General features: G+C 71.8%; 44 protein-coding genes, 1 rRNA gene, 1 pseudogene and 1 riboswitch (1 of these 47 running past the window's edge). Of the genes and pseudogenes, 33 read left to right on the top strand and 13 right to left on the bottom strand.

Annotated features, from left to right (window positions below; genetic code table 11):
- From rrf to ACIQVL_RS38040, 11 genes and pseudogenes are all read left to right on the top strand, one after another.
- Positions 1-95, top strand: a 5S ribosomal RNA gene (rrf, locus tag ACIQVL_RS37990); the annotation flags it as partial.
- 112 nt (positions 96-207) lie between these two features.
- Positions 208-816, top strand: coding sequence for a CDP-alcohol phosphatidyltransferase family protein (locus tag ACIQVL_RS37995; RefSeq protein WP_403477639.1), 609 nt, complete (start codon positions 208-210; stop codon positions 814-816).
- Between the two features lie 127 nt (positions 817-943).
- Positions 944-3,439, top strand: a complete 2,496-nt coding sequence (locus ACIQVL_RS38000) for a sugar phosphate nucleotidyltransferase (protein WP_403442715.1) — start codon at positions 944-946, stop codon at positions 3,437-3,439.
- Between the two features lie 106 nt (positions 3,440-3,545).
- Positions 3,546-4,457, top strand: coding sequence for a DUF881 domain-containing protein (locus ACIQVL_RS38005; protein ID WP_403477640.1), 912 nt, complete (start codon positions 3,546-3,548; stop codon positions 4,455-4,457).
- Positions 4,454-4,786 carry a small basic family protein gene (locus ACIQVL_RS38010; protein WP_046727248.1) on the top strand — a complete coding sequence of 111 codons (333 nt, stop codon included), beginning with the start codon at positions 4,454-4,456 and terminating at the stop codon, positions 4,784-4,786. Before ACIQVL_RS38005 ends, ACIQVL_RS38010 begins: the two co-directional genes overlap by 4 nt.
- A 5-nt stretch (positions 4,787-4,791) precedes the next feature.
- A complete protein-coding gene (locus tag ACIQVL_RS38015; protein ID WP_403442721.1) occupies positions 4,792-5,628 on the top strand; it encodes a DUF881 domain-containing protein in 837 nt (278 codons plus the stop codon).
- A gap of 190 nt (positions 5,629-5,818) precedes the next feature.
- Entirely contained in the window at positions 5,819-6,649 is an 831-nt protein-coding gene (locus ACIQVL_RS38020; protein ID WP_403442724.1) for an FHA domain-containing protein, read from the top strand.
- 41 nt (positions 6,650-6,690) lie between these two features.
- Complete coding sequence (locus tag ACIQVL_RS38025; protein WP_403442726.1) at positions 6,691-7,428, top strand: MerR family transcriptional regulator; 738 nt, start codon at positions 6,691-6,693, stop codon at positions 7,426-7,428.
- Positions 7,429-7,519: 91 nt separating this feature from the next.
- Positions 7,520-7,993 carry a bifunctional nuclease family protein gene (locus ACIQVL_RS38030; protein WP_026253112.1) on the top strand — a complete coding sequence of 158 codons (474 nt, stop codon included), beginning with the start codon at positions 7,520-7,522 and terminating at the stop codon, positions 7,991-7,993.
- Positions 7,994-8,289: 296 nt separating this feature from the next.
- Positions 8,290-8,934, top strand: coding sequence for a MerR family transcriptional regulator (locus ACIQVL_RS38035; protein ID WP_351961192.1), 645 nt, complete (start codon positions 8,290-8,292; stop codon positions 8,932-8,934).
- Between the two features lie 74 nt (positions 8,935-9,008).
- Positions 9,009-10,557: pseudogene (locus ACIQVL_RS38040) on the top strand (DNA polymerase IV).
- On the opposite strand, the gene ACIQVL_RS38045 reads toward ACIQVL_RS38040, so the two are convergent.
- On the bottom strand, positions 10,479-10,850 hold the full coding sequence (locus ACIQVL_RS38045; RefSeq protein WP_403442729.1) for a PRC-barrel domain-containing protein: 372 nt from the start codon (positions 10,848-10,850) through the stop codon (positions 10,479-10,481). The pseudogene ACIQVL_RS38040 and the gene ACIQVL_RS38045 sit on opposite strands and share 79 nt — an antisense overlap.
- 114 nt (positions 10,851-10,964) lie before the next feature.
- Positions 10,965-11,058: riboswitch (glycine riboswitch) on the top strand.
- 177 nt (positions 11,059-11,235) lie between these two features.
- On the opposite strand from ACIQVL_RS38045, the gene gcvP reads away from it, so the two are divergent.
- The gene (gene gcvP, locus ACIQVL_RS38050) at positions 11,236-14,121 is read left to right on the top strand and encodes an aminomethyl-transferring glycine dehydrogenase (protein ID WP_403477641.1); all 2,886 of its coding nucleotides are present in this window, start codon (positions 11,236-11,238) and stop codon (positions 14,119-14,121) included.
- Positions 14,122-14,175: 54 nt separating this feature from the next.
- Here the strand turns inward: gcvP and ACIQVL_RS38055 are convergent, their stop codons facing one another.
- The 3 genes from ACIQVL_RS38055 to modA all read right to left on the bottom strand — a co-directional run bounded on the left by ACIQVL_RS38055 (position 14,176) and on the right by modA (position 17,289).
- Positions 14,176-15,294, bottom strand: coding sequence for an ABC transporter ATP-binding protein (locus ACIQVL_RS38055; protein ID WP_403477727.1), 1,119 nt, complete (start codon positions 15,292-15,294; stop codon positions 14,176-14,178).
- A 322-nt stretch (positions 15,295-15,616) separates the two neighbouring features.
- Positions 15,617-16,465 carry a molybdate ABC transporter permease subunit gene (gene modB, locus ACIQVL_RS38060; RefSeq protein WP_362585172.1) on the bottom strand — a complete coding sequence of 283 codons (849 nt, stop codon included), beginning with the start codon at positions 16,463-16,465 and terminating at the stop codon, positions 15,617-15,619.
- Positions 16,462-17,289, bottom strand: coding sequence for a molybdate ABC transporter substrate-binding protein (modA, locus tag ACIQVL_RS38065; RefSeq protein ID WP_403442737.1), 828 nt, complete (start codon positions 17,287-17,289; stop codon positions 16,462-16,464). The genes modB and modA overlap by 4 nt, the downstream gene beginning before the upstream one ends.
- A gap of 207 nt (positions 17,290-17,496) precedes the next feature.
- Here modA and ACIQVL_RS38070 point away from each other — a divergent pair, with 207 nt between their 5' ends.
- A complete protein-coding gene (locus ACIQVL_RS38070) occupies positions 17,497-17,985 on the top strand; it encodes a molybdopterin-dependent oxidoreductase (RefSeq protein ID WP_403442739.1) in 489 nt (162 codons plus the stop codon).
- On the opposite strand, the gene ACIQVL_RS38075 is transcribed toward ACIQVL_RS38070, so the two are convergent.
- Positions 17,900-20,638 (bottom strand): molybdopterin-dependent oxidoreductase, encoded by a 2,739-nt coding sequence (locus tag ACIQVL_RS38075; RefSeq protein ID WP_403477642.1) that lies wholly within the window; start codon positions 20,636-20,638, stop codon positions 17,900-17,902. The genes ACIQVL_RS38070 and ACIQVL_RS38075 overlap by 86 nt on opposite strands.
- A complete protein-coding gene (locus ACIQVL_RS38080; RefSeq protein ID WP_403477643.1) occupies positions 20,635-21,450 on the bottom strand; it encodes an FAD binding domain-containing protein in 816 nt (271 codons plus the stop codon). The genes ACIQVL_RS38075 and ACIQVL_RS38080 overlap by 4 nt, the downstream gene beginning before the upstream one ends.
- Positions 21,451-21,635: 185 nt before the next feature.
- Between ACIQVL_RS38080 and ACIQVL_RS38085 the strand changes: the two genes are divergently transcribed.
- Positions 21,636-23,123, top strand: coding sequence for a helix-turn-helix domain-containing protein (locus ACIQVL_RS38085; protein WP_403477644.1), 1,488 nt, complete (start codon positions 21,636-21,638; stop codon positions 23,121-23,123).
- Between the two features lie 4 nt (positions 23,124-23,127).
- Here the strand turns inward: ACIQVL_RS38085 and ACIQVL_RS38090 are convergent, their stop codons facing one another.
- The 4 genes from ACIQVL_RS38090 to ACIQVL_RS38105 form a co-directional block, all read right to left on the bottom strand.
- A complete protein-coding gene (locus ACIQVL_RS38090) occupies positions 23,128-23,523 on the bottom strand; it encodes a helix-turn-helix transcriptional regulator (RefSeq protein WP_351494654.1) in 396 nt (131 codons plus the stop codon).
- 50 nt (positions 23,524-23,573) lie between these two features.
- Positions 23,574-24,095 (bottom strand): hypothetical protein, encoded by a 522-nt coding sequence (locus ACIQVL_RS38095; RefSeq protein ID WP_403442748.1) that lies wholly within the window; start codon positions 24,093-24,095, stop codon positions 23,574-23,576.
- 140 nt (positions 24,096-24,235) lie between these two features.
- Entirely contained in the window at positions 24,236-26,191 is a 1,956-nt protein-coding gene (locus ACIQVL_RS38100; RefSeq protein WP_403477645.1) for an amino acid transporter, read from the bottom strand.
- A 612-nt stretch (positions 26,192-26,803) separates the two neighbouring features.
- Entirely contained in the window at positions 26,804-27,613 is an 810-nt protein-coding gene (locus ACIQVL_RS38105) for an SDR family NAD(P)-dependent oxidoreductase (RefSeq protein ID WP_403477646.1), read from the bottom strand.
- A gap of 705 nt (positions 27,614-28,318) precedes the next feature.
- Between ACIQVL_RS38105 and ACIQVL_RS38110 the strand changes: the two genes are divergently transcribed.
- Positions 28,319-29,731 carry a hypothetical protein gene (locus tag ACIQVL_RS38110; protein ID WP_403477647.1) on the top strand — a complete coding sequence of 471 codons (1,413 nt, stop codon included), beginning with the start codon at positions 28,319-28,321 and terminating at the stop codon, positions 29,729-29,731.
- A 7-nt stretch (positions 29,732-29,738) separates the two neighbouring features.
- Here ACIQVL_RS38110 and ACIQVL_RS38115 read toward each other — a convergent pair whose 3' ends face one another.
- Positions 29,739-31,298, bottom strand: coding sequence for a Na+/H+ antiporter (locus ACIQVL_RS38115; RefSeq protein ID WP_403442759.1), 1,560 nt, complete (start codon positions 31,296-31,298; stop codon positions 29,739-29,741).
- A 184-nt stretch (positions 31,299-31,482) separates the two neighbouring features.
- On the opposite strand from ACIQVL_RS38115, the gene ACIQVL_RS38120 reads away from it, so the two are divergent.
- From ACIQVL_RS38120 to ACIQVL_RS38130, 3 genes are all read left to right on the top strand, one after another.
- On the top strand, positions 31,483-33,981 hold the full coding sequence (locus ACIQVL_RS38120) for an ATP-binding protein (protein WP_403477648.1): 2,499 nt from the start codon (positions 31,483-31,485) through the stop codon (positions 33,979-33,981).
- Positions 33,978-34,769, top strand: coding sequence for a DUF4118 domain-containing protein (locus ACIQVL_RS38125; RefSeq protein WP_403477649.1), 792 nt, complete (start codon positions 33,978-33,980; stop codon positions 34,767-34,769). Before ACIQVL_RS38120 ends, ACIQVL_RS38125 begins: the two co-directional genes overlap by 4 nt.
- Positions 34,770-34,961: 192 nt before the next feature.
- On the top strand, positions 34,962-36,785 hold the full coding sequence (locus ACIQVL_RS38130) for a potassium channel family protein (RefSeq protein ID WP_403477650.1): 1,824 nt from the start codon (positions 34,962-34,964) through the stop codon (positions 36,783-36,785).
- On the opposite strand, the gene ACIQVL_RS38135 is transcribed toward ACIQVL_RS38130, so the two are convergent.
- Entirely contained in the window at positions 36,763-37,263 is a 501-nt protein-coding gene (locus tag ACIQVL_RS38135; protein WP_403442770.1) for a hypothetical protein, read from the bottom strand. The two genes, ACIQVL_RS38130 and ACIQVL_RS38135, sit on opposite strands and share 23 nt — an antisense overlap.
- 326 nt (positions 37,264-37,589) lie before the next feature.
- On the opposite strand from ACIQVL_RS38135, the gene ACIQVL_RS38140 reads away from it, so the two are divergent.
- The 7 genes from ACIQVL_RS38140 to ACIQVL_RS38170 all read left to right on the top strand — a co-directional run bounded on the left by ACIQVL_RS38140 (position 37,590) and on the right by ACIQVL_RS38170 (position 47,529).
- Positions 37,590-39,431, top strand: a complete 1,842-nt coding sequence (locus ACIQVL_RS38140; protein WP_403477651.1) for an APC family permease — start codon at positions 37,590-37,592, stop codon at positions 39,429-39,431.
- A 299-nt stretch (positions 39,432-39,730) separates the two neighbouring features.
- On the top strand, positions 39,731-39,820 hold the full coding sequence (gene kdpF, locus ACIQVL_RS38145; protein ID WP_016434100.1) for a K(+)-transporting ATPase subunit F: 90 nt from the start codon (positions 39,731-39,733) through the stop codon (positions 39,818-39,820).
- A 7-nt stretch (positions 39,821-39,827) separates the two neighbouring features.
- Positions 39,828-41,492: a potassium-transporting ATPase subunit KdpA gene (gene kdpA, locus ACIQVL_RS38150; protein ID WP_403442774.1), complete on the top strand. Its 1,665-nt coding sequence runs from the start codon at positions 39,828-39,830 to the stop codon at positions 41,490-41,492.
- A gap of 29 nt (positions 41,493-41,521) precedes the next feature.
- Positions 41,522-43,621, top strand: coding sequence for a potassium-transporting ATPase subunit KdpB (gene kdpB / locus ACIQVL_RS38155; protein ID WP_403477652.1), 2,100 nt, complete (start codon positions 41,522-41,524; stop codon positions 43,619-43,621).
- Positions 43,622-43,626: 5 nt separating this feature from the next.
- On the top strand, positions 43,627-44,295 hold the full coding sequence (locus ACIQVL_RS38160; RefSeq protein ID WP_403442780.1) for a potassium-transporting ATPase subunit C: 669 nt from the start codon (positions 43,627-43,629) through the stop codon (positions 44,293-44,295).
- A gap of 8 nt (positions 44,296-44,303) precedes the next feature.
- A complete protein-coding gene (locus ACIQVL_RS38165) occupies positions 44,304-44,987 on the top strand; it encodes a response regulator (RefSeq protein ID WP_403442782.1) in 684 nt (227 codons plus the stop codon).
- A 1-nt stretch (position 44,988) separates the two neighbouring features.
- Positions 44,989-47,529, top strand: coding sequence for an ATP-binding protein (locus ACIQVL_RS38170; RefSeq protein ID WP_403477653.1), 2,541 nt, complete (start codon positions 44,989-44,991; stop codon positions 47,527-47,529).
- Between the two features lie 29 nt (positions 47,530-47,558).
- On the opposite strand, the gene ACIQVL_RS38175 is transcribed toward ACIQVL_RS38170, so the two are convergent.
- The gene (locus tag ACIQVL_RS38175; protein WP_403442788.1) at positions 47,559-48,092 is read right to left on the bottom strand and encodes a universal stress protein; all 534 of its coding nucleotides are present in this window, start codon (positions 48,090-48,092) and stop codon (positions 47,559-47,561) included.
- Between the two features lie 322 nt (positions 48,093-48,414).
- On the opposite strand from ACIQVL_RS38175, the gene ACIQVL_RS38180 reads away from it, so the two are divergent.
- From ACIQVL_RS38180 to ACIQVL_RS38215, 8 genes are all read left to right on the top strand, one after another.
- Positions 48,415-48,762, top strand: coding sequence for an SAV_915 family protein (locus ACIQVL_RS38180; RefSeq protein ID WP_403442791.1), 348 nt, complete (start codon positions 48,415-48,417; stop codon positions 48,760-48,762).
- Between the two features lie 47 nt (positions 48,763-48,809).
- Positions 48,810-50,144 carry a diaminopimelate decarboxylase gene (gene lysA, locus ACIQVL_RS38185; protein WP_403477654.1) on the top strand — a complete coding sequence of 445 codons (1,335 nt, stop codon included), beginning with the start codon at positions 48,810-48,812 and terminating at the stop codon, positions 50,142-50,144.
- A gap of 104 nt (positions 50,145-50,248) precedes the next feature.
- Positions 50,249-50,338, top strand: coding sequence for a K(+)-transporting ATPase subunit F (kdpF, locus tag ACIQVL_RS38190; protein WP_403442796.1), 90 nt, complete (start codon positions 50,249-50,251; stop codon positions 50,336-50,338).
- Positions 50,338-52,491, top strand: a complete 2,154-nt coding sequence (gene kdpB / locus ACIQVL_RS38195) for a potassium-transporting ATPase subunit KdpB (RefSeq protein ID WP_403477655.1) — start codon at positions 50,338-50,340, stop codon at positions 52,489-52,491. The genes kdpF (ACIQVL_RS38190) and kdpB (ACIQVL_RS38195) overlap by 1 nt, the downstream gene beginning before the upstream one ends.
- 3 nt (positions 52,492-52,494) lie before the next feature.
- Positions 52,495-53,349, top strand: coding sequence for a potassium-transporting ATPase subunit C (locus ACIQVL_RS38200; RefSeq protein ID WP_403477656.1), 855 nt, complete (start codon positions 52,495-52,497; stop codon positions 53,347-53,349).
- A gap of 4 nt (positions 53,350-53,353) precedes the next feature.
- Positions 53,354-55,009: a potassium-transporting ATPase subunit KdpA gene (gene kdpA, locus ACIQVL_RS38205; RefSeq protein ID WP_403442804.1), complete on the top strand. Its 1,656-nt coding sequence runs from the start codon at positions 53,354-53,356 to the stop codon at positions 55,007-55,009.
- A 154-nt stretch (positions 55,010-55,163) separates the two neighbouring features.
- Positions 55,164-56,981, top strand: coding sequence for an APC family permease (locus ACIQVL_RS38210; RefSeq protein ID WP_403442806.1), 1,818 nt, complete (start codon positions 55,164-55,166; stop codon positions 56,979-56,981).
- A gap of 114 nt (positions 56,982-57,095) precedes the next feature.
- Positions 57,096-57,671: the start of a glycoside hydrolase family 43 protein gene (locus ACIQVL_RS38215; RefSeq protein WP_403477728.1), read on the top strand. Its footprint extends 942 nt past the window's final position; only the first 576 of its 1,518 coding nucleotides appear in the window; it begins with the start codon at positions 57,096-57,098; its stop codon lies beyond the right edge, outside the window.

Raw genomic sequence — 57,671 nt, forward strand, 5'->3', positions numbered from 1 at the left:
AAACGCCCGGTTACATTCCGAACCCGGAAGCTAAGCCTTACAGCGCCGATGGTACTGCAGGGGGGACCCTGTGGGAGAGTAGGACACCGCCGAACTCCCTTTAGAGCTCTGGCTCTTGGGCAACTAGCCCAAGAGCCAGAGCTTTTTTGCGTTGAGGTAGGGTCAGGGAGCAAAGTTGGCTCGTTTCCCACCACAGGAGGCCCCCGGGTGGAGGTACAGGAGACGCGTGTCCAGACGGATCGCGTCCTCACCATCCCGAACATCCTCAGCATGGCGCGTCTGGTCGGCGTACCCGTCTTCCTGTGGTTGATCCTCAGGCCCGAGTTCGGCGGGCCCAAGAGTGACGGCTGGGCCCTGTTGGTGCTGCTCTTCAGCGGCGTCAGCGACTACCTGGACGGCAAACTCGCCCGGCGCTGGAACCAGATCAGCAACCTGGGCCGGCTGCTGGACCCCGCCGCGGACCGGCTCTACGTGCTGTCGACCCTCCTCGGACTCACCTGGCGCGGGATCCTGCCGCTCTGGCTGACAGCCGTGCTGCTGCTGCGCGAGCTGGTTCTGCTGGTGATGGTGGGGATCCTTCGCCGGCACGGCTATCCGCCACCCCAGGTGAACTTCCTGGGCAAGGCCGCGACCTTCAATCTGATGTACGCGTTCCCGCTCCTGCTGCTCAGTGACGGAAGCGGCTGGATCTCGTCACTCGCTGCTATTTTCGGATGGGCGTTCGCAGGGTGGGGTACAACGCTCTACTGGTGGGCAGGAGTGCTCTACGTGGTGCAAGTCCGCCGCCTCGTCCGCGCGGATGCCACAGCCGATTGAGCTCGGCGATTGTCCGGACGTGGTGGCCCCTCGATTGCCTTCGATGGCCCGCGGCGGAAAAGTGCGGGACAATCTGGACGGGTGAAGTCGGCTAGACCGTCATCTCTTAGAGGAGGACGCTTCCGACATGAAGGCCGTCGTGATGGCCGGTGGTGAAGGCACACGCCTTCGCCCCATGACCTCCAGCATGCCCAAGCCACTCCTTCCGGTCGTCAACCGGCCGATCATGGAGCATGTGCTACGGCTGCTCAAAAGGCATGGGCTCACCGAGACCGTCGTCACTGTGCAGTTCCTGGCATCGCTGGTCAAGAACTACTTCGGGGACGGCGAGGAGCTCGGTATGGAGCTCACCTATGCCAACGAGGAGAAGCCACTCGGTACCGCCGGAAGCGTCAAGAACGCCGAAGACGCGTTGAAGGACGACGCTTTCCTCGTCATCTCCGGCGATGCGCTGACCGACTTCGACCTCACCGAACTGATCAACTTCCACAAGGCAAAGGGCGCGCTCGTCACCGTCTGCCTGACGCGTGTGCCCAATCCGCTGGAATTCGGCATCACCATCGTCGACGAAGAGGGCAAGGTCGAGCGCTTCCTCGAGAAGCCCACCTGGGGCCAGGTCTTCTCCGACACGGTGAACACGGGCATCTACGTCATGGAGCCCGAGGTATTCGACTACGTCGAGGCCGACGTTCCCGTCGACTGGTCCGGTGATGTCTTCCCGCAGCTGATGAAGGAGGGCAAGCCCATCTACGGCTATGTCGCCGAGGGCTACTGGGAGGACGTCGGTACCCACGAGTCGTACGTGAAGGCGCAGGCCGACGTCCTGGAGGGCAAGGTCGACGTCGACATCGACGGCTTCGAGATATCCCCGGGCGTCTGGGTCGCCGAGGGTGCCGAGGTGCATGCGGACGCCGATCTGCGCGGGCCGCTGTACATCGGCGACTACGCCAAGGTCGAGGCCGGCGCGGAACTCCGGGAACACACCGTCGTCGGATCCAACGTCGTCGTGAAAAGCGGCGCCTTCCTGCACCGGGCCGTCGTCCACGACAACGTGTACGTCGGGCAGCACAGCAATCTGCGGGGCTGTGTCGTCGGAAAGAACACCGACATCATGAGGGCCGCGCGGATCGAGGACGGCGCGGTCATCGGTGACGAGTGCCTGATCGGTGAAGAATCGATCGTTCAGGGCAATGTCCGGGTCTATCCCTTCAAGACCATCGAGGCCGGTGCCTTCGTCAACACGTCGGTGATCTGGGAGTCCCGGGGGCAGGCCCATCTGTTCGGTGCCCGGGGCGTCTCCGGGATCCTGAACGTCGAGATCACCCCGGAACTGGCCGTACGGCTGGCCGGGGCGTACGCGACCACCCTGAAGAAGGGGTCCACCGTCACCACGGCCCGTGACCACTCCCGTGGTGCCCGTGCGCTCAAGCGGGCGGTGATCTCGGCGCTCCAGGCCAGTGCCATCGACGTACGCGACCTGGAGAACGTGCCGTTGCCCGTGGCCCGGCAGCAGACCGGGCGGGGCAGCGCCGGCGGGATCATGATCCGGACCTCGCCCGGGGTGCCGGACTCCGTCGACATCATGTTCTTCGACGGGCAGGGTGCCGACCTCTCCCAGGCCAGCCAGCGCAAGCTGGACCGGATCTTCGCGCGGCAGGAGTACCGGCGCGCGTTCCCCGGCGAGATCGGCGACCTCTACTTCCCCGCCAGCGTCTTCGACTCGTACACCGGGTCGCTGCTGCGGAACGTCGACACGACCGGGGTCGCCGAATCGGGCCTCAAGGTCGTCGTGGACGCCTCCAACGGCAGCGCGGGGCTGGTACTGCCCAGCCTGCTGGGCAAGCTCGGGGTGGACTCGCTGACCGTCAACCCCGGCCTGAACGAGGCGAGGCCCACGGAGACCGCCGACCAGCGGCGGGCCGGGCTGGTACGGCTCGGCGAGATCGTGGCGTCGTCCAGGGCCGCGTTCGGCGTGCGGTTCGACCCGGTGGGTGAACGGCTGTCCCTGGTGGACGAGAAGGGCCGCATCATCGAGGACGACCGTGCGCTGCTCGTGATGCTCGACCTGGTCGCCGCCGAGCGGCGCAGCGGCCGGGTGGCGCTTCCGGTCACCACGACCCGGATCGCCGAGCAGGTGGCGGCCTACCACGGCACCCAGGTCGAGTGGACGACCACCTCGCCCGACGACCTCACGCGCGTGGGACGCGAGGAAGGCACCATCTTCGGCGGTGACGGCAAGGGCGGGTTCATCGTTCCGGAGTTCAGCAGCGTCTACGACGGGACGGCCGCGTTCGTGCGCCTGATCGGTCTGGTGGCGCGGACGCAGCTCACGCTCAGCCAGATCGACGCCCGGATCCCGAAGGCGCACGTCCTCAAGCGGGACCTGGCCACACCGTGGGCTGTCAAGGGCCTGGTCATGCGGCGTGTCGTGGAGGCGGCCGGTGACCGGTTCGTGGACACGACCGACGGGGTGCGGGTCGTCGAGACCGACGGGCGCTGGGTGATGGTGCTGCCCGACCCGGCCGAGGCGGTCACCCATCTGTGGGCCGAGGGGCCCGACGACGCGTCCGCGCAGGCTCTGTTGGACGAGTGGTCGGCGACGGTGGACAGCGCCGGACGGTAAAACCGCTGCACGCGTGCGTGCCGGACAGGTGTCCCCACGGGGGCCGGTCCGGCACGCCGGTGGGGCCGTTCGGAGGTACTGGCCGCAACGTGCGACGATGTGCGGCATGCCGCAGCAACCCCCCGTTCGGAGCAGCGCCGCCCGGCCGTCGCGTCCGGACGCCTCCATGTCGTTGATCACCAACGTCATGGACCACAGCCTCGACGACGGGTACGCCGAGGCGGCCGCCCGGAAGCGGGCCCAGGGGGAGAGCGGCGGCATGCCGAAGACCCTCCGGGCCAGGCTGGGGCTGGCCGGCGGCCTGGTGCTGGCGGCCCTGGTGGTGACCGTGGGAGCGGCGCAGGCGCGTGTGACGGCGCCCGTGGTGGCCAAGGAGCGCCAGGAGCTCATCGACAGGATCGACCGGGAGACGGCGGCCGCGGACAAGCTGGAGACCAGTGTCGACAAGCTCCGGGACGACGTCAGCGCCCGCCAGCGTGCCGCGCTGAAGGAGAGCGGCGGCAGCGGTCAGGCGGACCTGGTGGACGTCCTGTCGGGTGCCACGGCGGTGCACGGCCCCGGTGTGAAGCTGGTGGTGAACGACGCCAAGGAGGCCTCCTCCGGTGGCGACGCCGGCAACCCCCGGGAGACCTCCGGGTTCTCCGACACCGGCCGGGTTCGGGACCATGACATGCAGCGCGTCGTGAACGGGCTGTGGGCCTCGGGCGCCGAGGCGGTCTCGATCAACGGGCAGCGGCTGACCGCCCTGTCCGCGATCAGGGCCGCGGGGGACGCGATACTTGTCGACAACAGGCCGCTGGTGCCGCCGTACACGGTGCTGGCGGTGGGGGACGGGGAGAAGCTCGGCTCCAGGTTCCAGGACAGCCCCGACGGGCTGTATCTGCATGCCCTGGAGGAGAACTTCGACATCCGGGCGACCATCTCCACGGAGAGTGACGTCCGGTTGCCCGCCGCGCCCAGCGTGATCGTACGTACAGCACAGCCGCACACCGAGAAGACGGAGAAGGGCACATCGTGATCGCCGTACTTGGCCTCGTCGTGGGCGTCGTGGCCGGACTGTTGGTCCGGCCTGAGGTTCCGGCGGTCGTCGAGCCGTATCTGCCGATCGCCGTCGTCGCGGCGCTCGACGCCGTCTTCGGTGGTCTGCGGGCCATGCTGGACGGGATCTTCGACGACAAGGTCTTCGTGGTGTCGTTCCTGTCCAACGTGGTGGTGGCCGCGCTGATCGTCTTCCTCGGCGACAAGCTGGGGGTGGGCTCGCAGCTGTCCACGGGGGTCGTGGTGGTCCTCGGTATCCGCATCTTCTCCAACGCCGCGGCGATCCGGCGCCACGTCTTCCGGGCGTGAGTGGCATGGGCGAGCACGAGAAGGAGCCGGAGCACCGGCTGCGCAGAGAACTCCCGGCCGAGGTGCCCCCCGCGGTGCCGGCGGCCGAGTCCGCCGCCGAGCCCGGGCCGGAGGCCAGGCTGACCGGCCGGGAGAGGCTGGTCCAGGGGCTGTGGCCGCCACGCGTGAGCCGGGCCCAACTGATCGTCGCCGTGCTGTTGTTCGGGCTCGGGTTCGGGCTTGCCGTGCAGGTGGCGTCGAACAGCGACAGCGACAGCGCGCTGCGCGGAGCCCGTCAGGAAGATCTTGTCCGCATCCTCGATGAACTGGACGACCGTACTCAGCGTCTTGAGGACGAGAAGACAGGACTCGAGAAGCAGCGCCAGGAGTTGCAGAGCAGCTCCGACCAGGCGGCGGAGGCCCGCAGGCAGACGGCCGAGAAGGAGCGGCAACTCGGTATTCTCGCGGGCACCGTGGCCGCGCAGGGTCCTGGCATCACGATGACGGTCGACGACCCGAAGGGGACGGTGCAGGCGGACATGCTGCTCGACGCGATCCAGGAACTGCGCGCGGCAGGCGCGGAGGCGATCCAGGTCGACGGGGTCCGGGTGATCGCCGGCACCTACCTCACCGACTCCGGGAAGAGTGTGAGCGTCGACGGGAACAAGATCACCCAGCCCTACGTTTTCAAGGTGATCGGCAAGCCGCAGGACCTCGAACCGGCCCTCAACATCCCCGGAGGCGTGGTGCAGACCCTGGAGAAGGAACAGGCGACTGTGAGCGTCGAGCGATCCACCAAGATCGTCGTGGATGCCTTGCGACCGGCGAAGCAGCCTGACTACGCTCGGTCGTCCTCACAGTGAACCGGCGGTGCATGGGGGACGTCCGGCGAGGGCATGAGGATGCGGGGGGTCGGCGCACCGGGGAACCGGAGCGTGGTGGAAACTGTCTGGTGGATACGGACGTTGTGTGGTTGTCCGGGTCGGCCGGTTTATTCAGTCAGGGTTCGTCCTGCCCCACGGGCGGGTCTGTTTCGGTCAAGGGGAATCGCCCGTGAAGTTGTTTGCGAAGTTGTTCGGCAAGAGCGCGCGAGAGGGTAGCGACAACGCGACCGCGCGCCATCGGGCACAGCCCGACGCGGAGGGCCAGCGCCCACTGTTCCGGGACCAGGTGGCTGGTCCGGGGGGTGACATTTCGGGAGGTCAGGGCGCGCCGTCAGTTGACCCGTCCCAGTCCGGCGGCATAGGTTTCGGGCAACCGTCAACCTCAGGTACGGGTGGAGGGTTCACCTCCGGCCCGTACGCGTCCAACGCCCCGGCGGGGCAGCCGCGGCAGGAGGATCCGTCCATGTCGGCCCTGGTTTGTACGAGGTGCGGTAACCGCAACGCGGAGAACGCCCGCTTCTGTTCCAACTGCGGAGCCCCGTTGCGCGCGGGCGCCGTACCCGAGCGTGCGTCGGAGACGACGTCCACGATCTCGATCTCCGGCCTGGAGGCCTACGACGCCGAGGTCACCGGCCAGACCCAGATGCCGTCGCTCTCTCCCGAGGCGCAGGCGGCGGTCGACGCGCTGCCGCTCGGCTCCGCGCTGCTGGTCGTGCGCCGGGGCCCGAACTCGGGCAGCCGGTTCCTGCTGGACAGCGACCTGACCACGGCCGGCCGCCACCCGCAGAGCGACATCTTCCTGGACGACGTGACGGTCTCGCGTCGGCACGTGGAGTTCCGGCGCCAGCCGGACGGCTCGTTCACGGTGGCCGACGTCGGCAGCCTCAACGGCACGTACGTCAACCGCGAGCGCATCGACCAGGTCGCTCTGTCGAACGGTGACGAGGTCCAGATCGGCAAGTACCGGCTGGTCTTCTACGCGAGCCGGCAGGGCATCTGACCCTCCGGAGCTCGCCTGGAGGACCCCAGGGAAGAAGGTCCATGCTGCACACACCGAGCGGCGGTACCGGTCACGGCACCGCCGCCACGGAATCCGGGCTGATGAGCATCGGCACGGTGCTGAACGTGCTGCGCGACGAGTTCCCCGAAGTCACCATCTCCAAGATCCGCTTTCTGGAGGCGGAGGGGCTCATCGAGCCGCGCCGTACCCCTTCCGGGTACCGGAAGTTCAGTGCCGGGGACGTGGAGCGTCTCGGACACGTCCTGCGGATGCAGCGGGACCACTACCTGCCGCTCAAGGTCATCCGGGAGTACCTGGAGGCCATGGAGCGCGGCGAGGTGGTGCGGCCGCCCGTGCTGGGGCGGCAGCGGGACGGTGAGGCCGTGCCGTCGGTTCCCGAGGCGCCCACGGTGGCGCGGATCGGCCGGGACGAGTTGCTCGCGGCCGCCGACATCGACGAGACCCGCCTCGCGGAGTGGGAGTCGTACGGACTGATCGCTCCGCTGGAGGACGGCGTGTACGACGCCGAGACGGTCACCGTGGCCTCGCTCGTGGCCGAGCTGGGCCGGTTCGGGATCGAGCCGCGCCATCTGCGGGCGATGAAGGCCGCCGCCGACCGCGAGGCCGGCCTGGTGGACCAGGTGGTGGCGCCGCTCAAGCGCCACCGCAATCCGCAGACCAGGGCCCATGCGGAGGCCCGTACGAAGGAGCTGGCGGCGCTCACGGTGAAGCTGCACGCCGCGCTGATGCAGACGGCGCTGGGGGTGCGGCTGCCGTGAGCACCACGACTGGACCCGGGCGGAGGCCGGATCGGGCGCGCGTTCCGGGCCCGACTACCCAAACGTCCCGGGCACGGCCTAGGGTTGCTGTGTGAACGAGCTCGATGTCGTAGGTGTCCGGGTGGAAATGCCCTCCAACCAACCGATCGTGCTCCTGCGCGAAGTGGGAGGCGACCGTTACCTCCCCATCTGGATCGGGCCGGGGGAGGCGACGGCGATCGCATTCGCCCAGCAGGGCATGGCGCCCGCCAGGCCGCTGACGCACGACCTGTTCAAGGACGTGCTGGAGGCCGTCGGCCAGGAGCTCACCGAAGTGCGCATCACGGACCTTCGTGAAGGCGTCTTCTACGCGGAGCTGGTCTTCGCCAGCGGAGTCGAGGTGAGCGCCCGGCCGTCCGACGCCATAGCGCTGGCGCTGCGCACCGGGACGCCGATCTACGGCAGTGACACGGTGCTGGACGACGCGGGCATCGCGATCCCGGACGAGCAGGAGGACGAGGTGGAGAAGTTCCGCGAGTTCCTCGACCAGATCTCGCCCGAGGACTTCGGCACCAGCAGTCAGTGAGTGACCGGAACGGCCCGTCATCCACCAGGAGGCCCGTGACGGGCCGGTTCGTGACAGAAGGCCCGTGACGGGCCGTTTCGGAGCTGGTCACGGCGGAAACTCATGGGCAATTGCCAGCGGCTATTGAGAGCGTCCTACGGCTTCCCGCCAGAGCATTCGGCTAGCCTTTCCCCGCGGTGGGGCACGGGAAACCACTCCTAGGGTGATTATCACTCGGCGTGCCGAGTGTGGCGATCGTTGACGCACCCCTGGTGACTGCCTACCGTCGAGAAGGCAGGTCAAGGACGGAGGTCGGCGTGAGAAGCAGCGGCGACGGTATGGCTGGGGGTGCCCCCGGACGCGGTTTCGGGGAGAGCGGTCCGTCCCCGCTTCACAGCAGCATTGCCGGTCACGCCCCGCAGCGGCCGACCGCAGTGCCGAGCGGCGGAGGGGCGGCGTCCATGGCCACCGAGGAGATCGGCTACCGGGGGCCCACGGCCTGCGCGGCGGCCGGCATCACCTACCGGCAGCTCGACTACTGGGCCCGCACCGGCCTGGTCGAGCCCAGTGTGCGGCCCGCCTACGGGTCGGGCACCCAGCGTCTGTACAGCTTCCGGGACGTCGTCGTCCTGAAGATCGTCAAGCGGTTCCTGGACACCGGGGTCTCGCTCCAGAACATCCGCACCGCCGTCCAGCACCTGAGGGAACGCGGTTTCCGCGACCTGGAGCGCATGACCCTGATGAGCGACGGCGCCACGGTCTACGAGTGCACCTCGCCCGACGAGGTGCACGCCCTGCTCCAGGGCGGTCAGGGCATCTTCGGGATCGCGGTCGGCGTGGTGTGGCGGGACGTGGAGAACGCGCTCTCCCAATTGCACGGCGAGCGCGTCGACACCGGCGAGACGCTCGTCGGCCACAACCCCGCGGACGAACTGGCCCGGCGGCGCAACCGGGCGGTCTGAAGGCTTGCTGACAATGCCCCGGCACGGTCTCCCGTGCCGGGGCATTGTCAGTGGTGTGGTGCAGCATCGGAGATGTGAGAAACGCGCCCACGATCCTGCATCTCGACATGGATGCCTTCTTCGCCTCGGTGGAGCAGGCGTCCAAGCCGAGCCTGCGCGGGAAGGCCGTGGTCGTGGGCGGGCTCGGGCCGCGCGGTGTGGTGGCCACCGCGTCGTACGAGGCCCGGGTGTTCGGGGTGCACTCGGCGATGCCGATGGGGCAGGCACGGCGGCTGGCGCCGAACGCCGCGTACCTGGTGCCGCGCTTCGGGCTGTACCGGTCGGTCAGCGAGCAGGTGATGGGGCTGCTGCGGGGGCTCTCGCCGCTGGTGGAGCCGCTCAGTCTGGACGAGGCCTTCGTAGATCTGGAGGCCGGTGAGATGGCCCGGGACGCCGCGTCCGCGCGGCTGGTGGGGGAGAGGCTGCGCGCCGACATACGGGCCGTCACGGGGCTCTCCGGGTCGGTCGGGCTCGCCGCCTCCAAGATGCTCGCGAAGATCGCCTCCGAGCAGGCCAAGCCCGACGGGCTGGTGCTGATCGAGCCGGGCACGGAGCGGGCGATGCTGGGGCCGATGACGGTACGGACCCTGCCGGGGGTGGGGCCTGCGACGGGGGACCATCTGCGGCGGGCCGGGATCACCACGGTCGACGAGATCGCCGAGGCGGGCGAGGACGAGCTGGTACGGCTGCTCGGCAAGGCCCACGGGCACGCGCTGTACGCGATGGCGCTGGCCCACGACGAGCGGCCCGTGGTGGCCGAACGGGAGACGAAGTCGGTGTCGGTCGAGGACACCTACGACGTGGACATCCACGACCGGCTGCGGGTGGGGATGGAGGTGCAGCGGCTGGCCGACCGGTGTGTACGGCGGCTGCGGGGAGCCGGGCTGTCCGGGCGGACCATCGTGCTGAAGGTGCGGCGGTACGACTTCTCGACGCTCACCCGCTCGGAGACGCTCAGGGGGCCGACCGACGATCCGGCGGTGGTGCGGGAGGCGGCCGCGCGGTTGCTGGACTCGGTGGACACGACCGGGGGCGTGCGGTTGCTGGGGGTGGGGGTGTCGGGGCTGGCCGACTACACGCAGGAGGACCTGTTCGCGCAGGCGGCGGCCGACGCGGGGGCGGCGGAGTTCGCGGCGGAGGACGAGGTCGCGGAGCCGGCCACCGAGGAGCAGGCGGTTGCCGAGCGGAGGTGGCCCGCGGGACACGACGTGCGGCACACCGAGTACGGGCACGGGTGGGTGCAGGGGAGTGGCCTGGGACGGGTGACGGTCCGGTTCGAGACGCCGGGGGCGGCGGCGCCGGGGAGAGTGCGGACGTTTCGGGTCGAGGATCCCGAGCTGGAGCCGGCGGAGCCGTTGCCGTTGATGCCCGGGGTTTCGGCGGACGGGGTGCGGGCGTGACCGTGGGTGGGGGCCGGGCGGGGGTGGGGAGGCTTACCGGCGCCTGCCGGGTGCCGCTGCGCCCACCCGTGCCGCCCTGCGGCACGCCTGCCCGCAGCCATGTGGCTACTCCTCCGTGCCCGCCAGCTTGCCGAAGTCGTGGTCGGGGCGGGCCTGGGGCGGGGGAGTCGTGTCCAGGCCGTAGTGGTGGTAGAGCTGGAGCTCCTGTTCCGGGGAGAGGTGTCGGCCCACGCCGAAGTCGGGGGCGTCTTTGATCAGGGCGCGGTCGAAGGGGACCTGAAGGGTGCCCTCGACCAGTTCGCTGGGCTCCAGGGGGACGAAGGCGTCCCTGGAGAACAGGCCGGTGCGTATGGCCGCCCACTCCGGCACGCCCGTCGCGTCGTCGAGGTACACCTCGTCGATCGTGCCGATCTTCGTGCCATTGCGGTCGAACGCCTTGCGGCCGATCAGGTTGCGCGGATCGATGTCGGTCTGCACGGGCCCTCCACTTGGTCGCAACTCATCCGTAAGCACTACAAAAGAGCACATTGAAGGAGGCGGCCACTCGAAGGCTCCGGTGTTGCCCCCGCTGGTAGGCTGGCAGGCGGCTGCTGACCCCGTGCGGGAGAGTCCTCCGGGAAACCGGAGGCGCCGAAGGAGCAAATCCTCCCCGGAATCTCTCAGGCTCACGTACCGCACGGACGAGGTCACTCTGGAAAGCAGGGCGGATGTCGACGGCGTCCGCTCTCACCGACGGTGCAAGCCGGTGGTCCGCAAGGGCGTACCGGCGAAGCTCTCAGGTCCGATGACAGAGGGGGAGGCCGTCGGGGTACCCGTGCCGGGGTACCCCTCGAAGGTCGCGTCAGACCAGGAGGCCTCCGCAATGACCGCCCAGCGCATCCCGCTCTCCGAGCTTGAGCAGGGAATCCCCTTCGAGCAGCGCCATATCGGCCCCGACCACGAGGCCCGGGCCAAGATGCTCGCCCAGGTCGGCTACGGCTCGCTCGACGAGCTGACCGCCGCCGCCGTGCCGGACGTGATCAAGAACGCCGACCGGCTGGAGCTGCCCGGCGCCCGCACCGAGGCCGAGGTGCTGGCCGAGCTGCGGTCCCTGGCCGACCGGAACCAGGTGCTCGGCTCGATGATCGGCCTGGGGTACTACGGCACCTTCACGCCGCCCGTCATCCTGCGCAACGTGATGGAGAACCCCGCCTGGTACACGGCCTACACCCCGTACCAGCCGGAGATCTCCCAGGGCCGCCTGGAAGCGCTGCTGAACTTCCAGACCGTGGTCGCCGACCTCACCGGGCTGCCCACCTCCGGTGCCTCGCTGCTCGACGAGGGCACCGCCGCCGCCGAGGCCATGGCCCTGTCCCTGCGCATGGGCAAGAACAAGAAGGGCGTCTTCGTCGTCGACGCGGACGCGCTGCCGCAGACCGTCGCCGTGATCCAGACCCGGGCCGAGCCGACGGGCGTGGAGGTCGTGGTCGCCGACCTCGCCGAGGGCATTCCGGCGGAGCTCGCCGGGCGGGAGATCAACGGGGTGCTCGTCCAGTACCCCGGCGCCTCCGGTGCCGTACGCGACGTCAGGGCCGTCGTCGAGCAGGCCCACGAACGGGGCGCGCTCGTCACCGTCGCCGCCGACCTGCTCGCGCTGACCCTGCTGACCTCGCCGGGCGAGCTCGGGGCCGACATCGCCGTCGGCACCACCCAGCGCTTCGGCGTCCCGATGGGCTTCGGCGGGCCGCACGCCGGTTACATGGCGGTCCGCGAGAAGTTCGCGCGCAGCCTGCCCGGACGGCTCGTGGGCGTCTCCGTGGACGCCGACGGGAACAAGGCGTACCGGCTGGCGCTGCAGACCCGCGAGCAGCACATCCGGCGGGAGAAGGCCACCAGCAACATCTGCACCGCGCAGGTCCTGCTCGCGGTGATGGCCGGCATGTACGCCGTCTACCACGGGCCCGAGGGACTCAGGGCCATCGCGCAGCGCACGCACCGTTACGCCACGGTCCTCGCCGCCGGGCTCACGGCAGGCGGTGTCGAGATCGTGCACGGCGCCTACTTCGACACCCTCACCGCGCGCGTGCCCGGCAAGGCCGCCGGGATCGTCGCCGCAGCCCGCCAGGGTGGCGTCAACCTGCGGCTCGTCGACGCCGACCACGTGTCCATGGCCTGCGACGAGACCACCACCCGCGCCCAGCTGAGCGCCGTCTGGACGGCCTTCGGCGTCGATGGCGACGTCGAGGCACTGGACGCCGTCACCGAGGACACGCTGCCCGAGGCGCTGCTGCGCACCGACGGCTACCTGACCCACCCCGTCTTCCAGCAGTACCGCTCCGAGACCGCGATGCTCCGCTACCTGCGCAGGCTCGCGGACCGGGACTACGCGCTGGACCGCGGCATGATCCCGCTGGGCTCCTGCACCATGAAGCTCAACGCGACCACCGAGATGGAACCGGTCACCTGGCCCGAGTTCGGCCAGCTGCACCCGTTCGCGCCCGCCGAGCAGGCGCAGGGCTACCTGACCCTCATCCGGGAGCTGGAGGAGTGGCTCGCCGAGGTCACCGGGTACGACAAGGTGTCGCTGCAGCCCAACGCCGGATCGCAGGGCGAGTTCGCCGGCCTGCTCGCCGTACGCGCGTACCACCGCGCCAACGGCGACGCGCAGCGGACCGTGTGCCTGATCCCGTCGTCCGCGCACGGGACCAACGCGGCCAGTGCCGTGATGGCGGGCATGAAGGTCGTCGTCGTGAAGACCGCCGAGGACGGCGAGATCGACGTCCCCGACCTGCGGGCGAAGATCGAGCAGCACCGTGACGAGCTCGCCGTGCTGATGATCACCTACCCGTCCACGCACGGGGTGTTCGAGGAGCACGTCGCCGACATCTGCGCGCAGGTGCACGAGGCCGGCGGCCAGGTGTATGTCGACGGGGCCAACCTCAACGCCCTGGTCGGGGTCGCCAAGCCGGGCCACTTCGGCGGCGACGTCTCCCACCTCAACCTGCACAAGACCTTCTGCATCCCGCACGGCGGCGGCGGTCCCGGTGTCGGTCCGGTGGCCGTACGGGCCCACCTGGCGCCGTACCTGCCGAACCACCCGCTGCAGCCCGCCGCCGGTCCTGAGACGGGTGTCGGGCCGGTCTCGGCCGCGCCGTGGGGCTCGGCGGGGATCCTGCCGATCTCGTGGGCGTACGTCCGGCTCATGGGCGGCGAGGGGCTGAAGCGGGCCACGCAGGTGGCCGTGCTCAGCGCCAACTACGTCGCCAAGCGGCTGGAGCCGCACTTCCCGGTGCTCTACACCGGGCCCGGCGGCCTTGTCGCGCACGAGTGCATCATCGACCTGCGGCCGCTGACCAAGGCGACCGGGGTGAGCGTCGACGACGTCGCCAAGCGGCTCATCGACTACGGCTTCCACGCGCCGACGATGTCCTTCCCGGTGGCCGGCACGCTCATGATCGAGCCGACCGAGTCCGAGGACCTCGGCGAGCTGGACCGGTTCTGCGAGGCGATGATCGCCATCCGCGCGGAGATCGACAAGGTCGGGGCGGGGGAGTGGTCCACCGACGACAACCCGCTGCGTGAGGCCCCGCACACCGCCGCCGCGCTCGGCGGGGAGTGGAAGCACGGCTACAGCCGTGAAGAGGCCGTCTTCCCGGCCGGGGTGTCCGCCGCCGACAAGTACTGGCCGCCGGTGCGCCGGATCGACCAGGCCTTCGGCGACCGGAACCTGGTCTGCTCGTGCCCGCCGCTGGACGCGTACGAGGACTGACGCACCGGGTGCGGCAGTACGGCAGAGGCCCCGCTTCGGCGGGGCCTCCCGCTTTTACGCCGGGTAGGCGTGCGTCTGGGTGGCCTTCACCGTCGCCCAGACCGTGGCGCCGGGGTGCAGGTCCAGTTCGGCCGCCGCGACCGTGGTGAGATCGGCGGCGAGGGCGAGTTCGCCGGTCAGGTCGGCGCGGATCTGGTCGCCGTGGGTCTCCAGTCCTGCGACCTCGCAGCGCCAGAGGTTGCGGGCGCTGGCGCCGGTCGGGCGGTCCCGGAAGAGGGTGACGGCGCTCGGCGGGAACGCGACGAAGACGTCGCCGGCGAGGACTTCGGTGGTGGTGACGGCGGTGGTGTTCGAGGGGCCCGCCTCCAGCTTGACGGTGTGGCCCTCGGCCCGGCCCCGGTAGAGGTTGAGGCCGACCAGGTGGGCGATGTAGTCGGTGCGAGGGTGGCGGGCGATGTCGGCGGGGGTGCCCTCCTGGACGATGCGGCCGTCCTCGATGACGATCAGGCGGTCGGCCAGCACCATGGCGTCCAGCGGGTCGTGCGTGACGAGTACCGCGACCGCCTCGAACTCGGCCAGGTGGCGGCGGAGTTGGGACCGTACCTCCAGGCGGGTGCGGGCGTCGAGGGCGGCGAGGGGCTCGTCGAGGAGGAGGAGCCGGGGGCGGGTGGCCAGGGCGCGGGCCAGCGCGACGCGCTGGGCCTGGCCGCCGGAGAGGCGGCGGGGTTTGACGCCGGCGTGCTCGGTGAGGCCCATGCGGTCCAGCCAGGCGGCGGCCTGGGCGCGGGCCGCGGCCTTTGACGCGCCCTGGCAGCGGGGGCCGAAGGCGACGTTGTCGAGGGCCGTGAGGTGGGGGAAGAGGAGGTAGTCCTGGAAGACGACGCCCACCGGGCGGGACTCGGGGGGTGTGCGGTCCAACTCCGTGCCGTCGAGGCGGAGGTGGCCGGTGGTGAGGGGGGTGAGGCCGGCCAGGGCACGGAGGGCGGTGGTCTTGCCGGCGCCGTTGGGGCCGAGGAGGGCGACGACCTCGCCGGGGGCGGCGGTGAGGGTGATGTCCAGGTGGAAGGCGGGGCGGGTGACGACGAGGTGGGCGTGGAGGCCGGTGGGGTTCGGGTGTGGGTGCGGGTGCGGGTGCGGGTCCGTGGGGGGTGCGACCCGGCCTTCGGCCGGGATTGGGTTCCCACCCGCACCACCCGTGCGGGCATCAGTGTCGGGTGCGGGTGGCCCCTGCGGGGGCTGAGCGCCGTCGGCGGCTGCGGGTGGTGCGTGACGAAGCTGCGCGTCGTCGACGGGCTCGGCTGGTTCCTGAGGGGGCCGAGCGTCGTCGGCGGGCGCCGCTGGTTCGTGAGGGGGCCGGGTGCCGTTGGTCGGCGAGGCTGGTTCGTGAGCGGGCCGGGTGCCGTTGGTCGGCGAGGCTGGTTCGTGAGGGGGCTGTGTGTTGTCGGCGGGTGTGGGGTGTTGGTCTGTCATCGGGGTGTCGTCCACCGGGTCGTCCTCATGATGCCGTCATCCAACGATCCCGCAACGCCGCCAGCACCGCGATCGACACCGTCAGCAGCACCAGGCTGAGCGCGATCGCCGCGTCGGGGTCGTTCTGGAGGGCGAGGTAGACGGCGAGCGGCATGGTCTGGGTGCGGCCGGGGAAGTTGCCGGCGAAGGTGATCGTCGCGCCGAACTCGCCGAGTGCGCGGGCCCAGGCCAGGACCGCGCCGGCCGCGATGCCGGGGGCGATGAGGGGGAGCGTGACCCGGCGGAACGCCGTGAAGCGGGAGGCGCCCAGGGTGGTGGCCGCCTCCTCGTAGCGGGGGTCGGCGGCGCGGAGCGTGCCCTCGACGCTGATCACCAGGAACGGCATGGCCACGAAGGACTCGGCGACCACCACACCCGCGGTGGTGAAGGGGAGGGTGATGCCGAACCAGGAGTCCAGCCACTGGCCCACCACCCCGTTGCGGCCGAGGGCGAGCAGCAGGGCCACACCGCCGACCACCGGGGGGAGGACGAGGGGGAGGGTGACCAGTGCGCGGACGAATCCCCGGCCGGGGAACTCCGTGCGGGCCAGCAGCCAGGCCAGCGGCACGCCGAGGACCAGGCTCACGGCCGTCGCCGCCGTCGCGCAGACCAGGGAGAGCTGGAGGGCCTGCCAGACCTCCGTGCTGGTGAGCAGGGAGGGGAGGCTGCGCCAGGGGGCCCGCACCAGCAGGGCGACCAGCGGCAGGAGCAGGAAGACCAGGGCTACCGCTCCGGGGAGGAGGAGCGGTAGCGGTACGGCCGACCGAACGCGCCGGCGCCGCGGACCGCCCGTGAGGGTGCCGGCCGCGGCGCCGGACTCGTCGGCCTTCGTCACGGCTTGAGGAACCCGGCGTCGTTCAGTACCTGCTGGCCCTCGGCGGACTGCACCAGGGCGATGAACGCCTTGGCCACCGCCGGGTTCGGGGCGTTCTTGAGGAGGGCGATCGGGTAGTCGTTGATCGCGCCGGAGGACTCGGGGAACTCCACGCCCTCGACCTTGCTGCCGGCGGCCTTCACGTCGGTCTGGTAGACGACGGCCGCGTCGGCCTCCTTCAGGACCACCTTGTTGAGGGCGGACTTCACGTCCTCCTCGTAGGAGACCGGGGTGAGCTTGAGCTTGCTGGCGTCCAGGGCCTTCTGCGCGGCGGCACCGCACGGCACCGTCCTGTCGCAGAGGACGACCTTGAGCGAGGACTTGGTGAGGTCCTTGAGGGAGGAGATCTTGTCGGGGTTGCCCGGCAGGGTGGCGATCTCCAGCTGGTTGCGGACGAAGGTGGCCGGCGTGGTCGCGGTGTCCTTCTTGTCCGTCACGATCGCCATGGTCTTGGCGCTCGCGGCGGCGAAGACGTCGGCCGGCGCACCGCTGGTGATCTGTGCGGCCAGGGTGTCGCTGCCGCCGAAGCTGAAGTTCACCTTGGTACCGGGGTGGGCCTTCTCGAAGTCGGCCTTGAGCGTCGTGAAGCTCTCCTGCAGCGAGGCCGCGGCGAACACGGTGATCGAGCCCGACAGCTTGGGCGTCGCCGCCGCCGACGTGTCCGACTTCGTCGTCGCCGACGAGTTGTCGTCGGAGGAGGAGCAGGCGCTCAGGGCCAGCAGGGCCGCGACCGAGGCACCGGCCACCTGGAGCGTGCGCCGGGTCCGGCGCACGGAAGGGGTCATCACGAGTGAACTCCTCTGGATCCTATGAACAATCTGTCGCGCCCTGCTGCGACCTGTCTATCAGTCCGCGTGGCGATGATACTGCCGCAATTGCCAGGCGTAAGTCTTCTGTCACATCGCATGAGCTGCATACTTTCGGACCGGGGCTGGCATGTGCGTTTGTACGGTGACCTGTCGCGGGTACCGTCATCCGGGAGGTGGCCGCACATGACGCTCGCCGAACTCGTCCTCACCGGAGACCTCGCACGGCCGGCCCGGCTGACCGTGCCCGACCTCCTGCGCCGGCCCCAGCACCGGGTTCGCGTCAGCTTCGAGTGCGCCACCAGCGGCATCCGGCACCACGCCTTCACCGGACCGCGGCTGTACGACGTCCTCACCGCCGCCGGACCCGGATTCGACCCCGGCCGGCGCAAGGACAGGCTGCGCTTCCTCATCGCCGTCTCCGGCGCCGACGGGCACCACGCGCTGCTCTCCTGGGCGGAGATCGACCCCGATTTCGGCCAGGCGCCCGTTCTGCTCGGTGTCACCATCGACGACACCCCGCTGGACCGGGCCGGTCCCCAACTGGTGCTGCCGCAGGACCGCTGCGGGGCCCGGCACATCAGTGGCATCAGGGAGATCCGGGTGGACGGGGGCTACGGCGGCTGGCATCCAGTGCCCGCCACACCCGGTCGCGCGTCAGCGGCAGCTCCGTGAACCGGACGCCCGTCGCGTCGCGCAGCGCGTTGGCCAGGGCGGGGGCGACCGGGTTGAACGGGCTCTCGCTCATCGACTTGGCGCCCAGCGGACCGATGGTGTCGGCGGTCTCCATGAAGTGCACCTCGGTGCGCGGGATGTCGGCGTACTGCGGCAGCCGGTAGCGGCGGAACGCGGCCGTCTCCACCTGGCCGCGCGCGTCCAGCCGTACGTTCTCGAAAAGAGTCGCGCCGAGCGCCTGGGCCACCCCGCCCTCCACCTGACCGCGGCACTGCATCGGGTTCATCACCTTGCCCGCGTCGGCGGCGTGCACGCTGCGCAGGATGCGGATCTCCCCGGTGCCGGGGTCCACCCCCACCCTGAACCACTGCGCGTTGAAGGCCACCGAGCGCGGGGTGCCGCCGAAGTGGCCGTCGGCGGCGCACTCGACGCCGACCGCGCGGGCGGCCGCGTACAGCTCCTTGAGCGGCAGCCGCCCGCCGGGGTGCAGGACGGCCTCCTCCGCCAGCCGGCACTCGGCGCGCGCCACGCGCAGGTGGGCGGCGGCGAAGTCGAGGAGCAGGTCTGCGAGGGCACGGGAGGCGCGCAGGGTGGCCTTGCCGGCGACCACGGTGCCGGTGGAGGCGAAGGCGCCGGTGTCGTGCCGTACGACGTCCGTGTCGGACTGACGGACGGTGATCCGGTCGACGGTGGTGGCGAGTTCACCGGCCGCGATCTGGCGGTGGACGGTGGTGGTGCCGTTGCCGAACTCGGCCGTGCCGACGGCGAGGTCGAAGCTTCCGTCGGGCAGCAGGGCGGCCCTGGCGTCGGCGATGTGGCCGCCCGGCGGGCCCGTCGCGATCATCGCCAGCGCCGCGCCCTCGCCGACCAGCCAGCCCTCGGGGGCCGCGGCGGCGGGTTCCGCCCGGGCCCGGCGCACGATGGAGACGCACTGGTCGAAGCCGTAGCTCGCGATGTGCAGGTCCTCCTCGTGGCCGCCGGGGGTGAGCATCGAGTCACCCGGGCCGATGATGTTGCGGGCCTTGAAGTCGACGGGGTCCAGGCCGAGTTGCCGGGCCAGTTCGTCCAGGGCCGACTCGACCGCGAACAGCACCTGGCCCAGGCCGTAACCGCGGAAGGCGCCGGCCGGGACGGTGTGGGTGTAGACCGAGTAGGCGTCGACCTTCTTGTGCGGAGCCCGGTACATCGCCATCGACTCGCCCACGCTGTGGAACATCACGGCCGGGCCGTGGTTGCCGTACGCGCCGGTGTTGGAGACCACCCGGAACTGCAGTGCGGTCAGCGTGCCGTCGTGGCGGGCGCCCGCCTTCACGTGCACGGTGAACGGGTGCCGGGTGGTGGCGCCGTAGAACTGCTCGGCGCGGGTGTACTCCAGCTTCACCGGGCGGCGCAGCCGCAGCACGGCCAGGGCCACGATGTCCTCGACCAGCATCTCCTGCTTGCCGCCGAAGCCGCCGCCGACCCGGCCCGCGACCACCCGGACCTGTTCCGGCGGCAGGTCGAAGAGGGCGCACAGGGCGCGGCGGGTGAGGAACGGGGTCTGCGAGCTGGTGCGGACGGTGAGACGGCCGTCCTCGTCGAGCCAGGCGACCGCGCCGTGCGTCTCCAGGCTGGCGTGCTGCACCCGCTGGGTGCGGTAGGTCGCCTCGTGGACGGCGTCGGCCTCGGCGAACCCGGCCTCGACGTCACCGATCTCGCCGTGCGCCTCGCCGACGACGTTGGCGTGCGGGCGGGAGATGCGGGCGGTGGCGGGGTCCTTGTCGTGGACGACGGGGGCGCCGGGGAGCATGGCCTCCTCGGGGTCCAGGACCGCTGGTGCAATGTCATACACCACCGAGATCCGCCGGCAGCCCTCCTCCGCCGCCGCCTCGCTCTCCGCGACCACCGCCGCGACCCGCTGGCCGATGTAGCGGACGGTGTCGTCGAGGAGGCGGGTGTCGGCCGGGTCCTCCTCGGGGTGCTCGTGGCGGGCGGTCGAGTACTGCCGTTCCGGGGCGTCGTGGTGGGTCAGGACGGCGTGCACGCCCGGTACCCGCAGCGCGGCCGAGGTGTCGATCGAGGCGATCCGGGCGTGGGCGTGCGGGGAGCGCAGCAGCTTCATGTGGAGCAGGCCGGGCACGTCGACGTCGAAGGTGTAGCGGGCGGTGCCGGTGACGACCTGCGGTCCGGCGGGGGCCGGCAGGTTGCGGCCGACGGACTCGCCGGCGGACGGCTCCTCGACGTGCTTCACCCCGCGCACCGCGTCCTCGATGGCCCGGTAGCCGGTGCAGCGGCACAGGTTGCCCTTGAACGCCCGGGGGAGATCGGTGAGTTGCTCGTCGGTGAGGGCGGCCGTGGTCATCAGGAAGCCGGCCGTGCAGAAGCCGCACTGGAAGCCCTGGGCGTCCAGGAACCTCCGCTGCACGGGGTGGAGTTCGCCGTCGGGGGAGGCGAGCCCCTCGACGGTGGTGACCGTGCGGCCGTCGGCGCGGAAGGCCGGGTAGAGGCAGCTGTGCACCGGTTCGCCGTCCACGTGGACCGTGCAGGCTCCGCAGTCGCCCGCGTCGCAGCCCTTCTTCACCCCGAACCAGCCGTGCTCGCGGAGATAGGTGCGCAGGCACTGGCCGGGCCGCGGTTCGTCGTCCTGTGACCGGCCGTTGACCTCGATCTTCATCGCTCTCCCAGCTCGCGGCGGATCTGCTCGGCGAGGTGATATGTCATATGGCACCGCCACTCCGGCAGGCCGTGGATGTCGTCGAACCACTCCCCGTCCCCGACCCCCGCCCCGACCCCCGCCCGCAGCGCCTCCGCCGAAGGCACCAGCGGGAACCACCGCCGCACCGGTCGCACGGTCGACGCGGTGACCGTCAGCGCGAACGAGCCGTCGACGGGGTCCAGGGTGCCGATCACCAGGACACCGGAGCGGCCCAGGCCGTAGAGGGAGGCCTGGCGGAAGGCGGTACGGCGGTCGAGTGCGCGGGCCGGGACGGTGACCGAGCGCAGCAGCTCGCCCTCGGCCAGGTCCCTGCGGCCCGCTCCGGTCACGAACTCGGCGACCGGGACCCGCCGCCGTGCGCCGTCCTGGGCGATCAGCAGGCACTCCCCGTCGAGGGCGGCCGTCAGGGAGATCATCGGGCCGGCCGGGAGGGCGTTGCAGAGGTTGCCGCCGACCGTGGCCATGTTCCAGATCTTGAAGGAGGCGAGGAAGGCCCGGCAGCACTGCTCGACGAGGGGAGCGGCCGCCGTGGGCAGGGTCCGCGCGTACCGGGAGAGCTGGGCGACGGTGCAGGTGGCGGCGATCTCCAGGGCGCCGTCGGCGGTGCGGTGCACGGGGGTCCAGCCGGTGCGGCTCAGGTCGACCAGGCGGCGCAGGTGCGGCTGGGGCTCGGAGAAGAGGTACGTCCCGCCGCCGAGCCAGGCGTCGCCGGGCCGCCAGGGGGCCGGGTCCCGGGCGTCGCGGATCTCCACCACCGTGTTCAGGTCCATGCCGGTCAGTGAAGCAACGCGCGCGTGCCCCGCACGACTGGTGCGGGGCACGGAAAAACCGAGCCGGGCAGGGCCGGTCCTGGATGATTCACCAAGGAACGTTCCGTGCGGAAAGACTTGCATTTACGATGCTGTAACTCGCACTCACCTGGTGAATGCGAGGCTGGCACGAGGAGTCTGAGTACATGCACGTGGAACACCTCCTGACGGACCGCACCCTCGGGCTGCGTCCCCTGTGGGCGCAGGACGCCCTGCTGGCCCGGGAGATCAGCGGGGTGACGGTCACCGACCTGGAGGACCCGGCCCGCTTCGTGCGGCCCGGGGAGGTGGTGCTCAGCGGGCTGGTGTGGTGGGCGCCGGGGAAGGCGGAGCGGTTCGTGTCGGCCCTCAAGGCGGCCGGGGCCGCGGCACTGTTCGCCGGGGAGGAGACCCACGGGGGCGTGCCCGGGGAGCTGGTGGAGGCCTGCGTCCGGCACGGCGTCCCGGTCGCCGGGGTGCCGGCGCACATCATGTTCCGGGCGATCACGGACACCGTGTACCTGGGGCAGTGGGGCGAGCTGAGCCGCCGGCAGGCGCTGCCGGAGAACGCCCGGGTCCGGCTGAGCAGACTGCTCGCCCAGGAGGCCGGGCCCGCGGACCTGCTCGCGGCGGCCTTCGCGCATCTCGACCGGACCGTCGCCCACGTCTTCACACCGTCGGGCCGGACCGTCGCGGCCACCGCCGCCGCACCGGGCGTGCCGGCCCGGGAGGCCGCGAAACTGGTCGCCGACGGGCCCGGGATGACGGTGTCCGTCGCCGCCGAGAGCGTCTCGCCGTACGAGCGCTGGCTGCTGTACCTGCCCGACCCGGACAGTGCGCCGGCCGGGATGCTGCACGAGGTGGCGGCCGCGCTGGGCCGCTGCCAGGAGACGGCCGTCCGGCACCGGTCGGCCGAGCGGCAGGCGGCCGACGAACTGGGCGCGCTGCTGTCCGGGGCCGGGGCCGCGGCGGCCGAGGGGGCGCTGCAGGCCGCGGTGCGGGAGTGCGGGCTGCCCGCCGACGGGCCCTACCGGGTGGTCGTAGCGGACACCGGGGCCCGGCGGCCGGGGCTCGCCGAGGGTGCGCTGGCGGAGGTCGCCGGGCATGTCGCGGCGCACGCTGCGGTGGGCCGGCTGCCGGACGGGGGCGCCTTCGCGGTGCTGCCCGCCACCCAGGACCCGCCGGCCGAGGCCTGGTCGCTGGTCGCCGGCTGCGATCTCGGCGTCCCGCTGCACGGCGGGACCGGGGTGGCGACGGCCGGGCCCGCCGGGCTGGCCGGTGCGCTGGCACAGGCCAGGTACGCGCTCACCTCCGCCCGTACCACCGCGCCGGACGCCTCCGCCCTCACCGACGCCGGCGCGCTCACCGGTCTCGACGCGCTGCTCACCGGGGTGCCCGCCGACGTCCGCGCGGCCTACAGCCGTACGGTGCTCGGCCCTCTGCTGACCGGCGGACGCGCCGCTTCCGCCGTGCTGCTGAGCACCCTGGAGACCTTCCTGGCCTGCGACGGCTCGTGGGCGCGCACGGCTGAGGCGCTGCACCTGCACGTCAACACCGTGCACTACCGGATGCAGCGGGTGGAGCACTTCACCGGCCGGGACCTGTCCCGGCTGAGCGACCGGCTGGACCTGTGGGCCGCCCTGCTGTGCAGGTGACCCGTCAGACGCGGTCGATGTGCACGTTGGTGGACTTCACCCGGGCGGTGGCCTCCATGCCGACCTCCAGGCCGAGTTCCTCGACCGCCTCCCGGGTCAGCAGGGAGACCAGCCGGTGCGGGCCGGCCTGGATCTCGACCTGGGCGGCGACGTCGCCGAGCTTGATCGCGGTGACGATGCCGGGGAAGGCGTTGCGGACCGAGGTGTAGGAGGCGTCCTCCTCGGCGGTGCCGGCCTTGGCCAGTTCGACGGAGAACGCGGCGAGGTCCGTGCCGTCGATGAGCCGCCGGCCGCCCTCGTCGCGGTGGGTGGCCATCCGGCCCGCGTCGGCCCAGCGGCGGGCGGTGTCCGGGCTGACGCCGAGCAGCCGTGCCGCCTGGCCGATCGTGTAGGAGGGCATGGGCTCACCATAGGGCCAGGTGGCGGGGTGCGAGGACGTGGGGTCGCCGGTCAGCTGAGGCCGGACGCCTCCAGAACCGCGCGGGCGTTCGTGTCGTCGATCTCGTGGCCGAGGCGGGCCAGTACCTCGGTGCCGCGGCGCAGCGTGCCCCGCTCCAGGGAGCGGCGGACGCCGGTGTCCAGTTCGTGCCAGAGCAGGGGGTTGGCATGCAGGACGCCCGGGTCGAGCTCCAGCCGGTTGCCCCGGGTGTCGCGCAGGACCAGATGCGCGGCGACGTCCCCGTACTGGCCGACGTAGACGAGGGAGTCGGTGCGGACGGTACGGCGGCGCAGCGGGCCGCGGACGGCCAGCCAGCCGGGGCCCGCCGTGACGCGGGCGGGCAGCAGCATGACGAGGATCGCGGTCGACAGGGTGACCCAGAGCAGGGCGCGGGCCGGGGTGAGGGTGCCGGCGTCCCAGTCCACGGCGAACGTCAGTCCGCCGAAGCCGAGGGCGGATCCCACGGCGAGGCGTGCGCTTCCGCGCCAGGTACGGTCACCGGCGGCCCGGCCTCCGGGTCTTCTGTCCTCCATGAGGCCGACGGTAGGCGGCGGCGAAGGCTCGGGAACGACCGCTGACAGGGTTCTTATGCGGACCGAGCGGTTATTGACGGGATTCTTACGCCCCGTGTCCGTCGCGTCGTGTCCCGCCTGCGGCCTGCGGCCTGCGGCCCTCAGCCCGTGTGGACGCGCGGCCGCCGGTCGCGGTCCGGCTCCGCCTCGCGCAGCACCTCCCGGGTGACCGGGGCGACCTCGCCCTGGCCGAAGAGGAAGAAGCGCAGGAAGTTGGCGAACGGGCTGCCCTCGGTCCACTCGAAGTAGATGTGCGGGATGCAGCGGGTCTCGTCCCGGACGTGCAGCAGCAGCGCGGCCAGGGCGTTGGGGATGGAGGCGGACTCCAGGGTCAGCACCCGGTAGCGGTTGTGCAGGACCTCGCCGCGGACGGTCAGGCCCGCCTCGAACTCGGAGGGGTCGGTGACCGTGACCTCGACGAAGACGAAGTCCTCCTGCTCGGGCATGTCGTTGTCGGCCCGGATCTGCTCGATCTTGTCGCGGTACTCGGCCTTGTCGCGCCGGTCCGGCTCATTGGCGATGAACCGCATCTTGCGACTGGCCATATCGCGGATGAATCGTTCCGCCATGTCGTCGAGGGTCACGCTGGTCACGCGCAGCTCGAAGGCGCGGGCGAGGCGGGAGAGCAGCGAGACGAGGATGATGCCGACGATGAAGCAGGCACCGATCTTCACACCGTCGGGGCGCTCGATGACGTTCACGACGGTCGTGTAGAGGAAGACCGCCGAGATGACCCCGAAGCCGATCGTCCACTTGCGCTGCCCGGCCTTGCGGGCGGCGATGGTCACCGCGACCGCCGCGGAGCTGATCAGCACCAGCACGCCGGTGGCGTAGGCGCCGCCCTGCGCGTCGACGTCGGCGTCGAAGATCCAGGTCACCAGGAAGGCGATCAGCGTGAAGACGATGACCATCGGGCGCACCGCACGGGCCCAGTGCGGGGCCATGCCGTAGCGGGGCAGGTAGCGGGGCATGAGGTTGAGCAGACCGGCCATCGCGGAGGCGCCGGCGAACCACAGGATGGCGATGGTCGAGACGTCGTAGACCGTGCCGAAGACGTTGCCGAGGTACTCGTGGGCCAGGTAGGCGAGCGCACGGCCGTTGGCGCTGCCGCCCGACTTGAACTCGTTCTCCGGGATCAGCAGCGTGGTGATGAAGCTGGTCGCGATGAGGAAGCAGCTCATGATCAGGGCGGCTGTGGTGAGCAGCTTCTTGGTGTCCCGGATCCGCCCGGTGGGCTGCTGCTCGGTGTCGCCCGGCTCGCCCTTGACGTGCGGCATGACGGCGACGCCGGTCTCGAAGCCGGACAGGCCGAGGGCGAGTTTCGGGAAGACGATCAGGGCGACGCCGATCATCACGAAGACGTTGCCGTGTTCCTGGGTGAGGGCGCTGGTCCAGTCGGTGATGACGTGCTCGGCGGTGATGACGTGATAGACGCCGACGATCACGACGACGACGTTCAGTGCGAGGTAGATGCCGACCAGGGCGACCGCGACACCGATCGCCTCCAGGAAGCCCTTGAGGAAGACCGCGCCGAGCAGGGCCACCAGGAACAGGGTGATGACCATCTGCTTGCCCTGCAGGAAGTCGGTCAGGTGCGGGTTCTCCACCAGGTGGGTCGAGGCGTCCGCGGCCGACAGGGTGATGGTGATCAGGAAGTCGGTGGCGGCGAAGCCGAGCAGGGTCAGCACGAAGAGCTTGCCCTGCCAGAAGGAGAGCAGCCGCTCCAGCATCGCGATGGAGCCCTCGCCGTGCGGGCTCTCCTCGGCGACGCGGCGGTAGACCGGCAGCGCGCCGGCCAGGGTGACGATGACGAGCACGATGGTCGCGATCGGCGACAGCAGGCCGGCCGCCAGGGCGGCGATGCCCGGCTGGTAGCCGAGGGTGGAGAAGTAGTCGACACCGGTCAGGCACATCACCCGCCACCAGCGCTGGCCCTGGTGCGCGGGTTCGGGCTGTGCGTGGGGGCCGGTGTGGCCGCCGCCCTTGCCCATGTCGGACAGCCCCTCCAGCATCCAGGCGCGCAGGCGACTGGGAGGGGGGTGTTCGGTCGTGGCCATGGGGTCGGCTCCTGGTGTCCGGCGCGGAGAGGTGCGGCGCAGTTCGATTCCGGCCATCACGCAGACGGCGGCACCAGCGTATGCAGAGAGTGACGCGTGGGCCCACGGATCGGAGGGAGCTGGGCGTCAAGCTTGCGTTAAGAATCGCCTGGCAGGAGGTGGCGGAGCATCAAGAAAAGGTGGCTCGGAGGCCGGAAGGAAGCGTTGGGCTGTACGGGGGACAGCGGGTGGGTGCCGGACTCCGGACACCGAGCGTTATGCCGTCCGGAATCCTGTGCGACGTGCGGCCTGCTCCGTCCGCGGCGCCGCGCAGGACGACGTGACCGGCGCGGGACGCGGCGATCGAGCCGGCCGCACCGCGCGGTCGGCCCACCGGCGGCCGATTCCGGTGGCCGGGACTCCGGCTTGTCCGGCGTTGCCGGGTGACGGGGCAGAGCTCGGGGAACGGCGACGGGGGCAGCGGCCTCAGCGCCGCTGCCCCCGTCGCCGTACCGCCGGAGGCGTCAGCCCTGGCCGGCCTTGGTGCCGTGGTTGGACTTCTTCCTGCGGCGGGCCTTCTTCTTGCGCGCTCGCTTGGACATGTGGGTCAACTCCGATGCACTGGGATGGCTTTCAGGCGGTGCGGCCGACCAGCACCTCGGCCAGCCTGTTCAGGCGCCTGACGGTGCGGTCCTCCGTCGCCGCCGGAGCGGGTTCGACGCGGGCGTCGCGGTCGTAGTAGGCCCCGTTGACGATCTCCACGGCCGGGTCGCAGAGCCGGACCACGTGTGCGGCTCCCTCGGCGGCCGGGGCGCCCTCGTGGGCGTAGAGCGGCAGCAGCGCGGTCTCGCACGCGCCGGGGTGCACGGAGACGGCGGTGACGCGCGGGTCGGCCGCGAACACGGTGAGGGCCAGCTGGGACTGGGCGTACGCGGCGAGCCGGGAGTAGCTGCGCGAGCGGTTGGGGTCGGACCACTGGATGGAGGCCGTGCGGTGCAGGGCCGAGGAGACGTTGACGACCCGGCCGCCGGGGGCGCTGGTGAGGGCCGGTTCCAGCAGGCAGGTGAGCAGGTAGTGGGCGAGGAAGTTGACCTGGAAGGCGATCTCGTTGCCGTCGGCGGTCACCGTGTGCCGCTCGGGCGCGGCGATGCCCGCGTTGTTGACGAGGACGTCCAGGTGCGGGTGCTCGGTGACCACCTTGTGCGCGAGGCTCTCGACCTCGTCGAGACGGGTGAAATCGGCCGCATACGTGCACAGTTGGCCAGCGTCGATCCCGGCGGTGGCGACGAGCCGGTCGGCGGCGGCGCGGGCCTCCTCGGCGGTGCGGCCGTGCAGCAGCACGGTGGCGCCCCGCTCGGCGAGCAGCCGGGCGGTCTCCAGGCCGATGCCGGAGGTGGCTCCGGTGACCAGGACGGTACGGGATGAAAGGGGGGACTCGGGCATGATCCCATCCGGGGTGCGGGCACGCGCCACGGCCCCGGAGGGGGGCGGCGGCGGGCGTGCGGGGTGAAAGACGGAAAGCGGGCGCCGGACCGGGTCAGGTCCCCTGGCGAGAGGGCGAGGGCCGGCGCCCGTGGGGCACGGAGGCCGCGTCAGCGGAACGCGACGGCTTCCGGGCAGCGCGGCACACGACGGAGCGGCCGAGCAGGACTCGGCGGCCGGTCGAAGAGGAGCCAGGCGCTGTTCACAGGCTCCATGGAAGCCGTCCCGCAGACCCCGGACAAGCCGAAGTGCCGTTCTCTGACGGGGTCCTGACGTTCGTGTACGGGTCCTTGGCGGGACCGTTCGGCCGAACCGGTGAGGCTCGGTCGGGGCCGGAACGGGCACCCCGGCCGCCGCACGGTCCGCAGCGGAGCCGTGGCCCGGGGCCGCTGACGCCCGCGGCCCGTCAAGGTCCCGTCAAACCGGCCTGAAGAGGCGTCAGGAGCCCATCAAGACCGACCGGTCGTGGCCGGATCCGGTCACAGACTGATCGGCGCGGGGGACGGGCGACCGTCCGTGGCGGGTACCTGGGAGGGGACCGTGACCATCACGGCCGGCACAGCACACAGACCTCCGGCGGAGGCTGTCGAAGAGCCGCGGCAAGTCACGGTCGTCCCGCCGCCCGTACCGACCCCGGGGTCCGCCGGACGCCCGGGGAAGCGGATCGTGGCCGCGCGGGCCGCTCTGCGCCGCCGTCTCCGGTCGACCGTACCGGCCCGGCTGCGCCTTCTGCGCGCGGCCACGGTCCTGCTTGCCCTCGCCCTGGGCGCTTTGCTGCTCGCCGCCGGCCTTGCCGCGAACGGCACCTGGGACGACGTGGCCGACCGCGACGCCCCGCGCACCACCAGTGCGGCCGGCCTCGAACTGGCCCTCAACGACATGGACGCGCAGGCCGCCAACATCCTGCTGTCCAGCGGGAACGGCGGACAGGGCGAACTGGAGACCCCGCACACCAAGGCGGTGAGCATGTACGGCGACGCCCGCCGCGAGATCGGCCACGACCTGCGCACCCTCGCGGCCGCCGCCCAGGGGGACCGCGCCGACGAGAAGACCGTGGAGTCGATCACCGACGACTTCGCCGAGTACCAGGAGCTCATCGGCCGGGCCCTGGAGAACGACCGCCACACCGGCGGCAGACCGGACGCGCTCACCGACTACCGCGGCGCCACCGACCTGCTGCGCGACAGCCTCCTGCCGGACGCCCGCAAGCTGGTCTCCTCCAACGACGGTGCCTTCGACTCCCGCTACACGGCGGCCCGCTCGGCGCTCTCCGCCCAGCTTGCCGCCGTGGCCGTCCTCGGCCTGCTGCTCCTCGCCGTCCTCGGTGTCCTGCAGTGGTACCTGGCCCGCAGCTTCCGCCGCATCCTCAACCCCGGCATCCTGGCCGCGACCGTGTGCACCCTGATCGCCGTCACGCTCGGCACCCAGCTCCTCTCGGCCTCCGCGGCACACCTGGAGGTGGCCCGGCGCGACGCCTTCGACTCCGTCGTCGCCCTCTCCCGCGCCCGCGCCATCGCCTACGACGCCAACGCCGACGAGAGCCGCTACCTCCTCGACCCGCAGCGCCGCACCCGCTACGCCGACTCCTTCCTCGCCAAGTCCCAGCAGCTGTACGGCATCCGGGGCGCAACCCTGTCCGGCTACGACGCCGGCCTCGCGGCCACCTGGCGGGCCTACCGCACCGACCCCGCCCACCCACGCTTCACCGGCGAGTTCCGGCGCGAGCTGGACAACATCACCTTCCCGGGGGAGCGTGCCGCGGCCGAGAGGACGGTCGACGCGTACGCCGTCTACCAGCGCGACGACCGGAAGATCCGCGCGCTGCTCGCGGCCGGGCGGGAACAGGAGGCGGTGGAGTTCTGCATGGGGTGGGAGCCGGGCACGTCGAACGCGCACTTCGGCACGTGGATGGCGGCGCTGGACAAGGTGACGGACATCAACCGCGCCCACTTCGACGAGTCGGTGACCGCAGGGCGCGGCGAGCTGACCGGCCGGCTCCCCTGGGCCTGTGGGCTGCTGCTCCTGGCCGTGGGGCTGACGGGGCTGGGGCTGCGGCCCCGGCTGGCCGAGTTCCGCTGACCGGGCGCTACGCGTCCGCCAGCCGCGCCTCCTCCAGGTCCAGGGACCGCTGGAGCCGCCTGCGGGTCGTGTCGCTGATCGTGTGCTCGTCGTACAGCCGCCGCAGCTCCGCCGTCTCCACCGCTATCAGGTCGCGGCGCAGCTGCCGGTAGACCAGGTCGGCCGACTCGGCGGTGCTGTCGGTGAGGCGGTCGCGGGCGTCGTCGAGGCGGGCGTTGAGGCCGCGCCGGAGCCGGTCGAGGACCACGTCCGGTACGGCCTCCAGCTCGGACAGCTCCTCCAGGCGCCGGATGCCCGCGTCGGCCAGCCGGCAGCGGGCGGCGGCCTCCTCGCGCTCGGTGTGGTCCGGTTCCAGGGCGATCCCCGAGCGGCGCACCACCGAGGCCAGCGAGAAGCCCTGCACGACCAGGGTGACCACGACCACCGAGGTGGTGAGGACGAGGACCAGCGGCCGCTCCGTCAGCGCCGAGCCGTCCTTCGCCACCTCCGGGATCGACAGCGCGGCCGCCAGCGGCACCACGCCCCGGGTGCCGGCCCAGGTCAGCACCACCGGCACCCGCCAGTTCGGCCGCTGTATGCCCCCCTTGCGCTGCACGACCGCCGACAGCGGCGCCAGCCACAGCAGCCGCACCGCGATCAGCGTGCCGGCCACCGCCAGCGCGTACAGCGGCCAGGCCCGGTCACCGTCGGACAGCGCCCGCACCTGGGCGGGCAGCGCGAGCCCTATCAGGCTGAAGACCACGCTCTCCAGCAGGAAGACCACCGTGCCGTAGACGGCGTGCAGCTGGAGCCTTATGCGGGCGTTGGTGAGCCGGTCGCCGCGGCCGCCCAGGACCACGCCCGCCACCACCACCGAGGTGACGCCCGAGGTGTGGGCCGCCTCCGCGAGGACGTACGCCGCGTACGGCGTGACCAGGGAGATCACCGTCTCCAGGACCGGGTCCTCGGTGCGCCGCCTGATCACCGCGACGACCCCGGCGACCAGCGCGCCGATCAGCGTGCCGCCGCCCGCGAGCAGCAGGAACTCGCCGCCCGCCGCCCCCCAGTCCGCCGCCGCCGAGGCCACCGCGACGCTCACCGCGACCCGGTAGAGGACCAGGGAGGTCGCGTCGTTGAAGAGGCTCTCGGCCTGGACCAGCATCTGCACCTTCGGCGGCAGGGCGAGCCGGCGGCCGAGCGCGGTCACCGCGACCGGGTCGGTGCTGGCCAGGATCGCGCCCAGCACCAGCGCCATCTGCCAGGACAGCGGGGTGACCATCGAGGCGACCGCGCCGACGGCCGCGGCCGAGGCAAGCACCAGGCCGACCGCGAGCACGCTGACCGGCTTCCACACCGCCCGCAGCTCGCGCCAGGAGAGGTCTTCCGCGCTGGCGTAGAGCAGCGGCGGGAGGACGACGAGGCCGATGACCTCCGGGCTGATCTGGATCGTCGGGGTGCCCGGCAGCAGGGCCACCGCGAGGCCCGCGACGACGAGGAGGGAGGGGGCGGGAATCCGCCATCGGCGGGCGAAGGTCGCCACCACCGTGGCCAGAACCACGAGTGCCAGAACCGTACCCACGCTGCGCATGCCGTCCCCCTGGGGCCCCTAGCGGAAGCCACTGTGACTCCCGGCCGACCAGACTTCCCGGCACACCGCCTTCACCCTATCCGGCCAAGGGCCGTCAAAACAGTGTCAACGTCGTCGTCAGAGGCGCCAGAGACGCGTCAAGAGACCGGACCCGCGGGCCCGCGGCGCGCTTGTCTTTGAGGTGATGAACGACGTACCGCGCGGACGACTGAAGGTCTACCTCGGGGCCGCCCCAGGGGTCGGCAAGACCTACCGCATGCTCGACGAGGCTCAGCGTCGCGCGTCCCGGGGCGCGGACGTGGCGGTGGGGTACGTGGAGTGCCACGGGCGCCCCTGGACCGAGTCGATGACCGACGGCCTGGAGGTCGTGGCACGGTTGCGCTGCGACTACCGGGGCGGCGAGTTCGAGGAGATGGACGTGGCAGCCGTGCTCGCGCGGCGCCCCGGGGTGGCGATCGTCGACGAGTTCGCGCACACCAACATCCCGGGCGGCGGCCGGCACCCCAAACGCTGGCAGGATGTCGAGGACCTGCTGGCGGCAGGCATCGACGTGATCACCGCCGTCAACATCCAGCACCTCGAATCACTCAAGGACGTCGTCGAGAAGATCACCGGGGTACCGCAGCACGAGACCGTCCCCGACGACGTGGTCCGCAAGGCGGACCAGATCGAGTTCGTCGACATCCCGCCCGAGGGACTGCGCCGCCGTATGGCGCACGGCAACATCTACGCCCCCGAGAAGGTCGACGCGGCGCTCGCCAACTACTTCCGTCCCGGCAACCTCACCGCCCTGCGCCAGCTGGCCCTGCTCTGGGTCGCCGACCGGGTCGACGAGGCCCTCCAGTCCTACCGCGCCGAGCACGCCATCGGCGGGGTGTGGGAGACCCGCGAGCGGGTGGTGGTCGCGCTGACCGGCGGCCCCGAGGGCGACACGCTGGTACGGCGGGCCGCGCGCATCGCCGACCGGTCGGCGGGCGGCGACCTGCTCGCCGTGCACGTGGCCCGCAGCGACGGCCTGGCCGCCGGCGTCTCGCACGCCTCGCTGGCCCGGCAGCGCCGGCTGGTCGAGGACCTCGGCGGCAGCTACCACTCGGTGGTCGGCGACGACGTGGCCACCGCCCTGGTGGACTTCGCCCGCGCCGAGAACGCCACCCAGCTGGTCCTCGGCACCAGTCGCCGCGGCCGCCTGGAGCGCTTCCTCACCGGACCGGGCACGGGGGAGACGGTCACCGCCCTCTCCGGCGACATCGACGTCCACCGGGTGACCCACGAGCGGGCCGGCCGCGGCACCCTGCTGCCGTCCCGCCGCCGCACCCTGTCCACCGGCCGCCTGATCGCCGGTCCGGTCGCGGGACTGGTGCTCCCGGTCCTGCTGACCGTCGCCCTCGCCCAGGTGCGCGGCACCGTCAACCTGACCAGCGAGGCCCTGCTCTTCCTGCTCGCGGTGGTCGGCGTGGCCTGCATAGGCGGGGTGACCTCCGCCGTGATCGCCTCCGTCACCGCGTCCCTGCTGCTGAACTACTGGTTCATCCCGCCCATCGGCCAGTTCACCCTCGACGACCCCAACGCCCTGCTGGCACTCGGGGTGTTCGCTGTCGTGGCCGCCACCGTCGCCGCCGTCGTCGACCGCTCGCTGCGGCTGTCGAGGCGCGCGGCCCGGGCCACCGCCGAGGCGGAGACCATGTCGTCGCTGGCCGGCAGCATCGTGCGCGGCGGCCAGACCATCCCGGCGCTCCTGGAACGCACCCGCGAGACCTTCGGCATGGACTCCGCCGAACTCGTCGACGAACCGCCGGACGGCGCCGACGTCACCGCCGTGCCCGCGGGCCCCGGCAACTACCTGGTCCTGCGCGGCCGTACACCCTCCTCGTCGGAGCGGCGGGTGCTCGCCGCGTTCGCCGCGCACGTCGGGTCGGCGGTGGAGCGGGCCCGGCTCGCCCAGGCCGCCGCCGAGATCGAACCGGTGCGCGCCGCCGACCGGATGCGCACCGCGCTGCTGCGGGCCGTCGGCCACGACCTGCGCACCCCGCTCGCGGCCGGCTGGGCGGCGGTCACCTCGCTGCGCAGCCGGGAGGTGGAGTTCTCCCCGGAGGACCGCGACGAACTCCTCGCCACCGCCGAGGAGTCCATGGCCCGGCTGAGCCGCCTCGTCGACAACCTCCTCGACCTCAGCCGCCTGGAGGCCGGCGTGCTCACCCTCAACCTGCGGGCCACCGCCCTGGAGGAGGTCCTCCCGACCGCCCTCGCCGACACCCCGACGGCCGAGGTGCACGGAGACCTGGAGGACATGCCCCCGCTGCTGGCCGACCCGCCGCTGCTGGAGCGCGTGATCGCCAACCTGGTGGGCAACGCGGCCCGCTACAGCCCGCCCGGCACACGGGTGCTGGTGACGGCGAGCGCGCTGGCCGGGCGGGCCGAACTCCGGATCATCGACCGGGGCCCCGGCCTGCCCCCGACCGGCCGCGACCGGCTCTTCGAGCCCTTCCAGCGGCTCGGCGACACCGACAACACCACCGGGCTCGGCCTCGGCCTCGCCCTCGCCCGCGGGCTCACCGAGGCGATGGACGGCACCCTGACCCCCGAGGACACCCCGGGCGGCGGACTGACCATGGTCGTCTCGCTGCCCCTGGCCGACCGGGCCCAGCCCTTCCGGACCCCGCAGCACGTAGGAGGTGCCACATGAACACCACGCATGCCGGTCCCGTACGAACGACCTTCGGGTGGCCCACGATGCCCGTCCGGGACCGGGCCGCTCTCGCCGCAGGCCTCGTCGCTCCCCTCCTGGTCTCCCTCGTCCTCGTCCCCTTCCGCACCGACCTGTCCCACACCAACGCGGCGCTGGTCCTGGTCGTGGTGGTCGTCGCCGTGGCAGCGCTGGGCAGCCGGCTCGCCGGGGCGGTGGCGGCGCTCTCGGCGGCGGCCTGGTTCGACTTCTTCCTCACCCGGCCGTACGAGACCTTCGACATCAGCGCCGGCGCCGACATCGAGACAGCCCTGCTGCTGCTCGTCGTCGGCCTGATCGTCGCCCAGCTCGCGGCCCGCGCCCGCAAGCTGGAGGTCATCACGGTGACCGACGAGGGCTACCTCGCCCGGATCCACACCACCGCGGACCTGGTCCGGTCCGCCAAGTCCGCCGACACCGTCGTCGACCATGTGCGCGGCGAACTCACCGCACTGCTCGGCCTGTCCGGCTGTCGTTTCGAGTACGGCACCCTGCTGGGCCGGCCGCCGCGGCTGGGCAAGGACGGCGCGATCAGCGTCGGGCGCCGGACCTGGGACCCGGACCGCGACGGCTGGCCGGAGGGCGAGACCGAGCTGCGCGCGTACGGCAACGGGCACTACCTCGGCCGGTTCATGCTCACCCCGGGACCCGGGCCGGTACCACCGTTGCAGGCACGGCTGGTCGCGGTGACGCTGGCCGACCAGACCGGGGCGGCGCTGGACACGGCGGGGCCGGTGGGCGCGGGCTGACCCGCGGGTCGGTGGCAGCCCCGCCGTCCGGCTTCCGCGCCTGTCTCGCTCCCGCTTCTTGACATGTTCTTGGCGGAGTTTTGAACGGCGGGCAGCGGTCCGGCCGGAACCGGCGTCACGGCCGGTGCCGTTCAGGCTGATGTGACGTCAACCCTGCTCGTACCAGCGGCATCCGGAGAGAGAACCGGCCACATGGTGATCTGCGGCGACGACGGCCTCGCACACCGGCTCGCCGTCGAACTGGACGCGGTGTGCGGCGAGGTCGTCACCGTGGTCCTGCCGAGCGCCGACGACGAGCACGGTGCCCGGGTCGCCGCCCTGCACCGCGACCCGGCGTCCGCCGTCCACCTGTACATCTCGGCCCGCCCGGACGAGGCCACCCTGCGTGCGGCCGGCGTGGCACGGGCCGCCGCGCTCGCCCTGACCTACCGCGACGACCAGGTCAACGTCACCGCGGCCCTGGTGGCCCGCGCGGTCAACCCCTCCGTACGGCTGGTCGTGCGGATGTTCAACCGGGAGCGCGGCAGCCATCTGGAACGGCTCCTCGACCGGGCGGCGGGCCTGTGCGACGCCCCCGCAGCGGACACCTCCACCACCGTGCTCTCCGACGCCGACACCGCCGTCCCGGAACTGGTGGCGGCGGCCGCCGTGGGGCACGGCCACACCCTCCAGGTCGAGGGCAAGGTCTTCCGCGGTCTCGTACGGCCCGCGGGGACCCCGACGCACGCCACCGACCTCGCCACCCTCGCCGTGCTCTCCGGTGCGCACGAGGACGACCCGGCCAGCCAGGACAGCGCCGAGACGCCCGGTGAGGACGGCACCCTGCTGCTGCCGGACGACCGGACCGCGTACCACCGGCAGTTCACGCACGGGCGGCTGATGCTGGAGGAGGTCGTGCACCTCGACACGGCCGAACCGGCCCGCCGCGCCTGGCGGTTCCGGCCGGTGCGGTGGCTGCGGGCCCGGCTCGCCCATCTGCCGTGGCGGGTCTTCCGCTCCCGACAACTGGCCGCCGTCTACGGCTCGTTGGCCGCCGTGGTGGTCGCACTGTCCACCGCCACCGCGCTCTTCGCGGACGAGCATCCCTGGTGGAAGAACTTCTACCTGCCCCTGCTCGACATCTTCACGATGGGGGATCCGGCGACCGAGGAGTCGCCCGCCCGCCGCATACTCCAGCTTCTCGTCGGCTTCGTCGGGCTCGCCGTGCTGCCGCTCGTGGTCGCCGCGACCATGAACGCGACCGAGGCGTTCCGCACCGCCTCGGTGAACCATCCGCCGGACGACGAGGTCAGCGGCCACATCGTCCTGGTCGGCCTCGGGATGGTCGGTACCCGGGTGCTGGACCGGCTGCGCAGCAGCGGCCACCAGGTCGTGGCCATCGAGCGGGACCCGCGTGCGAGGGGAGTCGCGCTCGCCAGGGAACTCGGCGTTCCGCTGGTTCTGGAGGACGCCACCGCCCCCGGCGTCCTCGAACTCGCCAGGGTCCGGCAGTGCGGCTCCCTGCTCGTCCTCACCCGCGACGACGGCCAGAACCTCGATGTCGTGATGACCGTCCGGGAGGCCAACCCCGCGGTACGGGTGGTCACACGGCTGTACGACGACGCCTTCGCCGCGACCGTCCAGCGCACGCTGCGGGCGTCCTACCCAGACGCGCTCACTCGGAGCAGGAGCGTTTCGGCGCTGGCCGCGCCGTCTTTCGCCGCCGCGATGATGGGCCGCCATGTGCTGGGGGTGATGCCCGTGGAACGGGGGTCGCTGCTGTTCACCTGCGTGGACGTGGCCGGGCATCCGGAGCTGGAGGGACGTTCGGTGCACCAGGCCTTCCGGCGGCGGGAGTGGCGGGTGCTGGCAGTGGGGCCGGTCGGCGGGGGAGCCCCGGGACGGCCTGCCTTCGACTGGCGGCCGGCGCAGGGGCGGGTGCTGGAGGCGGGGGACCGGGTGGTGATGGCCACCACGCGGCGCGGGCTCGATGTGCTGATGACGGGGGTGGGTGTCAATCCAGGTTCGACGCCTTGAAGACCCCCAGCGCGTTCTCGCGTTCGACCTGTTCGCCGAGGCGGGTCAGGACGATCGAGCCGCAGAGCAGGGTGCCGGCCGCGGCGGCCCTGCGGGCGCCCGCGTCGACGCGCAGCCACAGGTCGGGGTTGTCGACGAGGACCCGGGGGTCGATCTCCAGCCGGTCGCCGAAGGCGTCGCGGAGCAGCAGACGGGGCGAGATGCCGTCGAGACGGCGGACCGAGACCAGGCGGTCGGTGCGGACCCTGCGGGTGCGCAGCAGCCGGCGTGAGGTGAGCCAGCCGTCGCCGGCGCGGACCCTGGCGGGGCACAGGACGCCGAACAGGAGCAGGGCGAGGGCGGTCCAGAGGGTGCCGCGCCACCAGGTGAACGTGCCCGATCCCCAGTCGATCAGGAGGAGCAGGGCGAGGAGGGCGCCTGCGCAACGCGCCGATGCGTAGACGTCTTTGGACCAGCGGAGGTCCTCGGAGGGCGGCATGGGGTGAAAAGTAGGGAGTGGCGGGGCGCGACGTCAGTAGGTGCGGCCGGTCCTTGATGAGACTCTGACGGTGGTGGGCCCGTGCGGGCCGGTGGGGGCTTGTCGCACAGCTCCTCCCCCAACCTTCGGCCGGGGGGACCCTGCGGCGCCCCTTTCAGGCGCGCTGCAGCCACCCCTGTCAAGAAGTCATCAAAGTCGCACCCTCCTGCGCGAAGAACGCGCAAGGGATTGCCGGAACCGGTCGGGGCGGGACAGAACCTGGTCGCATCGCGCGCGGTACTCCCGCGCGCGAGATGTGGATCCCGTTCGTCAAGGAGCACCCGCCCATGTCCGCACCTACCGCCGCACCGGGGGCCGCGCCCGCCGGTGAGGAGCCGCCCGATACCGGGGAGCGGCATCGCCTCACCGCCGTGACCGGCCTCGCCGCGCTGTCGCTGGACGCGATGGCGTCGGTGGCGTACGGGCCGGAGGCCATCGTGCTGGTGCTGGCGGCCGCCGGTGCGCACGGGCTCGGTTTCACGCTGCCCGTCACACTCGCGATCGCGGCCCTCCTCGCGGTGCTCGTCGCCTCGTACCGGCAGGTCGTCGCGGCCTTCCCGGACGGTGGCGGGTCCTACGCCGTGGCCCGGACCCACCTCGGGACGCGGACCAGCCTGGTCGCCGCCGCCTCCCTGGTGCTCGACTACGTGCTGAACGTCGCCGTCGCCGTCACCGCCGGGGTCGCCGCCCTCACCTCCGCCTTCCCTTCGCTGTACCCGCACCGGCTGGTGCTGTGCCTGGCCGTGCTGGTGCTGGTCACGGGGGTGAACCTGCGGGGCATCGTGGAGTCGGCGAAGGCGTTCATCGTGCCGACGGCGGTGTTCGTCGGGTCGATCTTCGTGCTGATCGTGGTGGGGCTCTTCCGGTCCTCCCCGGCCAGCACGGTCACCGCCGCCGGGCATGCCTCGGTGCTCGCCGGCAACGCCTCCAGCGTGGGCGCGCTGCTCCTGCTGAAAGCTTTCGCCTCCGGTTGTGCCGCCCTCACCGGCGTCGAGGCCATCGCCAACGCCGTGCCCTCCTTCCGGGTGCCGCGGGTCAGGCGGGCCCAGCACGCCGAGGTCGCCCTGGGCGCGGTGCTGGGCGCGATGCTGATCGGGCTCTCCGTGCTGATCTCCCGGTTCCATCTGCAGCCGGTCGCGGGCGTGACCGTCCTGGCCCAGCTCGCCGACGCCTCCCTCGGCCACAACTGGGGCTTCTACGTCGTCCAGTTCGCCACGATGATCCTGCTGGCGCTGTCCGCGAACACCAGCTTCGGCGGGCTGCCCGTGCTGCTGAAACTGCTCGCCCGGGACAACTACCTTCCGCACGTCTTCGCCCTCAAGGCCGACCGGCAGGTGCACCGGCACGGTGTGCTCGCCCTGGCCGTGGTCTCGGCCGCGCTGCTGGTGTTCTCCGGCGGCGACACCAACACGCTGGTGCCGATGTTCGCCATCGGGGTCTTCGTCGGCTTCACCGTCGCCCAGCTGGGAATGGTGCGGCACTGGCGGCTGGAGCGGAGGCCCGGCTGGCGCGGGAAGGCGCTGCTCAACGGGTTCGGGGCGGTCCTGACCGGGGTCGCGACCGTCGTCGTGACCGCGAGCAAGTTCACCGAGGGCGCCTGGCTCGTCGTGGTCATGCTGCCGCTGCTCGTCGGTGCCTTCGTCGCCGTGCACCGTGCCTACGGGCGGATCGGGGAGCGGCTCGGGCTCGGACGGATCCCCGCCCCACCGCACCGGGAGCGGTCGGTCGTGATCGTGCCGGTGTCGTCGCTGTCCCGGCTCACCTCCCAGGCGCTCTCCGCGGCCGCCTCCCTCGGCGACGAGGTGCGGGCCGTGACCGTCTGCCACCCCGACCCCGAGGACCGGGCCCAGCTGCACGCCCTGGAGCGTGCCTGGGCCGAGTGGGACCCCGGGGTGCCGCTGGTCCGGCTGAGCTGCGAGCGGCGCACCCTGGGCCGTCCCATCGCCGCCTACGTCCGCGAGGTGACCGCGGCCGAGCCGGCCACCCAGGTGACCGTGCTGATCCCGGAGACCGAGCCGGGCCGGCTCTGGCAGCGGCTGCTGCAGAACCAGCGCGGAGCCGTCGTCGCGCATGCCGTGCGCAGGGAGACCGACGCGGTGATCTGCCGGCTGCGGTTCCGGCTGTCCTGATCCGCCTGCTACCCCCTGAGGCCGACGTTCCCCCTGTTCAGAGGGGTTTCCGCCGCCGAACGGCGGCCTCCGGTCGCGGGTTGGTCGCGGTCGCGTAAGAGTCCCGTCAAAGGCGTGAACACCGCCGTAAGGGACCCGTCAACGGCGGCTGAATCCGGCCAGAAAGACGCTTTCCTCTAACAGTCCGAGTCCGTTCCGAACCTCATCCAGGAGTTCACGATGGCCGATCTGGCCTTCGTCGTCACCGTGCTCGCGGGTTTCGCGCTGGTGGCCCTCGTCGCCAAGGGGGTGACCAAGCTGTGACCGCCGAGAACATCGTCGGCCTCGTCGTGGCCGTCGCCCTGCTGGGCTATCTCGTCCTCGCCCTGATCTTCCCGGAGAGGTTCTGAGACACCCATGGGTCCCGTAACCGCCGCCGTGCTCCAGCTCGTCGCGCTCATAGGCGCGCTGGCGCTCTGCTACATCCCCTTCGGCAACTACATGGCCAGGGTCTACACCTCCGACAAGCACTGGCGCGTCGAGAAGTGGATCTACAAGGGCATCGGCGCCAACCCCGACACCGAGATGCGCTGGCCCGCCTACCTGCGCGGAGTCCTCGCCTTCTCCCTGATCGGCGTCCTCTTCCTCTACCTCCTCCAGCGGCTCCAGGGCATCCTGCCCGGCTCGCTGAACTTCTCCTCGGTCAACCCGGCGCAGTCGTTCAACACGGCCGTCTCCTTCGTGACCAACACCAACTGGCAGTCGTACTACGGCGAGCAGACCATGGGTCACGTCGTGCAGACCGCCGGTCTGGCCGTGCAGAACTTCGTCTCGGCCGCCGTCGGCATCGCCGTCGCGGTGGCGCTGGTGCGCGGGTTCGCGCGCTCGCGCACCGGTGAGATCGGCAACTTCTGGTCCGACCTGGTCCGGGGCGTCATCCGCATCCTCGTGCCGTTCTCCGTGCTCGCCGCGGTCATCCTGGTCGCCTGCGGTGCGATCCAGAACTTCTCCGGCATCCACGAGGTCGGTCAGTTCATGGGCGGCTCGCAGCAGTGGAACGGCGGCGCGGTCGCCTCCCAGGAGGCCATCAAGGAGTTCGGTACCAACGGCGGCGGTTACTTCAACGCCAACAGTGCCCACCCGTTCGAGAACCCGACGCCCTTCACCAACCTCTTCGAGATCTTCCTGATCCTGCTGATCCCGTTCTCGCTGACCCGCACCTTCGGTGTGATGGTCGGCTCGGTGAAGCAGGGCTACGCGATCCTCGCCACGATGTTCACCATCTGGCTGGGCTTCGTCGCCCTGATGATGTGGACCGAGTTCGCCCACCACGAGGGCGCGCTGCAACTCGCGGGCGGTGCCTACGAGGGCAAGGAGGTCCGCTTCGGGGTCGGCTCCTCGTCGATCTTCGCGGTGTCGACCACACTCACCTCGACCGGTGCGGTGGACTCCTTCCACTCGTCGTTCACCGGCCTGGGCGGCGGGATCACCATGCTCAGCATGATGCTGGGCGAGATCGCGCCCGGCGGTACCGGATCCGGCCTCTACGGCATCCTGATCATGGCGATCATCGCGGTGTTCATCGCCGGCCTGATGGTCGGCCGTACCCCCGAGTACCTGGGCAAGAAGATCGGTGCCCGCGAGATCAAGCTGTCGGCGATCTACATCCTGATCACCCCGGCGCTCGCGCTCGTCTTCACCGCGGCCTCCATGGCCCTGCCGACCCCGCCGCACTCCATGCTCAACCCGGGCGCGCACGGGTTCTCCGAGGTGCTGTACGCCTTCACCTCTGCGGCCAACAACAACGGCTCGGCCTTCGCCGGCCTGAACGCGAACACCGACTGGTTCAACACCATGACCGGGCTCGCGATGCTGCTGGGCCGCTTCCTGCCGATGGTGTTCGTGCTGGCGCTGGCCGGCTCGCTCGCCGAGCAGAAGCCCGTCCCGGCCACGGCCGGCACCCTGCGCACCGAGAAGCCGCTGTTCACCGGCCTGCTCGTCGGCGCGATCCTGATCATCACCGGTCTGACCTACTTCCCGGCCCTCGCGCTGGGCCCGCTCGCCGAGGGGCTGGCGTCATGACCACCCGTACCCGGAAGTCAGAGGACTCCATGTCCACAGCCACCCCGACCCGGGCGCCGCACAGCGACGTCCCCACCGGGCACAAGCCCGCCGAAGGACGCGTCGGCGCGGGCCTGTTCGACCCCAAGCAACTGGTCAGGTCCCTTCCCGAGGCCTGCCGCAAGCTCGACCCGCGGGTGATGGTCAAGTCCCCCGTGATGTTCGTGGTGTGGGTCGGCTCGATCCTGACCACCGTCTTCTCCTTCAAGGATCCGGGCGACTGGTTCGGCTGGGCGATCAGCGCCTGGCTGTGGCTGACCGTGATCTTCGCGAACCTCGCGGAGGCGGTCGCCGAGGGCCGCGGCAAGGCCCAGGCGGACACCCTGCGCAAGGCCAAGACCGACACGGTGGCCCGGCGGCTGACCGGCTCCACCGAGGAGCAGGTGCCCGGCACCGAGCTGAAGATCGGTGACCTGGTCGTCTGCGAGGCCGGCGACATCATCCCCGGTGACGGTGACGTCGTCGAGGGCGTCGCCTCCGTCGACGAGTCGGCGATCACCGGTGAGTCGGCCCCGGTCATCCGCGAGTCCGGCGGTGACCGCTCCGCCGTGACCGGCGGTACGAAGGTGCTGTCCGACCGGATCGTCATCAAGATCACGACGAAGCCGGGCGAGACCTTCATCGACCGGATGATCAGCCTCGTCGAGGGCGCGGCCCGGCAGAAGACGCCGAACGAGATCGCGCTGAACATCCTGCTCGCCTCGCTCACCATCGTCTTCCTGCTGGCCGTCGCCACGCTGCCGCCGTTCGCGGACTACGCGGGCACCCACCTGACGCTCGTTGTCCTGGTCGCCCTCCTCGTCTGCCTGATCCCGACCACCATCGGCGCGCTGCTCTCCGCGATCGGCATCGCCGGCATGGACCGCCTGGTGCAGCGCAACGTGCTCGCCATGTCGGGCCGTGCGGTCGAGGCCGCCGGTGACGTCTCCACGCTGCTGCTCGACAAGACCGGCACCATCACCCTCGGCAACCGCCAGGCCTCCGAGTTCGTGCCGGTGCGCGGGGTCACCGAGGCCGAGGTCGCCGACGCCGCCCAGCTGTCGTCGCTGGCCGACGAGACCCCCGAGGGCCGTTCCATCGTCGTCCTCGCCAAGGAGAAGTACGGGCTGCGCGAGCGGCACCAGGGCGAGCTGGCGCACGCGGAGTGGATCGCCTTCACCGCCCAGACCCGCATGTCGGGTGTGGACGTCGACGGGCGCAAGATCCGCAAGGGCGCGGCCGGTTCGGTCATCGCCTGGGTCCGCGAGCAGGGCGGCACCGTCGCCGAGGACGCGGACACCGTCGCCAACGCCATCTCCGAGTCCGGCGGCACCCCGCTGCTCGTCGCGGTCGACGACGCCGAGGGCGCCCGGATCCTGGGCGTCATCCACCTCAAGGACGTCGTCAAGGAGGGCATGCGCGAGCGGTTCGAGGAACTGCGCCGCATGGGCATCAAGACCGTGATGATCACGGGTGACAACCCGCTGACCGCACGCGCCATCGCCGAGGAGGCCGGCGTCGACGACTTCCTCGCCGAGGCCACCCCCGAGGACAAGATGGCCCTCATCAAGCGGGAGCAGGCCGGCGGCAAGCTGGTGGCGATGACCGGTGACGGCACGAACGACGCCCCCGCGCTCGCGCAGGCGGATGTCGGAGTGGCGATGAACACCGGTACGTCGGCCGCGAAGGAGGCCGGCAACATGGTCGACCTCGACTCCAACCCGACCAAGCTGATCGAGATCGTCGAGATCGGCAAGCAGCTGCTGATCACCCGGGGTGCGCTGACCACGTTCTCCATCGCCAACGACGTCGCGAAGTACTTCGCGATCATCCCGGCCATGTTCGCCGTGGTCTACCCGGGCCTGGACAAGCTCAACATCATGCACCTGTCCTCGCCCAGCTCCGCGATCCTGTCCGCGGTCGTCTTCAACGCGCTGATCATCATCGCGCTGGTGCCGCTCTCCCTGAAGGGTGTGCAATACCGGCCGGTGAGCGCGGACAAGATGCTGCGGCGCAACCTCGGGATCTACGGTCTCGGCGGCCTGATCGCCCCCTTCATCGGCATCAAGATCATCGACATGATCATCTCCCTCATTCCCGGAATCGGCTGATCGCGATGAACAACTCCGTAACCAACACCGCCCGGTTGCTCTGGGCGGGCCTGCGGGCCCTCCTGGTGCTGACCCTGGTGACGGGCGTGGTCTACCCGCTGGTCGTCACCGGCATCGCCCAGGCCGCGTTCCACAACAAGGCGAACGGCTCCGAGGTCAAGGCGGACGGCAAGGTCGTCGGCTCCTCCCTGATCGGGCAGTCGTACAACCTGCCGCTGAAGAAGGGCCAGGAGACCCCGGACGCCGCCCTGCAGTGGTTCCAGGGCCGCCCGGCCAACGGGCTCGGCAGCAACAGCGTCAACACCCAGTACAAACTGATCCTTTCGGGTGCGACCAACCTCGCCGCCGACAACAAGGTCCTCATCCAGCAGGTGAAGGACGCCCAGGCCGCCGTCGTCAAGGACAACTCGGTACCCGGATACACCGTCAAGGTGTCCCAGGTGCCGGCCGACGCCGTCACCTCCTCGGGTTCCGGCCTGGACCCGGACATCTCCCCGGCCTACGCCGAACTCCAGGTCCACCGGGTCGCGGAGAAGAACAACCTCTCCGTCACCCAGGTGGAGAAGCTGGTCGAGGACCACACCTCGGGCCGCACGCTCGGCTTCATCGGTGAGCCCCGGGTGAACGTCCTCGAACTCAACATCGCGCTGAAGGACCTGACCAAGGGCAGTTGAGAGAACCGATGACCCGAGTGCTGGTCGTGGAAGACGACCCCCAGCTCGTACGGGCACTCGTGATCAACATGCAGGCACGCCAGTACGGAGTGGACGCGGCGCCCGACGGCGCCACGGCCCTCCGGCTGGCGGCCGCGCGTCAGCCGGACGTGGTGATGCTCGACCTCGGACTGCCCGACATGGACGGGGTCGACGTCATCAAGGCGCTGCGCGGCTGGACCCGCGTACCGATCCTGGTGCTGTCCGCGCGGCAGGCCTCCGACGAGAAGGTCGCCGCGCTGGACGCGGGCGCCGACGACTACATCACCAAACCGTTCAGCATGGACGAGCTCCTCGCCCGGCTGCGGGCCGCGGTCCGCCGCACCGAGGACACCCCGCTCGCCCCCGAGACCACCCGGGTGGAGACGGCCGACTTCACCATCGACCTGCTCGCCAAGAAGGCGGTCCGGGCCGGTCGTGACGTACGGCTCACCCCCACCGAGTGGCATCTGCTGGAGATACTGGTCACCAACCCCGGCCGGCTCGTCACGCAGAAGCACCTGCTGCGCGAGGTGTGGGGCGTCACCCAGAGCAACAAGACCAACTACCTGCGGGTCTACATGGCCCAGCTCCGCCGCAAGCTGGAGGCGGACCCCTCGCACCCCCGGTACCTGATCACCGAGCCCGGCATGGGCTACCGCTTCGAAGGATGACATGGCACGCGGCAGGCTCCGGATCTACCTCGGCGCGGCACCCGGCGTGGGCAAGACCTACGCCATGCTCTCCGAGGCCCACCGCCGGATCGAACGCGGCACGGACTGTGTCGTCGCGTTCGTCGAGCACCACGACCGGCCGCGCACGGAGGTGATGCTGCACGGCCTGGAGGAGATCCCGCGCAGGGAACTGGAGTACCGGGGCGCGGTGTTCACGGAGATGGACGTGGACGCCGTGCTCGCCCGCCGCCCCCAGGTCGCCCTCGTCGACGAACTCCCGCACACCAACATCCCCGGCTCCCGCAACGCCAAGCGCTGGCAGGACGTCGAGGAGCTGCTGGCAGCCGGGATCGACGTCGTCTCGACGGTGAACATCCAGCACCTGGAGTCGCTGGGCGACGTCGTGGAGTCCATCACCGGGGTACGGCAGCAGGAGACCGTGCCCGACGAGGTGGTCCGGCGGGCCGACCAGATCGAGCTGGTCGACATGTCGCCCCAGGCGCTGCGCCGGCGCATGGCGCACGGCAACATCTACCAGCCGGACAAGGTCGACGCCGCCCTGTCCAACTACTTCCGGCCCGGCAACCTCACCGCCCTGCGCGAACTCGCCCTGCTCTGGGTCGCGGACCGGGTCGACGAGTACCTGAACGCGTACCGCAGCGAGCACCGCGTCTCGAAGATCTGGGGTTCGCGGGAGCGGATCGTGGTCGGCCTGACCGGCGGCCCGGAGGGGCGGACCCTCATCCGGCGGGCGGCACGGCTCGCCGAGAAGGGCGCGGGCGGCGAGGTGCTCGCCGTCTACATAGCGCGCAGCGACGGCCTCAACTCGGCCTCCCCGAAGGAACTCGCCGTCCAGCGCACCCTCGTCGAGGACCTCGGCGGCACCTACCACCACGTCGTCGGCGACGACGTCCCGGCCGCGCTCCTCGACTTCGCGCGCGGGGTCAACGCCACCCAGATCGTCCTCGGCGTCTCCCGGCGCCGGAGCTGGCAGTACGTCCTCGGTCCCGGCGTCGGTGCCACGGTCGCCCGGGACTCGGGACCCGACCTCGACGTGCACCTCATCACCCACGACGAGGCCGGCAAGGGGCGCCTGCCGCTGGGCCGTTCGGCGCGGCTCGGCCGGTCCCGGCTGATCTGGGGCTGGCTGACCGGGGTGCTCGGGCCGGTCCTGCTCACCTGGCTGCTGACCTCCGCGGCACCGGAGGTGGGCCTCGCCAACGACATGCTGCTGTTCCTCGCCCTGACGGTCGCCGCGGCCCTGCTCGGCGGGCTGCTCCCGGCGCTCACCTCGGCGGTCGTCGGCTCCCTGCTGCTCAACTGGTTCTTCACCCCGCCCGTCCACACCCTCACCATCGCCGACCCGGAGAACATCGTCGCCATCGCGATCTTCGTCGGGGTCGCGGTGTCCGTGGCCTCGGTGGTCGACCTGGCGGCCCGGCGCACCCAGCAGGCGACCCGGCTGCGCGCCGAGTCGGAGATCCTGTCCTTCCTCGCGGGCAGCGTGCTGCGCGGCGAGACCAGCCTGGAGGCGCTCCTGGAACGGGTGCGGGAGACCTTCGGCATGGAGTCGGTGGCGCTCCTGGAGCGGGCGGACGACGTGGCGCCCTGGACCTGCGCCGGCAGCGTCGGACCGCGGCCCTGCCAGACGCCGGAGCGGGCCGACGTCGACGTACCGGTCGGCGACCACATGACCCTCGCCCTGTCCGGCCGGGTGCTGCCGGCCTCCGACCGGCGGGTGCTGGCCGCGTTCGCCGCGCAGGCGGCCGTCGTGCTCGACCGGCAGCGGCTCCAGCAGGAGGCGGACCAGGCGAAGGAACTCGCGGAGGGCAACCGCATCCGCACCGCCCTGCTGGCCGCCGTCAGCCACGACCTGCGCACCCCGCTGGCCGGCATAAAGGCCTCGGTGTCCTCGCTGCGCTCGGACGACGTCGAGTGGTCCGAGCAGGACCGGGCGGAGCTCCTGGAGGCCATAGAGGCGGGCGCCGACCGCCTCGACCACCTCGTCGGCAACCTCCTCGACATGTCCCGCCTGCAGACCGGCACGGTCACGCCCATCGTCCGCGAGGCCGACCTGGACGAGGTGGTGCCGATGGCGCTCGGCGGGGTCCCCGAGGACAGCGTCGAGCTGGACATCCCGGAGACGCTGCCCATGGTGGACGTCGACAAGGGGCTGCTTGAGCGGGTCGTCGCCAACGTGGTCGAGAACGCCGTCAAGTACAGCCCCGCGGACACCCCCGTGCTGGTGAAGGCCAGTTCCATGGCGGACCGGGTGGAGGTGCGGGTCGTGGACCGCGGGCCCGGCGTCCCCGACGAGGGCAAGGAGCGCATCTTCGAGCCGTTCCAGCGGTACGGCGACTCGCCGCGCGGCGCGGGGGTGGGGCTCGGCCTCGCCGTGGCCCGGGGCTTCGCCGAGGCGATGGGCGGCACGCTGACCGCCGAGGACACCCCCGGCGGCGGCCTCACCATGGTGCTGACCCTGCCGACCGCACCGGGCCGCAGACCGGGGCGGCCGGACCTGCCGGCGGCTGTCACCTCCTGAGGCCGCTCATCGGTCCGCCGGGCGGACCGCTACGACAACTGCCGTGAGTCCAGCGGCAGATGCCAGCTGTTGCGGCGGTGCGCGGCGGCCAGCACCTGCTCCAGCGGGGAGGGCGGCACGGCCAGGACCGGGCAGTGCGCGTGGGAGAGGCAGTAGCGGGTCACCCGGCCCGAGAAGGCCCGGTGCCAGCCACGCCGGCCCGCGCCGACGACCAGCACGTCGTCCTCCCGGTCCGCCACCTCCACCAGGGACAGCCCCGGGGTGCCGCGCACCACGAGTCCGTGCACCGGGGTGCCGGGGCCGGCGTCGCCGAAGACCTCCTCCAGCACGTCGAGCAACCGCTGCCGGGCCATCCGCTGCCACTCGTCGACCAGCAGCATCGAGGCCGGCGAGCGTCGCGTCGCCAGCTCACCGCCCGGCGGCTCCCACACCAGCACCGGCCACAGTTCCGCGTCCCGGCGCCGGGCCTCCGCGGCGGCCCGGGACAGGGCCGTGACGCTGCCCAGCGAACCGCTCACGCCGACCACGACCCGAACGGGCGCGCAGGCGCCGTCACCGGACATGACTTCACCGTTCTTCCGTAGCTGTCCCGTGGAACTCCCGGGCCGGACGGGTACCCCGATCCGGTTCCATGACACTGCGCCGAACGGGTGACGGCCAGCGGCGGGGCACTTTCTTGGCACGCCTCTGACGGCCGCTGTGACCGCCGCCACCAGCACCGAAGGGCGGTCCGTCAGCGTCCCGTCAACGTCGCCGCGATCACCGTCAGCGTCCCGTCATGGGGCATCGGAGAGGTGCCGGAGGCGGGCATAGCGTCTTGGCCAAGCCCCGGTCGGCGTCCCCGCCGCCGGGGCACCAGCTCCTTCCTGTGCCAGGAGGCATGTCATGCCAGAACTCTTGTGCGGTGACGACCCGGAGCCTTCCGATCGCTCCCCGGCCGGACCCCTGTTCGTACCGGTCCGGCCGGGACCCGCGGGATGCGCGGCCCGGCTCTTCCGCACCCCGCTCGGCGAGCGCACCGCGGTCGGTTTCACCTCGGCCCGCGGACTCGCCGCCACGCTCGGCCCCGACCAGGCCTGGATCCGGCTCGCCGAACCCGCGCTGCGCGCCCTGGCCGTACCGCTCGGCGTCACCACGGTGACGGTCGACCCGCAGCTGTCGGCACCGGCCCCCGCGCCGGTCGCGCCGCTCCCGCGTCCCGCGGTGTCGCTGCGGACCGTCCGCACCGCCTGAGCCGCGTGAACCGTCTGATTCGTCCGAGTCTGAGAGGGGAGCGGTCGATGACCACCCTGCACGAACCCGTCGTCACCACCACGCCCGCCGATCTGTCGGTGTGGCCCGCCTCCACCACCGAGCCCCGGCCCGGCGACCTCGCCGTCGGCGGGGTCCCGCTCGCCGAGGTCGCCGACCGCTTCGGCACCCCCGTCTACGTCCTCGACGAGAACGAGGTCCGCGAGCGCTGCCGCACCTACCGCCACGCCTTCCCCGACGCCGAAGTCCTCTACGCCGCCAAGGCGTTCCTGTGCCGGGCGATGGTCCACTGGACCGAGGAGGAGGGGCTCGGCCTGGACGTCTGCTCGGCCGGCGAACTCGAACTCGCCGTCACCACCGGGTTCCCGCCGGAGCGGATCGTGCTGCACGGCAACGCCAAGTCGCCGCGCGACCTGGAGACCGCGCTGCGGCTGGGCGTCGGACGGATCGTCATCGACAGCCCCTCCGAGATCGCCCGGCTCGCCGCCGCCGTCGGACCCGACGGACACCAGAAGGTCATGGTCCGGGTGGTGCCCGGCATCAGCGCGGGCGGCCACGAGAAGATCCGCACCGGCACCGACGACCAGAAGTTCGGCCTGTCCATCGCCGACGGCTACGCCCAGCACGCCATCGCCCGGATACTGGACCAGCCGCAGCTCGAACTCACCGGCCTGCACTGCCACCTGGGCTCCCAGATCACCAGCGTCAAGCCGTACCTCGCCGCCGTACGCCGCATGGTCGGGCTCATGGCCCGGCTGCACGAACAGCACGGACTGGTCCTGCCCGAGCTGGACCTGGGCGGCGGCCACGGCATCGCCTACCGGCCCGGCGAGGCCGCCCTCGACCTCACCGCCCTGGCCCGCAAGGTGCGCGCCGAACTCTCCGACGCCTGCGCGGCGGCCGGGCTGCCGGTGCCCCGCCTGATCATCGAACCGGGGCGGGCCGTCGTGGGCCCCGCCGGGATCGCCGTCTACCGCGTCCTCGCCGTCAAGAAGACCGGCGACCACACCTTCGTCGCCGTCGACGGCGGCATGAGCGACAACCCGCGGCCCGCCCTGTACGGCGTCCGGTACGCGCCCCGGCTCATCGGCCGCGCGAGCACCGCACCCGCCGCCCCGGTGACCGTCGTCGGCCGGCACTGCGAGGCCGGCGACGTCCTGGCCGCCGACGTCGAACTCCCCTCCGACCTGCGCCCCGGCGACCTGCTCGCGGTGCCGGTGGCGGGCGCCTACCAGCTCTCCATGGCCTCCGGCTACAACCTGGTCGGCCGCCCGCCGGTCACGGCCGTCCGCGACGGCCACGCCCGGCTGCTGGTCCGGCGCGAGTCCCTGGACGACATCCGCCGCCGCGACGTCGGGCTCTGACCGGGCCCGTTCTCCGACCCACCTCCGGGCGAGCGGCGGCCCGGCCCTCGCCCGGAGGTGCTCCAAGTCCCTTTCCGAAAGACGCCTTTGATGAAGAGGTCCCTGTGACGATCGAGAACATCGTCGGGCTGATCGTCGCGGTCGGCCTGCTGGCCTACCTCGTGGTGGCCCTGATCGAGCCGGAGCGCTTCTGATGACCGCGCCCGCACCCGTGCGCGAGAGACCCGCCGGCACCGTACGACCGCCCGACGCGCCCCCCGGCCGCCGGATAGGCGGCGGACTGCTCGACCCGCACCAGCTGTGGCGGGCCCTCCCGGCCGCGCTGCGCAAGCTCAACCCCGTGACCCTGGCCCGCAACCCGGTCATGTTCGTCACCGAGATCGGCGCGGCCCTGACCACGGGCCTCGCGATCGCGCACCCGTCCGGGTTCGGCTGGCTGATCACCGTATGGCTGTGGCTGACCGTCGTCTTCGCCAACCTGGCCGAGGCGGTCGCCGAGAGCCGGGGCCGCGCCCAGGCCGACACCCTGCGCGGCATGCGCCGGCAGACCGTCGCCCGCCGGCTGACCGCCGGGCCGGACGGCCGGCACACCGAGGAGAGCGTCGGTGCCGGGGAGCTGCGGCGCGACGACCTGGTGGTCGTCGAGGCGGGCGAGCTGGTGCCCGGCGACGGCGACGTCGTCGAGGGCGTGGCCAGCATCGACGAGTCGGCGATCACCGGCGAGTCCGCGCCGGTCATCCGGGAGTCGGGCGGCGACCGCTCCGCCGTCACCGGCGGCACCCGGGTGCTGTCCGACCGGATCGTCGTCCGCATCACCCAGGAACCCGGCGAGTCCTTCCTGGACCGGATGATCTCCCTGGTCGAGGGCGCCAACCGGCAGAAGACCCCGAACGAGCTGGCCCTCAACCTGCTGCTCGTGATGATGACCTTCGTCTTCCTGGTCGCGGTCCTCACCCTGCAGCCACTGGCGATCTTCTCCAAGGGCGTCACGTCGGCCGCGCCCGACACCCAGGCGCTCACCACGCACGGCGTCACCGGGATCGTCCTGGTCTCCCTGCTGGTCTGCCTGATCCCGACCACCATCGGCGGCCTGCTCTCCGCGATCGGCATCGCCGGCATGGACCGGCTGGTCCAGCGCAACGTGCTCGCCATGTCCGGGCGCGCCGTGGAGGCGGCCGGTGACGTCAACACGCTGCTCCTCGACAAGACCGGCACCATCACCTACGGCAACCGGCGGGCCGGCGCGCTGCTGCCGGTCGGCTCGGTGCTGGGACGCCAGCTCGCCGAGGCCGCACTGCTGTCGAGCCTCGCCGACGAGACCCCCGAGGGGCGGTCGATCGTCGAGTACGTGCAGGCGCAGTTCGGCATCACGGCCGCCACCCCCGAGGGCGCCGAGTGGGTCGCCTTCTCCGCCGTGACCCGGATGTCGGGGGCCGACCTGCCCGACGGGAGACGGCTGCGCAAGGGGGCGGCCGCCGCGGTCGCCGCCTGGGTCGAGGAGCACGGCGGCACGGTCCCGGCGGCCCTGGAAGCCTGCGTGGAGCAGATCTCGGCCTCCGGCGGCACCCCGCTCGCGGTGGCCGAGGCCCCCGGCGGCGGCCCGGCGCGGCTGCTCGGCGTCGTCCACCTCAAGGACGTCGTCAAGCCCGGCCTGCGCGAACGCTTCACCGAACTGCGCCGGATGGGCATCCGCACGGTCATGATCACCGGTGACAACCCGGTCACCGCGCGCGTCATCGCGGAGGAGGCGGGCGTCGACGACTTCCTCGCCGAGGCCACCCCCGAGGACAAGCTCGCCCTGATCAGGAAGGAGCAGGCGGGCGGCAAGCTGGTCGCGATGACCGGCGACGGGACGAACGACGCCCCGGCGCTCGCGCAGGCGGACGTCGGCGTGGCGATGAACACGGGGACGTCGGCCGCCAAGGAGGCCGGCAACATGGTCGACCTCGACTCCGACCCCACGAAGATCATCGACATCGTCGAGATCGGCAAGCAACTCCTCATCACCCGAGGCGCGTTGACCGCGTTCTCCATCGCCAACGACATCGCCAAGTACTTCGCGATCCTCCCGGCGATGTTCGGCGGGGTCTACCCGGCCCTGGACGCGGTCAACATCATGCGGCTGCACTCACCGGCCTCCGCGATCCTCTCCGCGGTGATCTTCAACGCGGTCATCATCGTCGTGCTGATCCCGCTGGCGCTGCGCGGCGTCCGCTACCGGCCCAGCAGCGCCGACGCCCTGCTCACCCGCAACCTGTGGATCTACGGCATGGGCGGACTCGTCCTGCCCTTCCTCGCCATCAAGCTCATCGACTTCGCGGTCGTCCAGTTCATCCCGGGGCTCTGACTCATGACCTTCCTCTCCAGGATGCCCTCCTGGATCGGCCACCATCTGGCGGCGATCCGGGTGGTCATCGTGCTCACGCTGGTGCTGGGCCTGGCCTACCCGCTGGCCATGACGGCGCTCGCCCAGCTCCCCGGCCTGCGGGACGACGCCCGGGGCCGCACCGCGCTGATCGGCCAGTCCTTCCTCGACAGCAAGGGCCACCCGATCCCGTACTACTTCCAGTCCCGCCCCTCCAACGCCGGCAGCGGGTACGACGCCTCGGCCTCCGCCGCCGGCAACCTCGGCCCGGAGTCGACCGTCGACGTGCTCGGCCCCGACGGCAAGCAGAGCCTGCTCACCCAGGTCTGCGCCCGCAGCAGGGCGGTCGGCGAGCTGGAGCACGTCGACGGCTCCCGGCCGTACTGCACCTCCGACGGGGTCGGCGCCGTCCTCGGCGTCTTCCGCGACGGCGGTACGACGGGGAAGGCGACCCGGGTCGTCAGCCTCGACCAGGCCTGCCCGGCCAAGCCGTTCCTCGCCGCCTACGACGGCGTGAGCGTGGCGTGCGCCAAGGCGGGCGAGGACTACGGTGCGGCCGTCGTCACCCCGGTCCGCGGGGACGCCCCCGCCCACCCGAAGGTGCCCGCCGACGCGGTCACCGCGAGCGGCAGCGGCCTCGACCCGCAGATCAGCCCCGCGTACGCGGAACTCCAGACCCCGCGCATCGCCCGCGAACGCGGCATGACCGAGGCGGCCGTGCGCAAGCTGGTCGCCGAGTGCACCAGCGGCCGGGCCCTCGGCATCCTCGGCGAACCCGCCGTGAACGTCGTCCGGTTGAACGCGGCCCTCGACCGCACGCATCCCGTGAAGGGGGCCTGACCCCATGTCCGTGTACGGCTGGCTCCAGGCCACCCTCGTCCTCGCCGTCGTCGTGGGACTGCACGTCCCGCTCGGCGACTACCTGGCCCGCGCCCTCGACGGCGGGCCGCACCACCGCGCCGAACGCGCCCTCTACCAGGTGTGCGGCGTCGACCCCGACCGTGAACAGGACTGGCGGCACTACCTGTTCGCCCTCCTCGCCTTCAGCCTGGTGAGCATCGCCGCGCTGTTCGCGCTCTTCACCCTCCAGGGCGGGCTGCCCTGGTCCACCGGGCATCCCGGCATGCCCTGGCGGCTCGCCCTGCACACCGCCGTCAGCTTCACCACCAACACCAGCTGGCAGAACTACGCGGGCGAGTCCACCACCGGGCACCTCGCCGTCATGGCGGGCCTGGGCGTGCAGGCGTTCGCCTCGGCGGCCGTCGGCATCTGCGCCGCGCTGGCCCTGATCCGGGGGCTCGTGCGCCGCGACACCGACCGGCTGGGCAACTTCTGGGTGGACCTGATCCGCACGATCTTCCGGGTCGTCCTCCCGCTGTCCATCGTCTCCGGGATCATCCTGATCGCCCTCGGCGTCCCGCAGAACCTCGCGAGCCCGCACACCGTCACCACCGTGGCGGGCGGCCGGCAGACCCTGCTCGGCGGTCCGGTCGGCTCCTGGGAGCCGCTCAAGCTGATGTCGGGCGACGGCGGCGGCATCTTCAACGCCAACAGCGCCCACCCCTTCGAGAACCCGTCCGCGTTCACCGACGCGATCGAGATCGTGCTCATGCTGCTGATCCCGACCGCCTTCATCCGCACCTACGGCCGCATGATCGGCTCCCTGCGGCAGAGCTGGACCCTGCTGACGGTCGTCGGCATCCTCTTCGGCCTGCTGCTGGCGGCCGGCAGCCTCGCCCAGAGCGCCCACACCGGCACGGTGACCGAGGCGGTCGGCGGACCGTACGAGGGCACCGAGACCCGCATCGGCGTCCCCGGCTCCACCCTCTTCGGCGTCGCCGCCACCGGCTCCGCCGACGGCGCGGCCAACGCGTCGTACGACAGCTTCTCCAGCCTCGGCGGCGGGGTGCTGCTGTCGGCGATGATGCTCGGCGAGATCGCGCCCGGCGGCACCGGCAGCGGACTGTACGGCCTGATCATGGCCGTGCTCATCGCCGTGTTCGTCGGCGGCCTGATGGTCGGCCGGACCCCCGAGTACCTGCGCAAGCGGATCGGGTTCCCGGAGATGCGGTACGTCGTGCTCTACGCGCTGGTCGCCCCGACCGCCATCCTCGGCTGCGCCGCACTCGCGGTCGCGCTCGGCGACGGCCAGTCGTCCATGGGGAACCCGGGACCGCACGGCCTGACCGAGCTGGTGTACGCCTACACCTCCAACGTCAACAGCAACGGCAGCGCCATGGCCGGCTTCAACGGCGCCACCGACTTCCACAACCTGCTGATGGTGGCGGCGATGCTGATCGGCCGTTACGTACCCATGGTGTTCCTGCTGGCCCTGGCCGGCCGGCTGGCCAGGCAGCAGCCCGGTGTGGTCACCGTCGGCACCCTCCAGGCCCGCGGCGTCAACTTCGTCGCGCTGGCCACCGGGGCCGCGATCATCCTGGCGCTGCTCAACTTCCTGCCCGCGCTGTCCCTCGGCCCGCTCGCGGAGGGGCTCCTGTAGGGACCGGGCGGGGAGCTCCCGCAGAGACTCCCCGGGCGGGCAGGCCTTTCTCACTCACACGCCGGCCGGCCCGCCCGGGGGACCACCACGGGCGCACGGACACGGCACGCAGGACACTGTTGCCGACCGTCCCACCGGCCGTGACGAGGTACCGATGGCGTATGGCCTGGCACGCCGTGAACTGCGACCGAGGGTTCCGCTGCGCCCGGGGGAGGGCGACAAGCGCCACCTGACCAGCCTGGAAGGGCTGGCCGCGCTGTCCCTGGACGCGCTCAGCTCCGTGGCGTACGGCCCCGAGGCGATCGTGCTGGTCCTGGTGGCCGCCGGCACCGGCGCCCTCACCGCCACCCTGCCCATCACCCTCGCGATCACCTTCCTGCTCGCGGTGCTCGTCGTGTCGTACGGGCAGGTCATCGCCGTTCACCCGGACGGCGGTGGCGCCTACGCCGTCGCCAGGACCGACCTCGGCGCCACCTCGAGCCTGCTGGCCGCCGCCAGCCTGGTCGTCGACTACGTCCTCACCGTGGCCGTCAGCCTCGCCGCCGGCGCCGACGCGCTCGCCTCCGCCTTCCCGGCGCTCGCCCACGACAAGCTGCTCGTCTGCCTGGCCGGCCTGGCCCTGCTGACGGCCGTCAACCTGCGCGGCGTGACCGAGAGCGCCCGGGTGCTGATGCTGCCGACGCTCCTGTTCATCGTCGCGATCCTCGGCGTCATCCTGCTCAGCCTGCTGCGCGGGCACCCGGTCGCCGTCGTCGGCACCGGCCAGCCCGTGCACGCGACCGAGGCACTGGGCGCGCTGGTGATCCTCAAGGCGTTCTCGTCCGGCTGCTCGGCCCTGACCGGCGTCGAAGCCATCGCCAACGCCGTACCGGCCTTCCGCGCCCCCAGCGTCAGGCGCGCCCAGCGCACCGAGCTGATGCTCGGCGCGCTGCTCGGGATCATGCTGATCGGGCTGGCCGTCCTCATCCACCGCGACCACGTGGCCCCGCGCGCCGGGGTCACCGTCCTCGCCCAGCTCACGGCGGGCGCCTACGGCAGCGGCTGGCCCTACTACGCCACCAACCTGATCGTCACCCTGGTCCTGGGCCTGGCCGCCAACACCAGCTTCGGCGGACTGCCGGTGCTGATGAGCCTGCTCGCCCGCGACCACCGGCTGCCCCACCTCTTCGGCCTGCGCGCCGAACGCCCGGTCTACCGCTACGGCGTGGTGGCTCTGGCGCTGCTGGCCGCGCTGCTCCTGCTGGCCACCGACGCCGACACCCACCGGCTGCTCCCGCTCTTCGCCATCGGCGTCTTCATCGGCTTCACCCTCAGCCAGAGCGGCCTGGTCCGGCACTGGGCGACCCAGCGCCCGGCCGGCTGGAAGCGCCGCGCGGTCATCAACGGCACCGGCGCCGTGCTCACCACGCTCGCCGGGGTCATCCTGCTGTTCACCAAGTTCCTCTCCGGCGCCTGGGTGGTCGTGATCGCCGTACCGCTGATGATGCTGCTGTTCGCCCGCATCCAGCGGTACTACACCGAGGTGGGCGAGGAACTGGGCCTCGGCCGCATCCCGGAACCGCCGGCCCGGCGCACCGCCAGCCTGGTGATCGTGCCGATCGGCGAGGTCAGCAAGCTCGCCCGGCACGCCCTCGGCGCCGCCCTCGCCCTCGGCGACGAGGTGGTCGCGGTCGCGGTGCACGCCGACCCGGCCAGGTCCCGGGCGCTGGAGGAGGCCTGGGCGCGCTGGAACCCGGGCGTGCGCCTCGACATCGTCGACAGCCCGCACCGCTCGCTGGTGCAGCCGGTCGTCGACTACGTGCAGCGGGCGGCGGCGGACGGCCGCCAGGTGGCCGTGCTCATCCCCGAGGTGGAGCCGAGGCACCGGCGCTACGAGATCCTTCAGAACCAGCGCGGCCTGCTCCTCGCCACCGTGCTGCGGGCCCGCACCGACGTCGTGGTGTGCATGCTGCCGTACCGGTTGAAGCTGTGATCGCCGTCTTGTCGGGCCCCGGGCGGGCTCCTACAGTGCGCCCGTAATGTTCGCCGACCTCGCCGAAACTTTCGGCGCGGCCTGGGGAGGGGCACACACATGCGCGGCACACACATGCGGACGTACGGCAACCCGGTCATCCCCGGCTTCCACCCCGACCCGAGCGTGTGCCGGGTCGGGGACGACTACTACCTCGTCTGTTCCAGCTTCGAGTACTTCCCCGGCGTCCCGCTCTTCCACAGCCGGGACCTGGTGCACTGGCGGCAGCTCGGCAACGTCCTGGAACGCCCGGGGCAGTTGACCCTGCCCGAGGACACCCCGGCCTCCGGCGGTGTGTACGCCCCGACGATCCGGCACCACGACGGGCTCTTCCACGTCATCACGACCAACGTCGGCGCGGGAGGCAACTTCCTCGTCACCGCCGAGCGGCCCGAGGGGCCCTGGTCCGACCCGGTGTGGGTCGACGTCCCCGGCATCGACCCGGACCTCGCCTGGGACGAGAACGGCGACTGCTGGTGCGCCGTGGCGGGGGTCGCGGTGGCCAGGATCGACACCCGGACCGGGAAGGTGCTGGAGGGGCCGCTGCCGATGTGGTCCGGGACGGGGCTGCGGGACCCGGAGGCACCGCACCTGTACCGGGTCGGGGAGTGGTGGTACCTGCTGGTCGCCGAGGGCGGTACCGCGCTCGGG

This window comes from Streptomyces sp. NPDC090499, assembly GCF_044769305.1.
GTDB lineage: Bacteria > Actinomycetota > Actinomycetes > Streptomycetales > Streptomycetaceae > Streptomyces.

Coding starts and splice junctions, on each gene's coding strand:
- ACIQVL_RS38000 (WP_403442715.1), top strand. CDS start 944: ATGAAGGCCGTCGTGATGGCCGGTGGTGAAGGCACACGCCTTCGCCCC.
- ACIQVL_RS38005 (WP_403477640.1), top strand. CDS start 3,546: ATGCCGCAGCAACCCCCCGTTCGGAGCAGCGCCGCCCGGCCGTCGCGT.
- ACIQVL_RS38015 (WP_403442721.1), top strand. CDS start 4,792: ATGGGCGAGCACGAGAAGGAGCCGGAGCACCGGCTGCGCAGAGAACTC.
- ACIQVL_RS38025 (WP_403442726.1), top strand. CDS start 6,691: ATGCTGCACACACCGAGCGGCGGTACCGGTCACGGCACCGCCGCCACG.
- gcvP (WP_403477641.1), top strand. CDS start 11,236: ATGACCGCCCAGCGCATCCCGCTCTCCGAGCTTGAGCAGGGAATCCCC.
- modA (WP_403442737.1), bottom strand. CDS start 17,289: ATGACCCCTTCCGTGCGCCGGACCCGGCGCACGCTCCAGGTGGCCGGT.
- ACIQVL_RS38070 (WP_403442739.1), top strand. CDS start 17,497: ATGACGCTCGCCGAACTCGTCCTCACCGGAGACCTCGCACGGCCGGCC.
- ACIQVL_RS38075 (WP_403477642.1), bottom strand. CDS start 20,638: ATGAAGATCGAGGTCAACGGCCGGTCACAGGACGACGAACCGCGGCCC.
- ACIQVL_RS38080 (WP_403477643.1), bottom strand. CDS start 21,450: ATGGACCTGAACACGGTGGTGGAGATCCGCGACGCCCGGGACCCGGCC.
- ACIQVL_RS38085 (WP_403477644.1), top strand. CDS start 21,636: ATGCACGTGGAACACCTCCTGACGGACCGCACCCTCGGGCTGCGTCCC.
- ACIQVL_RS38090 (WP_351494654.1), bottom strand. CDS start 23,523: ATGCCCTCCTACACGATCGGCCAGGCGGCACGGCTGCTCGGCGTCAGC.
- ACIQVL_RS38095 (WP_403442748.1), bottom strand. CDS start 24,095: ATGGAGGACAGAAGACCCGGAGGCCGGGCCGCCGGTGACCGTACCTGG.
- ACIQVL_RS38100 (WP_403477645.1), bottom strand. CDS start 26,191: ATGGCCACGACCGAACACCCCCCTCCCAGTCGCCTGCGCGCCTGGATG.
- ACIQVL_RS38105 (WP_403477646.1), bottom strand. CDS start 27,613: ATGCCCGAGTCCCCCCTTTCATCCCGTACCGTCCTGGTCACCGGAGCC.
- ACIQVL_RS38115 (WP_403442759.1), bottom strand. CDS start 31,298: ATGCGCAGCGTGGGTACGGTTCTGGCACTCGTGGTTCTGGCCACGGTG.
- ACIQVL_RS38120 (WP_403477648.1), top strand. CDS start 31,483: ATGAACGACGTACCGCGCGGACGACTGAAGGTCTACCTCGGGGCCGCC.
- ACIQVL_RS38125 (WP_403477649.1), top strand. CDS start 33,978: ATGAACACCACGCATGCCGGTCCCGTACGAACGACCTTCGGGTGGCCC.
- ACIQVL_RS38130 (WP_403477650.1), top strand. CDS start 34,962: ATGGTGATCTGCGGCGACGACGGCCTCGCACACCGGCTCGCCGTCGAA.
- ACIQVL_RS38135 (WP_403442770.1), bottom strand. CDS start 37,263: ATGCCGCCCTCCGAGGACCTCCGCTGGTCCAAAGACGTCTACGCATCG.
- ACIQVL_RS38140 (WP_403477651.1), top strand. CDS start 37,590: ATGTCCGCACCTACCGCCGCACCGGGGGCCGCGCCCGCCGGTGAGGAG.
- kdpA (WP_403442774.1), top strand. CDS start 39,828: ATGGGTCCCGTAACCGCCGCCGTGCTCCAGCTCGTCGCGCTCATAGGC.
- kdpB (WP_403477652.1), top strand. CDS start 41,522: ATGTCCACAGCCACCCCGACCCGGGCGCCGCACAGCGACGTCCCCACC.
- ACIQVL_RS38160 (WP_403442780.1), top strand. CDS start 43,627: ATGAACAACTCCGTAACCAACACCGCCCGGTTGCTCTGGGCGGGCCTG.
- ACIQVL_RS38165 (WP_403442782.1), top strand. CDS start 44,304: ATGACCCGAGTGCTGGTCGTGGAAGACGACCCCCAGCTCGTACGGGCA.
- ACIQVL_RS38170 (WP_403477653.1), top strand. CDS start 44,989: ATGGCACGCGGCAGGCTCCGGATCTACCTCGGCGCGGCACCCGGCGTG.
- ACIQVL_RS38175 (WP_403442788.1), bottom strand. CDS start 48,092: ATGTCCGGTGACGGCGCCTGCGCGCCCGTTCGGGTCGTGGTCGGCGTG.
- ACIQVL_RS38180 (WP_403442791.1), top strand. CDS start 48,415: ATGCCAGAACTCTTGTGCGGTGACGACCCGGAGCCTTCCGATCGCTCC.
- lysA (WP_403477654.1), top strand. CDS start 48,810: ATGACCACCCTGCACGAACCCGTCGTCACCACCACGCCCGCCGATCTG.
- kdpB (WP_403477655.1), top strand. CDS start 50,338: ATGACCGCGCCCGCACCCGTGCGCGAGAGACCCGCCGGCACCGTACGA.
- ACIQVL_RS38200 (WP_403477656.1), top strand. CDS start 52,495: ATGACCTTCCTCTCCAGGATGCCCTCCTGGATCGGCCACCATCTGGCG.
- kdpA (WP_403442804.1), top strand. CDS start 53,354: ATGTCCGTGTACGGCTGGCTCCAGGCCACCCTCGTCCTCGCCGTCGTC.
- ACIQVL_RS38210 (WP_403442806.1), top strand. CDS start 55,164: ATGGCGTATGGCCTGGCACGCCGTGAACTGCGACCGAGGGTTCCGCTG.